Source organism: Pseudomonas sp. Root71, assembly GCF_001429045.1.
In the GTDB taxonomy this organism is placed as follows: Bacteria; Pseudomonadota; Gammaproteobacteria; order Pseudomonadales; family Pseudomonadaceae; genus Aquipseudomonas; species Aquipseudomonas monachiensis.
Genome location: NZ_LMHY01000029.1, coordinates 1 through 57,671, shown reverse-complemented (window position 1 = coordinate 57,671; position 57,671 = coordinate 1). Strand labels below are relative to the sequence as shown.

Annotated in this window: 45 protein-coding genes and 6 tRNA genes (1 of these 51 running past the window's edge); 35 read left to right on the top strand and 16 right to left on the bottom strand. The window is 60.5% G+C overall.

Going from position 1 to position 57,671, the window contains the following annotated elements:
- The 5 genes from ASD95_RS24260 to ASD95_RS24240 all read right to left on the bottom strand — a co-directional run.
- Positions 1-400, bottom strand: partial view of an SDR family NAD(P)-dependent oxidoreductase gene (locus ASD95_RS24260; RefSeq protein WP_056722380.1) — the 5' portion only. 347 nt of this gene lie to the left of the window's left edge; only the first 400 of its 747 coding nucleotides appear in the window; its start codon is at positions 398-400; the stop codon falls past the left edge of the window.
- 231 nt (positions 401-631) lie between these two features.
- On the bottom strand, positions 632-1,714 hold the full coding sequence (locus tag ASD95_RS24255) for a ferredoxin--NADP reductase (protein ID WP_056722379.1): 1,083 nt from the start codon (positions 1,712-1,714) through the stop codon (positions 632-634).
- Between the two features lie 13 nt (positions 1,715-1,727).
- Positions 1,728-2,483, bottom strand: a complete 756-nt coding sequence (locus tag ASD95_RS24250; RefSeq protein ID WP_056722377.1) for a glucose 1-dehydrogenase — start codon at positions 2,481-2,483, stop codon at positions 1,728-1,730.
- On the bottom strand, positions 2,471-4,150 hold the full coding sequence (locus ASD95_RS24245; RefSeq protein ID WP_056722375.1) for an FAD-binding protein: 1,680 nt from the start codon (positions 4,148-4,150) through the stop codon (positions 2,471-2,473). Before ASD95_RS24245 ends, ASD95_RS24250 begins: the two co-directional genes overlap by 13 nt.
- A gap of 9 nt (positions 4,151-4,159) precedes the next feature.
- Positions 4,160-4,675, bottom strand: a complete 516-nt coding sequence (locus tag ASD95_RS24240; protein WP_056722372.1) for a flavin reductase family protein — start codon at positions 4,673-4,675, stop codon at positions 4,160-4,162.
- Positions 4,676-5,958: 1,283 nt separating this feature from the next.
- Between ASD95_RS24240 and ASD95_RS24235 the strand changes: the two genes are divergently transcribed.
- The 14 genes from ASD95_RS24235 (at position 5,959) to ASD95_RS24170 (ending at position 20,081) form a co-directional block, all read left to right on the top strand.
- A complete protein-coding gene (locus ASD95_RS24235; protein ID WP_056722371.1) occupies positions 5,959-7,143 on the top strand; it encodes a flavin-dependent monooxygenase in 1,185 nt (394 codons plus the stop codon).
- 123 nt (positions 7,144-7,266) lie between these two features.
- Positions 7,267-8,388 (top strand): LLM class flavin-dependent oxidoreductase, encoded by a 1,122-nt coding sequence (locus tag ASD95_RS24230; RefSeq protein ID WP_056722369.1) that lies wholly within the window; start codon positions 7,267-7,269, stop codon positions 8,386-8,388.
- 687 nt (positions 8,389-9,075) lie between these two features.
- Positions 9,076-9,435: a DUF6124 family protein gene (locus ASD95_RS24225; protein WP_056722366.1), complete on the top strand. Its 360-nt coding sequence runs from the start codon at positions 9,076-9,078 to the stop codon at positions 9,433-9,435.
- A 235-nt stretch (positions 9,436-9,670) separates the two neighbouring features.
- Positions 9,671-10,561, top strand: coding sequence for a VOC family protein (locus ASD95_RS24220; protein WP_056722365.1), 891 nt, complete (start codon positions 9,671-9,673; stop codon positions 10,559-10,561).
- A gap of 11 nt (positions 10,562-10,572) precedes the next feature.
- Positions 10,573-11,454, top strand: a complete 882-nt coding sequence (locus tag ASD95_RS24215; protein ID WP_056722363.1) for a CoA transferase subunit A — start codon at positions 10,573-10,575, stop codon at positions 11,452-11,454.
- 11 nt (positions 11,455-11,465) lie between these two features.
- Positions 11,466-12,254, top strand: a complete 789-nt coding sequence (locus ASD95_RS24210) for a CoA-transferase subunit beta (RefSeq protein ID WP_056722361.1) — start codon at positions 11,466-11,468, stop codon at positions 12,252-12,254.
- Positions 12,255-12,277: 23 nt separating this feature from the next.
- The gene (locus tag ASD95_RS24205; protein ID WP_056722359.1) at positions 12,278-13,150 is read left to right on the top strand and encodes an enoyl-CoA hydratase; all 873 of its coding nucleotides are present in this window, start codon (positions 12,278-12,280) and stop codon (positions 13,148-13,150) included.
- Positions 13,151-13,152: 2 nt separating this feature from the next.
- Positions 13,153-14,220, top strand: coding sequence for an NAD(P)H-dependent flavin oxidoreductase (locus ASD95_RS24200; protein ID WP_056722357.1), 1,068 nt, complete (start codon positions 13,153-13,155; stop codon positions 14,218-14,220).
- 11 nt (positions 14,221-14,231) lie between these two features.
- Positions 14,232-14,987: an enoyl-CoA hydratase family protein gene (locus ASD95_RS24195; protein WP_056722355.1), complete on the top strand. Its 756-nt coding sequence runs from the start codon at positions 14,232-14,234 to the stop codon at positions 14,985-14,987.
- 10 nt (positions 14,988-14,997) lie between these two features.
- On the top strand, positions 14,998-16,164 hold the full coding sequence (locus ASD95_RS24190) for an acyl-CoA dehydrogenase family protein (protein WP_056722354.1): 1,167 nt from the start codon (positions 14,998-15,000) through the stop codon (positions 16,162-16,164).
- Between the two features lie 10 nt (positions 16,165-16,174).
- Positions 16,175-17,230 (top strand): acyl-CoA dehydrogenase family protein, encoded by a 1,056-nt coding sequence (locus tag ASD95_RS24185; protein WP_056722352.1) that lies wholly within the window; start codon positions 16,175-16,177, stop codon positions 17,228-17,230.
- A gap of 170 nt (positions 17,231-17,400) precedes the next feature.
- A complete protein-coding gene (locus ASD95_RS24180) occupies positions 17,401-18,549 on the top strand; it encodes an acetyl-CoA C-acetyltransferase (protein WP_056722350.1) in 1,149 nt (382 codons plus the stop codon).
- A gap of 71 nt (positions 18,550-18,620) precedes the next feature.
- Positions 18,621-19,496 carry an SDR family oxidoreductase gene (locus ASD95_RS24175; protein ID WP_056722348.1) on the top strand — a complete coding sequence of 292 codons (876 nt, stop codon included), beginning with the start codon at positions 18,621-18,623 and terminating at the stop codon, positions 19,494-19,496.
- Between the two features lie 75 nt (positions 19,497-19,571).
- Complete coding sequence (locus tag ASD95_RS24170) at positions 19,572-20,081, top strand: DUF1993 domain-containing protein (protein ID WP_056722346.1); 510 nt, start codon at positions 19,572-19,574, stop codon at positions 20,079-20,081.
- A 146-nt stretch (positions 20,082-20,227) separates the two neighbouring features.
- Here ASD95_RS24170 and sstT read toward each other — a convergent pair whose 3' ends face one another.
- Positions 20,228-21,460, bottom strand: coding sequence for a serine/threonine transporter SstT (gene sstT, locus ASD95_RS24165; RefSeq protein ID WP_046043062.1), 1,233 nt, complete (start codon positions 21,458-21,460; stop codon positions 20,228-20,230).
- Between the two features lie 345 nt (positions 21,461-21,805).
- Between sstT and ASD95_RS24160 the strand changes: the two genes are divergently transcribed.
- Entirely contained in the window at positions 21,806-22,966 is a 1,161-nt protein-coding gene (locus ASD95_RS24160) for an MFS transporter (RefSeq protein ID WP_008048831.1), read from the top strand.
- On the opposite strand, the gene nhaR is transcribed toward ASD95_RS24160, so the two are convergent.
- Positions 22,953-23,852: a transcriptional activator NhaR gene (gene nhaR / locus ASD95_RS24155; protein ID WP_056722345.1), complete on the bottom strand. Its 900-nt coding sequence runs from the start codon at positions 23,850-23,852 to the stop codon at positions 22,953-22,955. The genes ASD95_RS24160 and nhaR overlap by 14 nt on opposite strands.
- 135 nt (positions 23,853-23,987) lie before the next feature.
- On the opposite strand from nhaR, the gene ASD95_RS24150 reads away from it, so the two are divergent.
- The gene (locus ASD95_RS24150; RefSeq protein ID WP_008048837.1) at positions 23,988-24,230 is read left to right on the top strand and encodes a hypothetical protein; all 243 of its coding nucleotides are present in this window, start codon (positions 23,988-23,990) and stop codon (positions 24,228-24,230) included.
- Positions 24,231-24,259: 29 nt separating this feature from the next.
- Complete coding sequence (locus ASD95_RS24145) at positions 24,260-25,009, top strand: TerC family protein (protein ID WP_056722343.1); 750 nt, start codon at positions 24,260-24,262, stop codon at positions 25,007-25,009.
- 83 nt (positions 25,010-25,092) lie between these two features.
- Here ASD95_RS24145 and ASD95_RS29490 read toward each other — a convergent pair whose 3' ends face one another.
- Positions 25,093-25,260 (bottom strand): hypothetical protein, encoded by a 168-nt coding sequence (locus tag ASD95_RS29490; RefSeq protein ID WP_177336458.1) that lies wholly within the window; start codon positions 25,258-25,260, stop codon positions 25,093-25,095.
- A gap of 179 nt (positions 25,261-25,439) precedes the next feature.
- Between ASD95_RS29490 and ASD95_RS24140 the strand changes: the two genes are divergently transcribed.
- From ASD95_RS24140 to ASD95_RS24130, 3 genes are all read left to right on the top strand, one after another.
- A complete protein-coding gene (locus ASD95_RS24140) occupies positions 25,440-26,174 on the top strand; it encodes a peptidase C39 family protein (protein ID WP_056722341.1) in 735 nt (244 codons plus the stop codon).
- 94 nt (positions 26,175-26,268) lie between these two features.
- Entirely contained in the window at positions 26,269-26,475 is a 207-nt protein-coding gene (locus tag ASD95_RS24135) for a DUF6021 family protein (protein ID WP_056722339.1), read from the top strand.
- Positions 26,476-26,492: 17 nt separating this feature from the next.
- On the top strand, positions 26,493-26,708 hold the full coding sequence (locus ASD95_RS24130; RefSeq protein WP_007977127.1) for a hypothetical protein: 216 nt from the start codon (positions 26,493-26,495) through the stop codon (positions 26,706-26,708).
- Between the two features lie 56 nt (positions 26,709-26,764).
- Here the strand turns inward: ASD95_RS24130 and pbpG are convergent, their stop codons facing one another.
- Together pbpG and folD are read right to left on the bottom strand one after the other, a co-directional pair.
- On the bottom strand, positions 26,765-27,703 hold the full coding sequence (gene pbpG / locus ASD95_RS24125) for a D-alanyl-D-alanine endopeptidase (RefSeq protein WP_056722336.1): 939 nt from the start codon (positions 27,701-27,703) through the stop codon (positions 26,765-26,767).
- A 235-nt stretch (positions 27,704-27,938) separates the two neighbouring features.
- A complete protein-coding gene (gene folD, locus ASD95_RS24120) occupies positions 27,939-28,793 on the bottom strand; it encodes a bifunctional methylenetetrahydrofolate dehydrogenase/methenyltetrahydrofolate cyclohydrolase FolD (protein ID WP_056722334.1) in 855 nt (284 codons plus the stop codon).
- Between the two features lie 274 nt (positions 28,794-29,067).
- Here folD and ASD95_RS24115 point away from each other — a divergent pair.
- The 14 genes from ASD95_RS24115 to ASD95_RS29275 all read left to right on the top strand — a co-directional run bounded on the left by ASD95_RS24115 (position 29,068) and on the right by ASD95_RS29275 (position 40,112).
- A tRNA-Arg gene (locus ASD95_RS24115) sits at positions 29,068-29,144 on the top strand.
- A 32-nt stretch (positions 29,145-29,176) separates the two neighbouring features.
- Positions 29,177-29,252 (top strand) — tRNA-His (locus ASD95_RS24110).
- Between the two features lie 20 nt (positions 29,253-29,272).
- Positions 29,273-29,348 (top strand) — tRNA-His (locus tag ASD95_RS24105).
- A gap of 56 nt (positions 29,349-29,404) precedes the next feature.
- Positions 29,405-29,489, top strand: a tRNA-Leu gene (locus ASD95_RS24100).
- 78 nt (positions 29,490-29,567) lie between these two features.
- Positions 29,568-29,643: transfer RNA gene (locus ASD95_RS24095), tRNA-His, on the top strand.
- Between the two features lie 24 nt (positions 29,644-29,667).
- Positions 29,668-29,743, top strand: a tRNA-His gene (locus tag ASD95_RS24090).
- Between the two features lie 386 nt (positions 29,744-30,129).
- Positions 30,130-31,440, top strand: a complete 1,311-nt coding sequence (gene tig, locus ASD95_RS24085; protein WP_056722332.1) for a trigger factor — start codon at positions 30,130-30,132, stop codon at positions 31,438-31,440.
- Positions 31,441-31,533: 93 nt separating this feature from the next.
- A complete protein-coding gene (gene clpP / locus ASD95_RS24080) occupies positions 31,534-32,169 on the top strand; it encodes an ATP-dependent Clp endopeptidase proteolytic subunit ClpP (RefSeq protein ID WP_015094302.1) in 636 nt (211 codons plus the stop codon).
- Positions 32,170-32,280: 111 nt separating this feature from the next.
- A complete protein-coding gene (gene clpX / locus ASD95_RS24075) occupies positions 32,281-33,564 on the top strand; it encodes an ATP-dependent Clp protease ATP-binding subunit ClpX (protein ID WP_008048848.1) in 1,284 nt (427 codons plus the stop codon).
- 252 nt (positions 33,565-33,816) lie between these two features.
- Positions 33,817-36,213 (top strand): endopeptidase La, encoded by a 2,397-nt coding sequence (lon, locus tag ASD95_RS24070; protein WP_056722330.1) that lies wholly within the window; start codon positions 33,817-33,819, stop codon positions 36,211-36,213.
- Positions 36,214-36,362: 149 nt separating this feature from the next.
- Entirely contained in the window at positions 36,363-36,635 is a 273-nt protein-coding gene (locus ASD95_RS24065; RefSeq protein ID WP_002552737.1) for an HU family DNA-binding protein, read from the top strand.
- Between the two features lie 234 nt (positions 36,636-36,869).
- Entirely contained in the window at positions 36,870-38,741 is a 1,872-nt protein-coding gene (locus ASD95_RS24060; protein WP_056722328.1) for a SurA N-terminal domain-containing protein, read from the top strand.
- Between the two features lie 203 nt (positions 38,742-38,944).
- Positions 38,945-39,784 (top strand): DUF2242 domain-containing protein, encoded by an 840-nt coding sequence (locus tag ASD95_RS24055; protein WP_056722327.1) that lies wholly within the window; start codon positions 38,945-38,947, stop codon positions 39,782-39,784.
- A gap of 55 nt (positions 39,785-39,839) precedes the next feature.
- Positions 39,840-40,112 (top strand): hypothetical protein, encoded by a 273-nt coding sequence (locus ASD95_RS29275; protein ID WP_156385718.1) that lies wholly within the window; start codon positions 39,840-39,842, stop codon positions 40,110-40,112.
- Between the two features lie 3 nt (positions 40,113-40,115).
- Here ASD95_RS29275 and ASD95_RS24050 read toward each other — a convergent pair whose 3' ends face one another.
- The 6 genes from ASD95_RS24050 to ASD95_RS24025 form a co-directional block, all read right to left on the bottom strand.
- Entirely contained in the window at positions 40,116-41,156 is a 1,041-nt protein-coding gene (locus ASD95_RS24050) for an AraC family transcriptional regulator (RefSeq protein WP_056722325.1), read from the bottom strand.
- 3 nt (positions 41,157-41,159) lie between these two features.
- Entirely contained in the window at positions 41,160-42,290 is a 1,131-nt protein-coding gene (locus ASD95_RS24045) for a carbon-nitrogen hydrolase family protein (protein ID WP_056722323.1), read from the bottom strand.
- 224 nt (positions 42,291-42,514) lie between these two features.
- Positions 42,515-43,843 (bottom strand): TolC family outer membrane protein, encoded by a 1,329-nt coding sequence (locus ASD95_RS24040; RefSeq protein ID WP_056722321.1) that lies wholly within the window; start codon positions 43,841-43,843, stop codon positions 42,515-42,517.
- A gap of 1 nt (position 43,844) precedes the next feature.
- On the bottom strand, positions 43,845-45,185 hold the full coding sequence (locus tag ASD95_RS24035; protein WP_056722318.1) for an HlyD family type I secretion periplasmic adaptor subunit: 1,341 nt from the start codon (positions 45,183-45,185) through the stop codon (positions 43,845-43,847).
- A gap of 6 nt (positions 45,186-45,191) precedes the next feature.
- Positions 45,192-46,928, bottom strand: a complete 1,737-nt coding sequence (locus ASD95_RS24030; protein WP_056722316.1) for a type I secretion system permease/ATPase — start codon at positions 46,926-46,928, stop codon at positions 45,192-45,194.
- Between the two features lie 311 nt (positions 46,929-47,239).
- Positions 47,240-47,446, bottom strand: a complete 207-nt coding sequence (locus ASD95_RS24025) for a hypothetical protein (protein WP_056722315.1) — start codon at positions 47,444-47,446, stop codon at positions 47,240-47,242.
- Between the two features lie 153 nt (positions 47,447-47,599).
- On the opposite strand from ASD95_RS24025, the gene ASD95_RS24020 reads away from it, so the two are divergent.
- The coding region (locus ASD95_RS24020; protein WP_056848073.1) for a peroxidase family protein at positions 47,600-57,671 on the top strand (10,072 nt) is incomplete at its 3' end.

Sequence of the window (57,671 nt, the reverse complement as noted above, 5' to 3'; positions counted from 1 at the left end):
ATATCGATCCGACGTTGATGATCGAGCCATTGCGTTGTTCAACCATCGACGCCAGCGCGTATTTGCTGGTGAGCATGCTGCCGGTCAGGTTGATGTCCATCACCCGTTGCCAGGCGGCGGTGGTGGTCTGGGTCACGCTGCCCTGGTCGGCGACGCCGGCGGCGTTGACCAGTACGTCGATGCGCCCGAAGCGGCTGATGACTTCTTGCATGACCTGCTGCACCTGCGCTTCGTCGCGCACGTCCAGGGTCATGAACAGGCCGGGAAAGTCAGCCGGTGCGCTGCCGATGTCCAGTCCGATCACTTGCGCGCCTTCATCGGCGAAACGGCGCACACAGGCCAGACCGATCCCCGAAGCGCCGCCGGTGACCACCGCGACCTTTTTCTGCAAACGAGCCATAACTGCACCTCTTTTATTGTTGTGGGCTAATGCTTGGGCCGAGTCTAACCGCAGACCGGGCCGGACATGATCGTCCGTTGAGACTATGGCGACAGAGCGCCTCAATCGGCCTGATCGCAAATGAACGCACGTCCCCTGTAGGAGCTGCCGCAGGCTGCGATCTTTTGATCTTGCTTCTGAAAAATCAAAAGATCGCAGCCTGCGGCAGCTCCTACAGGGGCAGGTGTAGCCTCAATCCGGGAATTTCAGGCGTACCCGGGCACCGGTAGGTCGGCTCTGGCAGGCCAGTGTCCAGCCATCGGTCAGTTCCTTGGCGCTCAACACGTCGTTGCGCGCCAATTGGATTTCGCCTTCCTTGACCACGCACATGCACGCCCCGCAAAAACCCTCTTCACAGGACGACGGCACGTCCAGGCCCGCCGCCTTGCAACTTTGCAGCAGGGTGTCGCCGGGCTGGCAGGCAATCTCGTGTTGCTGGCCATCGAGTTCGACGATCAGCGCTTCGCACTGCGAATCCATGGCTGCAGCCCGTGCCACAGCTTCTTCGGCCAGCAGCTCGTCGGGGTCCGGTGGCGAGACGAAACGTTCGACATGGATCCGCTCGGCCGCTTCGCCCAGTGCCAGCAGCGTGCGCTCCACGGTGTCCATGAACGGTCCCGGCCCGCAGATGAAGTAGTCGCCACCGGCCGATCCGCGTAGCAGATGACGGACCTGATGGTCCGTCAGGAAACCCTGCACCGAATCGAGGACGTGCACCACGTGCAGTTGATCAGGATGCGCCTTGATCAACCGGCACAGCTCGTCCTTGAAAATCACCGACGCCTCATCGCGGTTGGCGTAGATCAACTTGATCGGCCGCCGGCTGCTGTGCAGCACCGATTTGAGAATGGAAAACACCGGGGTGATGCCCGAACCGCCCCCGAACAGGACCAGGGGCTTTTCGGTGTCAGCCTGGGGGTCCAGGCAGAACAACCCGGCCGGTGGCAGCACTTCCAGCCAGTCGCCGACCTGCACTTCGTTCATCCAGTTCGACACCCGGCCACCGTCGACCCGTTTCACCGTGACCTTGGGCAGCGCGTCCGCGAGGGGCGAGCTGGCCATGGAGTAGCAGCGGGTCAACAGTTTGCCGGCCAAGGGCACGCGAAAACTCAGGAACTGGCCCGGTTTGTAGCGAAAGCGCTCACGCAGGGTTGGCGGTACGTCCAGCACCAGCGAGCGCGCATCGGCGGTCTCGTCGATCACCGCGCACACTTGCAATGAGACGCATGCCGTCGTGTGTTCGGCCGGGGTCAGGTTCTGCTGTTGCGTGCCCATGTTCACCTCGGCCTCAGAGCCCGCTGATCAGTTGCGCATTGTCGACGCGGATCTCGGCACCGTTGACGAACCGTGACTCGTCGGCGGCGAGGAACAGCACCACGTTGGCAATGTCCCGCGGAGCGGCCATGCGGTTCATCGGGTCCTGGTCCAGCGCTTCCTGCGGGATTGGCTGACCACCGGCCAGGGCCTGGGTCATCGGCGTGTTCACGCCATCGGGGTGCACGCTGTTGCAGCGGATGCGGTAGCCCTGCTGCTTGCAGTGCAGGGCAATGGAACGGGTCATCGCCGCCACCGCGCCTTTAGACGCCGAGTAAGCGCAGAACATCGGCATTGCACCCAACGCGGCCACCGACGACATGTTGATGATCGAGCCGCCACCGGTTTCCTTCATCGCCTGGATGGCGTATTTGCAGCCGAGGAAGTAGCCTTCACCGTTGATCTTCTGCACCTTCTGCCACAGTTCCAGGGTGGTGTCTTCGATGCTGCCCAGGGCCAGGATCGCGGCGTTGTTGACCAGCACGTCGAGACGGCCGAAGTGTTCGACGGTGGTTTTAACGACGTGCTGCCAATCGCTTTCGCTGGCGATGTCGTGGCGGATGAACAGCGCATTGGCGCCGATTTCCGCGGCCACCTGGCGACCGGCTTCTTCGTTGAGGTCGGTCAGTACCACTTTGGCGCCTTCGCGGGCCAGCAGCAGGGCGTCTTCGCGACCGATGCCGCTGGCGGCGCCGGTGATGATGCAGACTTTGCCTTCTACACGTTGCATTGTTGTTCTCCTGATCGTGCGGTTTGAAGTGCGAATTGGTCGGCCACGTGGGCGGCAGCCCGGCGACCGGAATAAATACAGTCGGCCAGGGACAGGCCGGAGACGTACAGGTTGGACGCGACCCCGACCGCATTGCGGCCGGCGCTGTACAGGCCGTCTATTGGCTGGCCGGTGTGGTCCAGTACCCGACCGCTGTCCTCACAGACCTTCAGTCCGCCCAGGGTGATGACCGGGCAGGGGAAAAGTTTGCTGTCGAAGGACAGGTCGAGGGCGTACCACGGGCCTTGTTCGAGGTTGGCGAGCATCGCGGCGGATTTGCCGAACTCGTCGGCGACCTCACCCCGTGCCGCGCGGGAATAGCGTTCGACGCTCTGGCGCAGCAGTTCCGGCGGCAGGCTGCAGCGTTTGGCCAACCCGGCCAGACTGGTGCTGCGCTTGGCGTTGAACAACAGGTTGAGCAGCACTGGCAGGCGCTGGAAATTCCACACTTTGCCGGGGCCGACCTGACTGAGTGCTTCTCGAACCAGCGCCCGATTGAGAATCAGAATGGCGCGGCCGTCCTGTTCTTCGATCATGGCGTGGCCGAGGGTCGCGCCGTAGATTTCTTCGTTGGCGTAACGTTGCCCGCGAGCATTGACGATCAGTCCGCGAGCCCAGGCCAGTGGTGGATTGATGAAGCGCCAGGCGCTGACCTTTTCCATTCGCGCCACGCTACCACCGGCGCTTTGGCCCAGGGCGATGCCGCTGCCATTACACCCGGTGGCGCCTAGCGGCAGACCGGCCAGGTACTGCGGCGCGTGTTGGCGAACCAGATCGCGATTGAAGATAAAACCACCGCTGCTCAGCAACACCGCCTGTTCGGCGCGAATCAATTGGCGAATGGCGCTGGTCTGTTCGATGCGGCGCTGACGGGCGCGCAAGCGGTCGGCCAACGCCGGAGCGTACATATGAATGGCGGCGGCCCAGCGCGACAGACGGGCATGTTGTCTGGCGGCGCGGCTACCCGACGGCAACTGCCAGGCTTCGACACCGAGGACCTTGTCGTCGAGGTCGAGCACCAGTCGCCGCACTTCGCACTGGCTGCGCAGGCGCGCGCCGTGACGCAAGGCGCTGGCCTTGAGCGGGGCGAACAGGCTGGCGCCGGACATGCCCGGGCCTTTGGTGCGGTGGCCACGGGGCGCCGGCTTGGCGCTGGCGGCATAGGCCGGCACGGCTTCGTTGCCGGAGTAATAGAGGTAGTACTGGTCACTCGGGTACGAGGTTTTATGCGGCGGCACGCTGGCTTCGAACGCCGCGCCCTGTCGCTCCAGCCAGGCCAGTTGCTCGCGGCTGCCTTCGCAGAAACCCTTCAAGGTTTCGAGGCTGACGGCGTCGCCGACTTCCTTGCGCAGGTAGTTGAACATGGCTTCGCTGGTGTCTTCATAGCCAGCCTGACGCTGATACGGCGTGCCACCGCCGGCATAGACCACGCCACCGCTCAGCGCCGTTGCGCCGCCGCCTTCGAAGCGATCCAGTGCGAGTACCGACAAGCCGCGAGTGCTGGCTTCGATGGCGGCACAGGCGCCGGCACCGCCAAACCCGACGATCAGCAAGTCGCAACGGTCATCCCATGGCAACTGGTCGGCGCTGTTCACTCGCAACGCCGTCAACCGGTTCAGGCTGTCCATGTTCGGGCCTCAGCCAGCAACAGCGAGAGAAGGTGCGGGTTTGGCGGTGGTGGTGTAGCTGCCGTCGAGGTAGACCAGCGGGGTGATGGCATCAGTGGTGTGGATCTGCAGGATGCGCCCGATGAACACGGTGTGGGTGCCGTAGCTGAAGTGGCCGTCCTGGCGGCAGAGGATCGCCGACTGTGCGTCACCCAGGTAAGGAATGCCGCCGGGGCTGGTCAGCCAGTTGCCACGGTCGAAGCGCGCTTCGCCCTTGATCGCGCCGCTGCACAGGTTGGCCAGGTCTTGTTGTTCGACGCCGAGGATGTTGACGCAGAAGTCGGCACCGGTCGCCAGTGCGGCGTGGGGCGAGGCGGTCTTGTTGACGCAGATCAGCAGTGATGGCGGCTCGGTGCTCAGGGAGTCGACCGCGGTGGCGGCCATGGCGAAGCGTTCGGAGCCGTTGCTGGTGCTGATAATGGTGACTGACTTGGCCAGGCGGCGCATGGCCTGGAGCATGTCGGCTTTGAGATTGACGTCGTTCATCGCACTGGGCCTTTTTGTTGGTTGGGGAGTGCGATGGATTCTTGCTCTGACGTCCAGTCGTCACATCGTCCGAGGGGACTAGGCCTTGGCGGCCTCTGGGCCGACCAGGCTCTTGGTTGATGGGGTACATATCCGTTGCTGCGGTAACGGCGACTTATGGTTTCGCCCTTACGGCGAGTCCCTTTGGCAAACGCCGGAGTGCCGGCCCAGCCCAAAGGAACCAAAGGTCTCGCCCCTTACGTACGGCCCCTCGCTAATTCATCCGGGGGCATTGCCCTCCGGTCGGCTTCGCTTCGACCTACATGCAATGAGTTCGACTGCGTCGAACGGCGCTGCGCGCCCATCCCCGGATGAATACCTCCACTCAGCCTGCCGAGGGGGCGGGTGGATCAAGATCAAGAGCTGCAGGCGAGCTAACGCTCGGCCTGATGAGTGGTGAGAAGCGTGGGTGTACGCCGCTCTGCTTTTGCTTTTCTGTGGGAGCGAGCTTGGTCCGGGCGGCGTTCCGACGATGGCGGCCTGCCAGCCGACCAATTCCTTACAGATGTACTCAGCACCTGTGGGAGCGAGCTTGGTCCGGGCGGCGTTCCGACGATAGCGGCCTGCCAACCGACCAGGTACCTCCCAGACGAACGAAACCCGCGAACAGGCCGGCCGGTAGGCCGCCTCGGGCGCTGTTGCGGTGTACGCCCCCTCGTGAGGCCGAGAGGAGGTTCTGCGCAGTGGGCAACCCGGCATGGATGCCGGGGCAACCCGGCATGGATGCCGGGTTAGCCGCCCCCGGCCATGGATGGCCGATGGCGGCGGGCCCACGGAGCAGGACCGGAGCGAGGGGATGCCGAGCCACAGCGAGGCACCGAATGTCAGGGGCAAGAGCCCTTTGGTTACTTTGGGGCTTTTCCAAAGTGACCCGCCGTAAGGGCGGAACCCTAAGCGGCCGTGACCGCAGCAATGGATATGTACACCCACAAAACACTCGTCGCCTGACACAAAGCCATCGTCGGAACGCCGCCCGGACCAAGCTCGCTCCCACAGGGGTCTTCAGTGGCCACAAGTCCCGAGTAAAACAGGGGACTCAATGTGGGCCTGCCCGCGAAGACGGCCTGCCAGCCAACACTCCTCTTTCAGATTCATCTCCAAAAAACTTTTCCCCAATCCCACATGGTCCGTTTGAGGGATGCCCGCCGCTTTGCGCATTGTTTGAATGCCAGTGTAGGGGCGCTACACCCGCCCCGTTGCACGCGCGCCCCGGCGGACGGGGTGAACAAAGGAGAACAATAAAAATGCTCAACCAAGACCTGATTCGCCAGCGTCTGAGCCAACGTGCCCGCGAGTTGGTGCCGATCCTGCGTGAACGCGCCCTGAATGCCGCGCAAGCAGGCCAGTTGCCTGAAGAAACCCTGAAGGATTTCCACGACGCCGGTTTCTTTCGCATCCTGCAACCGTCCCGTTGGGAAGGTTATGAACTGGAGCCCAAGGACTTCTTCGACGTGCAGATGACGCTCGCCGAAGGCTGCATGTCTTCGGCCTGGGTACTAGGGGTGGTGGCGATCCACAACTGGCAACTGGCGCTGTTCGACGACCGCGCGGCCCAGGATGTCTGGGGTAGCGACTCCAGCGTGCTGATCTCCTCTTCCTATATGCCGGTGGGCAAGGTCGAGCGGGTCGAGGGTGGCTTCAAGTTGAGCGGGCGCTGGGGCTTTTCTTCCGGCAGCAAGCATTGCGACTGGGCGTTCCTCGGTGCGCTGGTGCCGTCGGCAGAGGCGGGTGGGGCGCCGGATTACCGGACTTTCCTGGTGCCGCGCAGCGACTACCAGATTCTCGATAACTGGAACGTCATGGGCCTGGAAGCCACCGGTTCCCACGACATCCTGGTGGAAAACGCTTTCGTGCCCGAGTACCGCACCCATCGCGCGTTCGACGGTTTCATGCAGAACAGTCCGGGCAACGAGGTGAACACTGCGCCCCTGTTCCGCTTGCCGTTCGGGCAGATATTCGTGCGTGCTGTTTCGTCCTCGGCCATCGGTGCCCTGCAAGGCGCGGTGGATCAGTTTGTCGAGCACAACCGTGCCCGGGTCGGAGTCAATGACGGTCGCAAGATGGTCCAGGACCCGGCCGCGCAATCGTCGCTGGCCAATGCGATGGTCTGCGTCGATGAGTGCAAGACCGTGCTGCATCGCAACTTCGCCCTGATGCTCGAGCGCGCGCAGAAGGGCGAGCCGTTGAGCATGCCCGAGCGGGTGAAGATGCGTTACGACTCGGCGCTGGTGGCCGACAAGTGCGCCAAGGCCGTTGGCGACCTGATGTTCAACAGCGGTGCTTCGACGATCTTCCGCAGCCATCCGATCAACCGTGCGTTCCGCGACATTCACACCGGTCGCGCCCACGTTGCCAACAGCCCGGCCAAGTACGCCTGGAACCTCGGCGGCGTGAGCATGGGTCAGGACAGCAACGACTTTTTCCTCTGACGCTTCCCTGCAAACCGGCTAGTCCGTTTGCGTGATTCGAGCGCCCTGCCAATACCCGAGCATGGGCGCAAGGCACAGGTCTCTGGCGCCGACTGCGCATCCAAATAAGCACAAGGATCAACCATGAAATTTTCCCTGATTTACGAAGCCCAGACGGTGGACTCCAGCCGCGAAGGCGACCGCAAGATTTTCGAGGACACCGTCGAACAGGCCGTGCTCGCCGACAAGCTCGGTTTCGACACCTTCTGGTGCGTGGAACACACCGCGCTGAGCAACTACTCGCACATGTCCGCGCCGGAAACCATGCTGGCTTTCGTGGCCGGTAAAACCGAGCGCATCGGCATCGGCCACGGCGTGGTCTGCCTGCCGCCGGCGATGAACCACCCGGTGAAAGTCGCCGAGCGCATCGCCACCCTCGACCTGCTGTCCAAGGGCCGTGTGCACTTTGGCGTGGGTAAGGGCGGCACCCAGCAGGAAGCCGGCACCTTCGGCTACGACCTGGCGACCTTGCAGCCGCAGATCGACGAGATGATGTACCTGATCCCGAAAATGTTCGTGCAGGACGAGATCGAGCACAACGGCGACTTCGTGCAGATCCCCAAGCGCCCGATCCATCCAAAGCCGTACCAGGATCCGCACCCGCCGATGTACCTGGCGTGCACCAACACCGAGTCGCTGAAGAATGCCGGTGGTCGTGGCATGGGCGCGCTGGTGCTGGGCTTCGGTGGCCCGGAAGAAATCGCCAAGAAAGTCGAGGTGTATCACACGGCCTACGACAACCGCGATGAGAAGAAGCAGGTCGGTTTCCGTCCTAATCGCCACATTGCCGCGCTGTGCCCGGCCATCGTGCTGGACGACAACGCAGAAGCGCGCCGTATCGGTATCCGTGGCCAGCGCTACTTCATGGAATCCCTGGGCTACTGGTACGGCGGTGGCGAGCGTCCGGACCCGGAGAAGTGGAAAGACGACACCTACGTCGATGGCAACGGCCAGAGCGTGATCAAGTCGCGCTTCGCCTCGGAAGAAGTCAGCGTCGACTTCTCCGACCCGACCATGGCCATGATGAACCCGAACCACGCCTACGGCACCGTCGAGGATTGCATCGGCTACGTGCAGCGCCTGATCGATGCCGGCGCCGACGAAATCCTGTTCATCTGCCAGATGGGCACCGTGCCGCAGTGGGCACAGCTGGAGACCTTGAAGAACATTGGCGAGAAGGTGATTCCGCATTTTCGTAAGGGTTGAAAGTTGACGCTAAAGGCGTGAACACCGCATCCCCCCTGTGGGAGCGAGCTTGCTCGCTATAGCGGTCTTACATTCAGCATCGATGTTGACTGGTATGGCCCCATCGCGAGCAAGCCCGCTCCCACAGTTGATCGCATTTCAGGCCTGGCACGGACGTCAGGCCAACTTTCCAACGGGTCCCCAAGGCCCGTTTTTTTATGCCTGCCAGATAAGGCGTTGAACACCGCCTATCCCCTGTGGGAGCGAGCTTGCTCGCGATGGCGGTCTTACATTCAACATCGATGTTGACTGGTATGGCCCCATCGCGAGCAAGCTCGCTCCCACAGGTTTTTGGGTCGTTAAACATGGATTGATTAACGGCTGTCAGTGTTACTCGATGAAAGCTACAGCGCCTTGCGTCGTTGCCTACAGGTACGCCAGAATCCGCCGGCTTGTGCGCCTTGGAGCCCCTCGGTAACTTGATTCGCGTCACTGCTCATCAGTGATCGGGTTTAGCAGCTCGGGTATAACCTAAGTCGTACGACGCTTCTATCAGTCAGGTTTTGTGCCTGTATTTTGATGGTGGCTGTACGCAGGGCGCCCTTGGGCGCGCCGGCTTCTTAGGTTCCCCGGTCTGCTAACCTGCGTGCAGCTGCCACCCTCTTCGTTTAGCAGCAGGAGGTTGGCACATCATTAGGAACCTGAGATATGTTCAAAGTCACACCAAACCCGCCGGACACCGATCCAGCATCCCCGTACGAACCCGATTCAAAAAAACTCAACGAAGCCGCCGAGCGTGCCCTCGCTTACCACTTCCCCTCGACCGCCGACATCAAAGCCACCCCTCGAACCATCAGCACGCTGTTCAGCGTCGACCCCGGGGCCACGACCGAAACCCTGGTGGTCTATCTGGTCGAGACCCTGGCCTCGGTCGATGTGATGGTGCATCAACTGGTGGATCATCTGGAGGGCGGTGACCGTAATGCGCTGCTGGGTATTTCCAATAGCGTCATGCTGGCTGAGATCACCGCGAACCGCGTGCTCGATCAAATCGATCCGCGAGAGTAGCGATCCACCAGTAGGAGCTGCCGAAGGCTGCGATCTTTTGATCTTGATCTGAAAAACAAAATCAAAAGATCGCAGCCTGCGGCAGCTCCTACAGGGATTGCGTTCTGCCTGTTTTCCGCTAGTCCCATTGGACGATGTTGCCCCTCCCCGAACCCGTTTGAATAGCCCCTACATAAAGTCTCCCCCGGCACCAGCCGAAGGGCGGCACGGCCTGAGAAAAACGAGGAGTGCATCCATGGATATCCGTGGTCTGGGTTACGTCACCCTGCTGTCCAGCGACCTGGCGCAATGGCGCCACTACGCAAGCCAGGTGTTGGGCATGATGGTCAGCGGCGATGATGAGCGTCTGTACCTGAAAATGGACGAACGTCATTACCGCATCCTCGTGCAGAAGAACGCCGAGAACGGTTTCGGTGCCTGCGGTTGGGAGGTGGCCGGCAAGGCGGCGCTGGAACAGGCGGTCAGCGAGTTGCAGCAGGCCGATGTGCAAGTGATCCGTGGCACCGCCGCCGAAGCGGAACTGCGCAAGGTCCAGGAACTGGTGCACTTCAGCGACCCAGATGGCAATCGCCACGAAATTTTCTGGGGCCCGTTGCAGGATTTCGCCCGTTTTGTCTCGCCGGTGGGCGTCAAAGGTTTTGTCACCAACGACCTCGGCATGGGCCACGTCGTACTGCCAGCCCCGGCCTTCGAACGCTGCCGCGACTTCTACGAGCAGGTGATGGGTTTCGGCCTGTCGGACCTGATGAAAGTCCGCTTCACCCCGGACCCGGCCGAGCCGCAAAAGCGTATTCACTTCCTGCACTGCAACAACGGCCGCCACCACTCGCTGGCGATTTTCGAGTGCCCGATGCCCCACGGCTGCGTGCACATGATGGTCGAGGTCAACGCGCTGGACGAAGTCGGCCGCGCCCTGGATCGCGTTCATGCCAACGGCGTGAAGCTGTCGGCCACCCTCGGCCAGCACACCAACGACCAGATGATTTCTTTCTACATCAAGACCCCGTCCGGGTTTGACCTGGAATACGGCTGCGATGGCCTGGTGGTCGACTGGGACCGCCACACACCGTTCGAAAGCACCGTGGTCAGCCACTGGGGCCACGACTTCAGTGTCGGTCGCCAATGAGGAACAAGACGATGGACAAGCAAATGAGCACCGCCGAGATCGTCGGCCAACTGCGTGACGGCATGACCATCGGTATCGGTGGCTGGGGCCCGCGCCGCAAGCCGATGGCGCTGGTGCGCGAGATTCTGCGCTCGGACCTCAAGGAGCTGACTGTTGTTGCATATGGTGGCGCGGACGTCGGCATGCTCTGCGCGGCCGGCAAGATCAAGAAGCTGGTGTTCGCCTTCGTGTCCCTGGATTTCATTCCACTGGAGCCGTACTTCCGCAAGGCGCGCCAGGAAGCGGCGCTGGAAGTGATGGAGATCGATGAAGGCATGTTGCTGCTTGGCCTGCGCGCCGCAGCGATGAATGTGCCGTTCATTCCGACCGCCGTGGGCCTGGGCACCGATGTGCTGCGCCACAACCGTCAGATCAAGTTGATCGCCTCGCCCTATGCCGATGGCAAGGACTGGGTCGCCATGCCGGCGCTCAAGCTCGATGCGGCGCTGGTGCATGTCGACCGCGCCGATGCACGCGGCGTGTGTCAGATCAGCGGTCCGGATCACTACATGGACGACCTGTTCGTGCGGGCCGCGACCCACAGCTACGTGACCTGCGATGAGCTGGTCGACAGCGAGTATTTCCATCAGGACAACGCCCATGCCCATCAAGTGTTCTGGGAACGCAACCTGACCACCGCCGTGGCCCACGTGCCGGGCGGGGCGCATCCGTCGTCGTGCGCGCCGCTGTACGGTTTCGATGTTGCGCACTTCAAAGCCTACAACGCCACGGTCCAGGCGGCCGATGGCTGGGAAGGTTATGTGCGCGACTACGTCGACTGCACCCACGAACAGTATCTGGAAAAGGTCGGCGGCCTGGCTGCGATCCGTGAACTGCCATTGCCGATTTTCTAAGGAGCCTTTCGATGAGCACTACTGATTTCAGCCTCGCTGAGTTGATGATCTGCGCGGCCTCCGAAGCCTGGCGCGAGGACGGCGAAGTATTGGCCTCCGGCATCGGCGTGATCCCGCGTCTGGCCGCTTCGCTGGCCATGTTGACCAGCAACCCGAACCTGCTGATGACCGATTCCGAAGCCTACATGGTCGCCGAACCGGTGCCGTTGGGCGCGCGCAAAGGCTATGAACCCAAGCGCGACAGCTGGATGGGTTTCTCGCGGATTTTCGACAACGTCTGGGGCGGCAAGCGCCATGCGCTGGTCGGCCCGACCCAGATCGACCGTTACGGTCAAGCCAACATTTCCTGCATCGGCGACTACGCCAAACCCAAGGCGCAGATGCTCGGTGTGCGCGGTTTCCCCGGCAACTCGATCAGCCACGCCAACTCGTTTTGCGTGCCGAGCCATAACCGGCGGGTATTCGTCGAAGGCGAGGTCGATATGGTCGCCTCGGTCGGCTACAACCCGGCCCGCCTGGCGCGGGGCTGGTCGCTGGACGACATCGACATCCGCTTGATCATCACCGACCTCTGCGTCCTGGATTTCCAGGGCCCGCAGCGGCAGATGCGCATCCGTTCGCTGCACCCCGGCGTGACGGCGGCGCAAGTCCAGGACAACACCGGCTTCGAGCTGCACGTGCCGGACGCTTGCCCGACCACGGAGGCACCGACGGCCGAGCAGTTGCAGCTGATCCAGCGCCTGGATCCGCACAACCTGCGCGCCCTGCAACTCAAAGACAACCCGCCAGGCCAACGCTGAGCAACGCGTTGCGGAGAAAAGTGATGGCTGAACATAACGATAACAATCAGGCCGAGGTGGTGCTGTACGAGGTGCGCGACGCGGTGGCCCTGGTCACCATGAACCGCCCCGAGTTCCACAATGCGCAGAACTCGCAGATGACCTATGCGCTGGACGCGGCGTTTCGCCGGGCCTGCGATGACGATGAAGTGAAGGTCATTGTGCTGCGCGGCGCCGGCAAGCATTTCTCCGCCGGGCATGACATCGGCACCCCGGGCCGCGACGTCGACAAAACCTTCGACCGCGCCAGCCTGTGGTACGACCATGTGAACAAACCGGGCGGTGAGTTTCTCTATGCCCGTGAGCAGGAAGTCTATCTGGGCATGTGCCGTCGCTGGCGCGAGATGCCCAAGCCGACCATCGCCATGGTCCAGGGCGCGTGCATTGCCGGTGGTTTGATGCTGGCCTGGGTCTGTGACCTGATCGTCGCCAGCGAGGATGCGTATTTCGCCGATCCGGTGGTGCGCATGGGCATTCCCGGAGTCGAGTATTTCGCCCACGTGCATGAACTCAATCCGCGCATCGCCAAGGAGTTCCTGTTCCTCGGCGAGCGCATGCCGGCGCCGCGTGCCTATCAGATGGGCATGCTCAATCGGGTGGTGGCTCGCGATGAGTTGGAGCAACAAACCCTCGATATCGCGGGGCGCATCGCCCAGATGCCGCGCCTGGGCCTGCAACTGAGCAAGCAAGCGGTGAACAACGCTGAAGACCTGATGGGCAAGCGCGCGACCATGGACATGGTGTTCGGCCTGCATCACTTCGCCCATGCCCACAATGAGCTGGTGTCCGGCGACCGCCTCGGCGGCTACGACGCCAAGGCCATGGCCAGTTCCCAGCGCAAAACGGGCGAGGCGTGAGCATGGCGATCTCGTTGAATACTCGTTTGACTGAACTGCTCGGTTGCCGCTACCCGATCATCCAGACCGCCATGGGCTGGGTCGCCGACCCAAAACTGGTGGCGGCCACGGGCAATGCTGGCGGCTTTGGTTTTCTCGCCGGGGCGACCATCGAACCGCAGCAGATGGAAGCGGCGATTATCGAAACCCGGCGCCTGACCGACCAGCCGTTCGGCGTGAACTTCCACATGTACCAGGCCAATGCCGGCGAGATCGTCGAGCTGGTATTGCGCCACAAAGTCCGGGCGGTCAGCTACAGCCGTTCGCCGGGCAAGCACATGATCAGCCGCCTGAAGGATGCCGGGGTGGTGTGCATTCCCACGGTGGGCGCGCTCAAGCATGCGCAGAAAGCCGTGGAAATGGGCGCCGATGCGGTGACTGTACAGGGCGGCGAGGGCGGCGGGCATACCGGTTCCGTTCCTACTTCGATGCTGCTTGATCAGGTGGTCAATGCCGTGTCGGTGCCCGTGGTGGCGGCCGGTGGTTTCAAGGACGGCAGGGGCCTGGTGTCGGCCCTGGCCTACGGTGCCGAAGGCATCGCCATGGGCACACGCTTTTTGATGTGCGCCGACAGCCCGGTGCCCCAGGCGACCCTGGCGCGGTACCTGGCGGTCAAGGACCCGGCGGCCATCATCATCAGCCGCGCCATCGACGGCATGCCGCAACGGATGATCCGCAACGAATTGCTCAACCAGCTGGAAAACAGCGGTGGTCTCAAGCGCCTGTTGCTGGCGTTGCAAAGTGGCCTGGCCTACCGCCGCCACACGGGCATGAGCCTGACCCAGTTGCTGAGCAGTGCCTTGAAAATGCGCGGTGCCGGTGAACTGACCGCTGCGCAAAGCATCATGGCCGCTAACGCGCCGATGGTGATCCAGAAAGCCATGGTCGACGGGCGTCCGGCCGAGGGCGTGTTGCCTGCCGGACAAATCGCTGCATCCATCGACAGCTTGCCCAGCTGCGCCCAATTGATTGAACAGATCGTCCGCGACGCCGAAGCGCGCCTGGGCGAGCTGTGCCGCCGTGTGTCGTGAAGGGGAAAGGCATGAAACCATTTAGCGTGAGTATTGATAGCGGCATTGCCGAACTGGTCTTCAACCGACCACCGGTCAATGCCTTCAACTGCCAGGGCTGGGCCGATATCGCCAGCGAGATCGAGGGCCTGGGCCGCGACAGCGACGTGCGGGTGATCGTGATCCGTGCCGAAGGTCGCGGCTTCTGCGCCGGGGTCGATATCAAGGAACTGGCCGCCGACGGCAACCTGATCGTCGCGGTGAACAAGGGCAACTACGACAGCTTCAAGGCCATCCACCGCAACCCGAAACCGGTGATCGTTGCCGTGCACGGTTTCGTGCTGGGCGGCGGCATCGGCATTTGCGGCGCCGCCGACATCATCGTCGCGTCCGAGTGCGCCACCTTTGGCGTGCCGGAAGTGGATCGCGGGGCCATGGGCGGCGGTGCGCATTTGCAGCGCCTGTTCCCGGTGCAGAAAGTCCGCCACATGTACTTCACCGGCGAGGCTATCGACGCCGCCGAAGCCTACCGCCTGGGTGCGGTGGAGCGGGTGGTCAAGCGCGAAGACTTGCGCAACGCCGCGTTGCAGATCGCCCGCACCATCGCCGCCAAGAGCCCCGGCATGATCAGCCTGGCCAAGGAAGCGCTGAGCGGCATCGAAGACGGCAATCTGGAAGACAAATACCGCTGGGAGCAGGGCTTCACCCTCGAAGCCTACCGCTCACTGGACTCTCAGGAAGCACGCGACTCGTTCGTCGAGAAACGCGATGCCCGATTCAACGGCTGAAGGCATATCCATGGACCTGACCTATACCCCGGCCCAGCAGGCCTTTCGTGCCGAGGCACGGACCTGGCTGGCGGCCAATGTACCGAGTGAACCGCTGCAATCGTTCGACACCGAGGCTGGCTTTGCCCAGCACCGGGCGTGGGAAACCAAGCTCAATGAAGGCCGTTGGGGCATGGTCACCTGGCCGACCGAACTCGGCGGGCGCGGTTGCGACCTGATCGAGTGGCTGATTTTCGAGGAGGAATACTACCGCTCTGGCGCCCCGGCACGGGTCAACCAGAACGGTATCTTCCTGCTCGGCCCGACCCTGATGGAGTACGGCACCCCGGAGCAAAAGGCGCGTTTTCTGCCGCGCATGGCCACTGGCGAAGACATCTGGGCCCAGGCCTGGTCCGAGCCGGGCGCCGGTTCCGACATGGCGGCGATCCGTTCCAAGGCTGAACGCGTGGGCGACCACTACGTGATCAACGGCCAGAAAACCTGGTCGACCCGTGCGGTGTGGGCCGATTGGGCATTCGGTATTTTCCGTACCGACGCACAGTCCCAGCGTCATCACGGCCTGACCTTCATTTTGCTGCCGCTGGATACGCCGGGGATCACCGTGCGGCCGATTCCGCAGCTCAACGGCTTGCCGGGTTTCGCCGAGATCTTCTTCGACGACGTCAAGGTGCCGGTGGAGAACGCCCTCGGTGGCGAAGGCATGGGCTGGCACGTGGCGATGTCCACCGCCGGTTTCGAGCGGGGTTTGTTGCTGCGCTCACCGGCGCGCTTCCAGGAAACCGCCAAGCGTCTGGTGCAGCTGTACCTGGCCAACCGCGAGCAGGCCGACCGCGACCCGGCCATCGGTGAAGCGGTGATGCGTGCCTGGCTCGATGCCGAGGCCTACACCCTGAGCACCTACATGACTGCCTCGCAACTGGTGCAGGGCGGCAAGATCGGGCCGGAATCGTCGACCAACAAGATCTTCTGGTCCGAACTCGACCAGCGCATGCACGACACCGCCATGAGCATTCTCGGCCTGCGCGGCGAACTGCTGCCACATGCACCGGCCGCCGGTGACGTCGGCCATTGGCTGGAGGGTTTCCTGTTTGCCCAGGCCGGTCCGATCTACGCCGGCACCAACGAGATCCAGCGCAACATCATTGCCGAACGCATGCTCGGCATGCCGCGAGCCTGAGGAATAGACCATGGACTTTAGTTTCAGCCGCGACCAACTGCTGTTTCAGGACAACGTCCGCAGCTTTCTGATCAACGAAGTCACCCCGGAACGCATCCGCGAACTGTGGCAGAGCGACAACGGGCGCAGTGATCAGCTCTGGGCACAACTGGTGGAACTCGGCCTGACCGCCCTGACCGTGCCCGAGGCGCAGGACGGCATGGGCATGAATGAGCTGGACTTCGTGCTGATCGCCCAGGAATGCGGTTATGCCGGGCTGCCAGAACCGTTGGTGGACACCATGCTGATCGGCGTGCCGTTGCTTGCCGCCCTGGATGAGCAACACGCGTCGCTCAAACAAAAATGGCTGTCGCAAGTGGCCGAGGGCCGTGCACGTCTCGCGGTTTCCGAGCCAGGTAACCCGCTGGTCAGCGATGCCCATGTCGCCAATCTGCTGTTGCTGGCCCATGGCGACGAAGTGCATGCGCTGGAGCGTGATGCCGTGCGCCTGACCCGCAACGAGTCGGTCGACCCGAGCCGGCAGCTGTTCCAGGTCGAGTGGACACCAAGCCCGGCCACTTGCGTCGCCAACGGTGAGCAAGGGCGGCAACTGTGGGCGGCCGCCTTCAACCGTGGCGCCATCGCCAGTGCCGCGCAATTGCTCGGGCTGGCCAAGCGCATGGTCGACCTGGCGGTGGACTACACCTTCGAGCGCAAGCAGTTCGGCAAACCGGTGGGTTCGTTCCAGGCGGTCAAGCATCTGATGGCCAACGTCGCGGTGCAGATCGAGTTCGCCAAAGGCCCGCTGTACCGCGCCGCTTATGCCATCGCCGAACAACAACCGGAGCAGGACGTATTCGTGTCCCACGCCAAATTGGCGACCGCAGAAGCGGCCATGCTCGCGGCGAAAAACACCATCCAGGCTCACGGTGCCATGGGGTACACCTGGGAAGTGGATTTGCACCTGTTCATGAAGCGCGCCTGGGTGCTGGACAAGGTCTGGGGTGATCGCGGCCTGCACAAAGGGCGGATTCGCGCGGCGCTGTTTGACGGCACCCCGGAGCTGGGTGCGGGCAATACGTTCTAACCCGTCAGTAAGAGTGACTACATCCCTGTGGGAGCGAGCTTGCTCGCGATGAGGCCGGCACATCCAAACATCGATGTTGACTGACACTCCGCCATCGCGAGCAAGCTCGCTCCCACAAGGTTTTTCGGCGCTCTCAATACCAGATTTCAATTTCTTCACCGAGGTAGACCATGCCTGAAGCTTATATCGTCGACGCCCTGCGCACGCCCACCGGGCGGCGCAAGGGTGGTCTGAGCCAGATCCACGCCGCCGACCTGGGCGCCCACGTATTGCGTGCGCTGGTCGGGCGCAACGCCATTCCCGACGAGGATTACGACGACGTGATCTTCGGCTGTGTCGACACCATCGGCCCGCTGGCCGGTGACATCGCCCGTACCAGTTGGCTGGCGGCCGGCCTGTCGCAAGCGGTGCCGGGCACCACCATCGATCGCCAGTGCGGTTCGTCCCAGCAAGCGGTGCACTTCGCCGCCCAGGCGGTGATGAGCGGTACCCAGGATGTGGTCGTCGCCGGTGGCGTGCAGACCATGACCCAGATCCCGATTTCCTCGGCGATGATCGCCGCCGAACCCTTGGGCTTCACCGATCCGTTCAGCGGTTCCGAAGGCTGGGTGCGGCGCTATGGCGCGCAACCGCCGACGCAGTTCCGTTCGGCGCAGATGATCGCGGAAAAGTGGGACCTGTCCCGGGCGCAGCTTGAAGCCTATTCGCTGGAATCCCATCGACGTGCCTTGCAGGCCATCGAGCAAGGCCGCTTCAATCGCGAGATCGTGCCACTGGCCGGTGTGCTGCATGACGAAACGCCACGCCAGACCAGCCTGGAAAAAATGGCCGAGCTGGAGTTCCTGTTCGGCTGCGACCGGGTGACCGCCGCGGTGTCGAGCCAGACCTGTGATGCGGCCAGTGCGATGCTGATCGTTTCGGAGGCGGCGCTCAAACGTTACGGCCTGACACCACGGGCTCGCATCCATCACCTGAGCGTGCGCGCCGAAGACCCGATCTGGATGCTCACCGCGCCGATCCCGGCTACCGCTTACGCACTCAAGCGTGCCGGCATGAAGCTGGAAGACATCGACCGCGTAGAGATCAACGAAGCCTTCGCCTCGGTGGCCATGGCCTGGTTGAAAGAAACGGGCTATCCCCACGAACAGACCAACGTCAACGGCGGCGCGATTGCCCTCGGCCATCCATTGGGTGCCACCGGCACCCGCTTGATGTGCACCTTGCTGCATGAACTGGAACGCAGCGGCGGACGCTACGGCATGCAGACCATGTGCGAAGGCGGCGGTCAGGCCAACGTGACGATTATCGAACGCCTGTGATTTCAAGATGCCCACTGAACCTGTGGGAGCGGGATTGTGGCAACGAGTGATGAATTTGAAGGATGAGCAATATGAAAATCTGTGAAAACCGCGTCGTGATCATCACCGGTGCCGGCGGTGGCCTGGGCCGCGCCTACGCGCTGGCTTTCGCCGCCGAAGGCGCGAAAGTGGTGGTCAACGACATCAACCGCGAAGCGGCGCTGGCCGTGGTCGGCGAAATCCTGGGGCAAGGCGGCAGCGCCGTGGCCAACAGCGACGACATCACCCGCTACGACTCGGCGGGCCTGATTGTGCGCCAGGCCATCGAAACCTTTGGCGACCTGAATGTGGTGGTCAACAACGCCGGCATCTGCCGCGACCGCATGTTCGCCAGCCTGACCGAAGCCGACTGGGATGCCGTGGTAGCCGTGCATCTGAAGGGCCACTTCTGCATTTCCAGCCACGCCGTGAAGTACTGGCGCGAGCAGGCCAAGGGTGGCGCCAAGGTCGATGCGCGGATCATCAACACCAGCTCCGGCGCCGGGTTGCAGGGCTCCATCGGCCAGTCCAACTATGCGGCGGCCAAGGGTGGCATTGCTTCGCTGACGCTGGTGCAGGCGGCTGAACTGCGCCGCTACGGGATCACCGCCAATGCCCTGGCGCCGGCCGCGCGCACCGGGATGACCGAGCAAGTGTTCGCCGACACCATGAAAAAGCCTGAAGAAGGCTTCGATTACTTCGCCCCGGAAAACGTCGCGCCGCTGGTGGTGTGGCTGGGCTCCGAGGCTTCCGCCGGGGTGACCGGGCAGATGTTCGAAGTCGAGGGCGGCAAGTTGTCGATCGCCGACGGCTGGCGCCGTGGTCCGCAACTGGATCGCCAGGGCCGCTGGGCGGTTGGCGAGATGGGCGAAGCGATTGCGCAGCTGATGACTCAGGCCGTTCCGGCGGCGAAGGTTTACGGCAGCTGAAAAAGAACGGTCTCGGGAGGGCGCAGGTGGCTATAATCGGCCCCACGTTCCCTCCTGTCATCACACGAGACTGCCATGACCATTTCCCTGTACGACGCTTCCATCCCTGTTCTCCAGCAAATGCTCAACGCCCTCAGCGGTGTGCTGAAAAAGGCCGAAGCCCACGCTACCGAAAAAAACATCGACCCTAATGCCTTCCTGCAAGCGCGCCTGTTCCCGGACATGTTCCCGCTGGTACGCCAGGTGCAGATCGCCGTTGATTTCGCCAAAGGCATTTCTTCGCGTCTGGCCGAAGTCGAACTGCCGAAGTACGACGACACTGAAACCACCTTCGCCGAGCTGCAAGCATTGATCGCCAAGGTTCTGGCCTACATCGGCGAGTTCACGCCGGAGCAGATCAACGGCAAGGAAGGCATCGAGATCGTGACCCGTCCGGGCACGCCTAAAGAGAAGCGCTTCAGCGGCCAGTCCTACCTGCTGACCTACGGCCTGCCGCAGTTCTTCTTCCACGTCACCACCACTTACGCACTGCTGCGCCACAACGGCGTGGAAGTGGGCAAGCGCGACTACATGGGCGCGTTCTAAACCGTCCAGGTACAAAAAAGCCCGCCAAGGTTTGCGCCTTGGCGGGCTTTTTCGTTGGTGGAGCCAGAGATCGCAGCCTGCGGCAGCTCCTACAGAGGAACGCGTACCCCCTGTAGGAGCTGCCGCAGGCTGCGATCTTTTGATCTTTACGCCAATCGTTCTGCTTTTGCCTCTTCACCCAGGCAAGCCGCCGCGGTGAACAGCACATCGGTGGAGGAGTTCAGCGCGGTTTCCGCCGAGTCCTGCAACACGCCGATGATGAAACCGACCGCCACCACCTGCATGGCGATTTCGCTCGGGATGCCGAACAGGCTGCACGCCAGTGGAATCAGCAACAGCGAACCACCGGCCACACCCGAAGCACCGCAGGCGCAGATGGCTGCGACGACGCTCAGCAGGATCGCGGTGGGAATGTCCACGGCGATGCCGAGGGTGTGCACGGCCGCCAGGGTCAGCACGGTGATGGTGATCGCAGCTCCCGCCATATTGATGGTCGCGCCCAGCGGGATCGATACCGAGTAGGTGTCTTCGTGCAGGCCCAGGCGCTTGCTCAACTCCAGGTTGACCGGAATGTTCGCCGCCGAGCTACGGGTGAAGAATGCCGTGATGCCGCTTTCGCGCAGGCAGGTCAGCACCAGTGGGTACGGGTTGCGACGCAGTTTCCAGAATACGATCAGCGGGTTCATCACCAGCGCCACGAACAGCATGCAGCCCAGCAGTACGGCCAGCAGGTGCGCGTAGCCGATCAGGGCGCCGAAACCGGAGGTGGCGAGCGTCGAGGCCACCAGGCCGAAGATGCCCAGCGGGGCGAAGCTGATCACCAGGCGCACAATCACCGTCACGCCGTTGGACAGGTCGCCCAGCACTTCACGGGTGGTGTCGCCGGCGTGGCGGATGGCAATGCCCATGCCGATGGCCCAGGCCAGAATACCAATGAAGTTGGCATTCATCAGGGCGCTGACCGGATTATCGACCACGCTAAGCAACAGGCTTTGCAGCACTTCGCCAATCCCGCCTGGCGCAGTGACCGCGACGTCCTGGGTCGACAGCACCAGGCTCGAAGGGAACGTCATGCTGGCAACCACCGCGACCACGGCGGCGGCGAAAGTGCCCAGCAGATACAGGAACAGAATCGGCCGGATATGGGTTTCCTGGCCGTGCTTGTGGTTGGCAATCGACGCCATGACCAGCACGAACACAAGAATTGGCGCGACGGCTTTCAGTGCCGAGACAAACACTTTGCCGATGAACGCCGTGGACTTGGCCAGGTCGGGGGCAATCAGTGCCAGGGCAATACCGGCGATCAGGCCGATCACGATCTGTGTGACCAGGCTCAAGCGTTTAAGGCGTTGCAATAGAGAAGGGGATGAAGCAGTCATAAAACGGCATCTCTGATTTTTTATAAGTGCGAGGTTTCACCGCAGTTGCAGCAACAAGCAGGGCAGGCCGCAGACGGGAAACCGAGAGGGGAACACGGCGCTAATGCCAGCGCTGATTCCTGTGGCGAGGGAGCTTGCTCCCTCGCCACAAAGGGCGCGGACTTTATCACAGCGCAGGAACGATCTTTCAGACCTGTGACGAACTGCCACCATGGCATTCAACGCGAATTGCAGGTTCGTGCAACCGCATCCGAAAACACTCTGTTAAGATTCGCCACCCTCATTTTCATGTCTGCCAGTGGGCCTTCGGGCTATCGCTGGTGTTTTCGTTTTCTGGAGTTTTGCATGCTGTTGCCCATTCTTCTGTTGTCCGCCGCCGGCTTCACGGTGCTGACCACGGAGTTCATCATCGTCGGCCTATTGCCGGCCATCGCCCGGGACCTGGAGGTCAGCATCCCCCAGGCCGGTTTACTGGTGACCCTGTTCGCTTTCACCGTGGCCGCGTTCGGGCCGTTCCTGACGGCGTATTTCGCCCGCTTCGAGCGGCGCAAGCTGTTCATCTCGGTGCTGATCATGTTTGGCTTGGCCAACACGCTCGCAGCGCTGGCGCCGAATATCTGGGTGATGGCGTTTGCCCGTTTGATCCCGGCACTGGGGCTGCCGGTGTTCTGGGCCTTGGCCAGCGAAACGGCGGTGGATATCGTCGGGCCGGATTACGCCGGGCGCGCCATTGCCAAGATCGGTTTCGGCATCGTTTGCGCCACGGTGTTCGGCATTCCCGTGGGCACGCTGATTTCCGATGCGTTCGGCTGGCGCAGTGCCTTCGCGATTCTGGCGGTCATCGCCTTTGCCAAGGCGTTGCTGCTGTTTATCTATCTGCCCAGGACCAACCTGCACCAGCATCAGGTGAGTTTTCGCTCGCAGTTCAAGATCCTGCGCAGCCCGCTGATGCTCGGTCACGTGCTGCTGTCTGTGATTGTGTTCAGCGGCATGTTCACCGCGTACACCTATCTGGCGGACATTCTTGAGCGCCTGGCAGGCTTCAACGGCACCGTGGTCGGCTGGTGCCTGATGGGCTTCGGCGCGGTCGGGCTGATCGGCAACTCCCTGGGTGGCCGTGCGGTGGATCGTCACCCGTTGATGGCGTCGATGATGTTCTGTGCGTTCATGATCGCCGGCCTGGTGGCGCTGGTGCCGAACATCCATTCGCCCCTCGGCCTGGCGGCGGCGATGGGCATCTGGGGCGTGACCCAGGCGGCGTTGTTCCTGGTCAGCCATGTGCGCCTGATGAAAGCGGCTCCCGAAGCGCCGGCTTTCGCCGCGTCGCTGAACATCGCCGGGGCCAACCTCGGTATCGGTCTGGGGGCGATGATCGGTGGTCGGGTGATCGACAGCGTCGGTCTGCAAGGCCTTGGCTTCGCCGCCGCCGCTTTCATTCTGGCGTCGATCCTGCTGGCCATCGCCCTGATGACCTTCAAGCCCCGCGAAGAGGTCACAGCGCTGTAAACAGCTCGCGTCGGGCACCTTCGGTAATGGCGACAATGCCGGGGTGCTTGACCTTGCGTTCCACTGAGATGGCATAGAACGACTCGCTCACCGCGTCGGTCTGGCCAATCACCTCCACGCCGTATTGGCGTTGCACTTCATCGGCAATCACGCTCGGGCCGATGAATATCCCGCTGCCGGATTGGCCGAAGGCCTGCATCAGGGCACTGTCGTCGAACTCACCGACAATCTGCGGCTGGATCTGCTGCTCGGCGAACCAGCGTTGCAAGCGGCTGCGCACCACGGTTTCCGGCCCGGGAATCAGCAGCGGCGCACCGTGCAGATTGCGCGGAAAGTCGTGTCCATAACGCGCCGCCAGTTCAGGGGTGGCGAAGAAGCTGATCCCGCACTCACCGAGTTTCTGACTGTAGCCCTTGATGTCCAGGTGCGACGGCATCGGGCTGTCGGAGATCACCAGGTCCAGGCGCTGGATCGCCAGGTCAGCCAGCAAACGCTCAAGCTTGTCTTCGCGACAAGTGATGCGCAGCGGTTCGCTCAGTTCCATGGTCGGTGCAATCAGGCGATAGACGATGGACTTGGGCACCACGTCGGCCACACCGACACGAAACAGGATCTGCTGTTCATTGGGTTGTGCCCGCAGCATCAGTTCCAGTTCGCCACCGAGCTGGAACATTTGTTCGGCGTAGGGCAGGGCCTGGCGGCCGGCCTCGGTGAGTTCCAGTTGCCGTCCGACGCGCCGGAACAACTCGATGCCAAAGGTCTGTTCCAGCAATGAAATCTGCCCGCTGATGGTTTGTGGCGTGAGATTGAGCTGCTCACAGGCGCGCACGATGCTGCCGGTCTTGGCCACCACCCAGAAGTAATGCAATTGCCGATAGTTGAGCATGGCGTCCAACACTTCGTAAAAATCGAAGTATAACCGCTAAAAATACGAATTTTCCTGAAGTGTTTGCTTCCCTAGAATGCATCGCTATCAACGGGCCATCGTTTAGGTCCCGTTTGTTCTATCGAGGAAAGCATCATGAAGCTTAAAGCTACGGCACTGCTGATTACGTCTTTACTGGTACTGGCCGGTTGCGACCAGGCCGAGAAAAGCGCGCAACAATTGATGGGCAAGGCTGCCGAAAGCGCCAAACAGGCGATTGACGATACCCACAAGGCCGCCGAACAGGCGCTCAGTGACGCCACCAGCGGGTTGATCAGCAAAAAAGAATCATCGGAAAAAGAATCGGAAAAAACCGAATCTTCCTCCCAGGAAATCTAAACCGTATTACAACGAGTCAGGACTGACCCATGGACTACCTTTTACAACTTGCCGCCAGCCCCACCGCCTGGGTCGCCCTTGCCACCCTGATTGTGATGGAGATCGTGCTCGGCATCGATAACCTGATCTTCATCTCGATCCTGACCAACAAGCTGCCCTTGCACAATCGCCAGCGGGCACGACGCATCGGTATCGGCATGGCGTTGATCCTGCGCCTGGGCTTGCTGAGCACCATTGCGTTCATCGTCCAGTTGACCAATCCGGTGATCGAGATTCTCGGCCACGCGTTCTCCTGGAAAGACATGATCCTGATTGCCGGTGGCCTGTTCCTGTTGTGGAAGGCGACCACCGAGATCCATCACAGCATGGACCCGGCACCGGAAGATCCGAAATCGGCGACCTCGACCGTGACCCTGGGCTTTGCTGCCGCGATCGGTCAGATCCTGATGCTGGACATGGTGTTCTCCATCGACAGCATCATTACCGCTGTCGGCATGACCGAGCATTTGCCGATCATGGTCATCGCGGTGGTGGTGTCGGTACTGGTGATGTTGCTGGCGGCTGATCCGCTGGCCAAGTTCATCAACGACAACCCGACGGTGGTGATGCTGGCCCTGGGCTTCCTGATCATGATCGGCATGACACTGATCGCCGAAGGCTTCGGTGCCCATGTACCGAAAGGCTACGTCTATGCGGCCATGGCATTCTCGGCTGCGATCGAGGTGTTGAACATGATGTCCCGTCGGTCCAGGGAGAAGCGGGCAGCCACCGAGGCCTGACCCACGCTGAACGAAACGGCCGCCTGAACTCGAAGGAGTGCAGGCGGCCGTTTTTGTTGGTCTCGGGTAAAGGTGTGGTGTGGTCAGTGAGCGTTGGCGTGTTGGTTCGGCGTCTTGTCCGCTTCCGGCGCAGGAGCCGGCTGGACAGGATAATGGTGGCGGCGAGTGATGCGCAGCACGCCCCACAGCATGGCGGCAGCTACCGCCAGCCAGCCGCAAACCAACATTACAATGATCATGGTCAGGCTCATCTGTGCCTCCTCTTTGCCCTTCTATGGGCACTCACGCTTCGCTGTCGTCTCTTCAGTGAACAGTCTAGCCGTTGCTGCATTTCAGGCTATTGACCGAAAGTCGTCTGTCCCCAACCAGTTCGCTCTATCGAATGCACTCCGCTACCGTTTAGAGCTATACCGTAGCGGCGCGGCGACCTATGATCGACGCCCAAGCCGGGAATGGGATTGCCTGGCGTCTGAACCTGAACAAGAGAGAGATGATGGTGCGGGTATTTTCTCGAATTTTGTCGACCATGCTGATCGCCGGTTGCGTGGCAAGCCTGGCGGGCTGTGCCGGGAGCGTTGCGCCCGAGATCAAGCGCCTGCCGGAACGAGTCGAACTCAGCGGCCGGTTCTACCGGGGCGATGCGTATCAAAGCGGGCCGCAGGTGCTGGCCAGCATGCTGTCCCAGCAGGGCATCGTGATTACCCCGGGACTGCTCGACAAACCCCTGCATTTGCCGGGAGGCGAAGCCCAGTTACAACAGAACATGCAGAACCTGGCCCGCGAGTACGGGATGGTCGTTTACCCCCTCGATAGCAACCTTGCCGCCCTGTTGACCCAAGTTGCCGCCGGTTATCCAGTGATGGTGCGCTTTACCGAAGGCTCGGCCATGTGGGCCGAACCGCGTTACGCCATTCTGGCCGGCTACAACCGCCAGAAGCAGACGGTCCTGGTGCGGGCCGGGATGAACCGCCGCGAACTGATGAGCTTCAGTTCCTTCGAGTCGGCGTTCAAGGATGCCGGTGGTTGGGCGGTGCTGATCCAGAATCCGAGCCAAATCCCGGCCCAGGTCGATCAGCAGCGTTGGCTCAAGGCCGCCAACGATCTGGCCCAGGCCGGTCAGGAACAGGCCGCCGCCAGGGCGAAAAAAGCCTTGGCCAGCCAGTAAGTCCGTTGGTCACCCGCCGGGCACCATTGCCCATGGTCAGCCTCTGATCTTAAGGGCCCGGAACATTGCTTCGGGTCCATATCAGGAGGTACCCATGGCTCATTCCAAAACGCCCGTCGGTCCGCACTCGTCTGAACATTCGTCTGGTGATGAGCTGGGTTTCGATCCCGACTCCCCGGACCTTGCCGATCCTCAGGTCGACCCGATCGGGCCTGCCAAGGCACCGAGGGACGTGAAGCCGGGTGACAACCCCAAGGCTCCGGCCAAGCCCTATGATCCACTGGGTGACCTGAAGCCTTAGGTCCAATGGAGGTGCGTATGTCTACCGATTCCAGTTTCGACGACAAACGTCCGGAAACTGTCCCTACAACCCCCGAGCAAAGCACCGATCCGGTGATGGATCCCGACAGCCCGTTGCGCGATCCCCTGGCGCGGCCAACGGTGGTGCCCACTGAAAAGCCGAAGGGTTGGAGAGATCCAAGTACTGGTGACGGCATCCCGGATGACGACCAGATGCCGCTGCCCAACGACTGAAGATCCGGCGAAAAAAAGCCCCGAATGATCGGGGCTTTTCGTGCGCTGCCGCTTGGTTACTTCGACGCTTCAACCACGCCGCTCTGGCGCTGCTTGAGGTTCTTGTCTGCCTTGTACTGCAAGGCGACGGAAGGCACGTCAGCACTTTTTCCGCTCTCTACCCAATTACGCATGCGCGTGGCATCGGCAAAATGGGTGTACTTGCCATAGGCGTCAAGGATCACCAAGGCCACCGGACGGTTACCCATTCGGGTCACCAGCACCAGGCAGTGACCTGCTTCGTTGGTGAAACCGGTTTTTGTCAGCTGGATGTCCCAGTCCTGCTTGCGCACCAAATGGTCGGTGTTGCGGAAACCCAGGCTGTAGTTCGGTTTGCGAAACGAAACGGTCTTTTCCTTGGTTGTGCTCAGTTCGGTCAGCAGCGGGTACTTGTGCGCGGCGATCAACAGTTTGCTCAAATCGCGAGCTGTCGAAACGTTGCGCGGCGAGAGCCCTGTCGGTTCGACGAAATGGGTATTGGTCATGCCCAAGGCCCGGGCCTTGGCGTTCATTGCAGCAATGAACGCGGCATAGCCACCCGGATAGTGGTGGGCCAGGCTTGCCGCGGCCCGGTTTTCAGATGACATCAGGGCAATCAGCAGCATTTCCCGGCGCGGCAGTTCGCTCTTGAGCTTGACCCGGGAGTACACACCTTTCATTTCCGGTGTGTCGCTGATGTTGATGTTGATGTATTCATCCATGTTTTGCCGGGCTTCAACCACGACCAGGCCGGTCATCAATTTGCTGACGGACGCGATGGGAACGACGACGTCCGGATTGCTGGCATAGATGACTTTGTTGGTCTGCATATCCAGCAGTAAAGAGCTGCCGGAGGCGAGCTTGAGTTGCGAGGTGTCTCGAGGCGCTGCCGTGGTTTCGCCAGCGCTGGCGATTGGCGTGATGAAAGTCCCTGTAACTGCAAAAAATAGGCTCAGGATGGAAAGACGGATTTTCACGCTGGCAGACTCGTAAGGTGTTGATAAGCCGTTTTGTAACGGGCTATTTCGTAAAAAGCGCGACATTCTGGAGTATGGCTGAATAACTGTCGATGGTTGATCAAGTAACAGGTGAAAGTCCTGAGAAACATGAAAAGAAAGTCATTTTCCGGCAGGCGGTCGGTGTTTTTCGCGGGCAAAAAAAACCCCGCCAGGGCGGGGTTCCTTGTCACGCTGAACGCGTGCGCGTTGAAACTCAGCTGTGCAGGGTTTCAGCAGCGTACAGGGTGTTTTCCAGCAGGCAGGCTCGGGTCATCGGGCCGACACCGCCCGGTACCGGAGTGATCCAGCCGGCGCGGGGCAGGGCGGTTTCGTAGATCACGTCACCGACCAGCTTGCCATCGTCCTGGCGGTTGATGCCGACATCGATCACGATCGCGCCTTCCTTGATCCATTCGCCCTTGACCAGGCCCGGCTTGCCGGCAGCGACGACGACCAGGTCCGCACGGCCGACATGGCCGGCCAGGTCCTTGGTAAAGCGGTGGGTGACCGTCACGGTGCAACCGGCCAGCAGCAATTCCATGGCCATTGGGCGGCCAACGATATTGGATGCGCCGACGACAACGGCATCCATCCCGTAAAGGTCGACACCAGTGCTTTCCAGCAGGGTCATGATGCCTTTGGGGGTGCATGGGCGCAGCAGCGGGATTCGCTGGGCCAGGCGGCCGACGTTATAAGGATGGAAACCGTCGACGTCTTTATCCGGACGAATGCGTTCCAGCAGCCTGGAGGCGTCCAGGTGCTCGGGAAGCGGAAGCTGAAGCAGGACGCCGTCGATTGCAGGATCGTCGTTCAGGCGATCGATCAGCTCGGTCAGCGCTTCTTCAGTGGTTTCCGAAGGCAGGTCATAGGCTTGGGATAGAAAGCCGACCTCTTCACAGTCTTTACGCTTGTGCGAGACATAAACCTGAGAGGCAGGATCGCTGCCGACCAGGATCACCGCAAGGCCGGGCGTGCGCAGGCCTTGCTGGCGACGCTCGGTGACACGTTGGGCGATCTGCTGGCGCAGGCTGGCGGCGATCGATTTGCCGTCGATAAGTTGTGCAGTCATTGCGCGTGATTAACCATCGAGAGGGGAAAAAAAGAGAACGCATTCTCGCATGTCATGCGGTGAGGGCAAAGGCGCTTGGTCTGCAAATTCCCCTAACTCCTTTAATTAAATGAATTTTTTTTAAAAAGGATTTGACGACCTTCGGGTGGCTCTATACTATTCGTCGCACTTGTCGGGCACAGCCTAGCACTGGTTAGGAAGGTTGAGCGGGATTACGATTCTGCGAGACTGGAAAGCACTTAGTTTGTAGTCCTCCAAGGTTACAGCTAACAAGGCGCCCGTAGCTCAGCTGGATAGAGCATCCGCCTTCTAAGCGGATGGTCGCAGGTTCGAGTCCTGCCGGGTGCGCCATTAGGCAGCTTTGGCACAAGTAACGCGATATGGTGGGCGTAGCTCAGTTGGTAGAGCACGGGATTGTGACTCCCGTTGTCGTGGGTTCGATCCCCATCGTCCACCCCATATTTCGAAAGGCGCCAGNGGTGGGCGTAGCTCAGTTGGTAGAGCACGGGATTGTGACTCCCGTTGTCGTGGGTTCGATCCCCATCGTCCACCCCATATTTCGAAAGGCGCCAGATTAACAGTCTGGCGCCTTTGCTTTAAAAGCTTCACCCGCGGATGTGGTGGAATTGGTAGACACACTGGATTTAGGTTCCAGCGCCGCGAGGCGTAAGAGTTCGAGTCTCTTCATCCGCACCAATTAAAGCTTCACTCAGGCATTTGGCCTGGCTGGAGCTTGATAAAGAAGTTTGTTTGGCTTCTTTAACAGGCAATATGGTGGGCGTAGCTCAGTTGGTAGAGCACGGGATTGTGACTCCCGTTGTCGTGGGTTCGATCCCCATCGTCCACCCCATATTTCGAAAGGCGCCAGNATATGGTGGGCGTAGCTCAGTTGGTAGAGCACGGGATTGTGACTCCCGTTGTCGTGGGTTCGATCCCCATCGTCCACCCCATATTTCGAAAGGCGCCAGATTGAAAAGTCTGGCGCCTTTTTTGTTTCAGTGGCCGCAGGTTCCGGGTCGCAGGGGCAGGGTGTTTCGTCGTATTTATGTTTCTCGATGATGCAGTCCTGCCCGCCGGCCTTGCTTGCGAGATCGGCTGTCAGGGAGATGATTGGCTGCCTTCTCTATATAGGGAAAGGTTGGCGCAGAGCCCTGGCGTGATTGGTTGTATTTGCCATCGGGGCGAGGTGCATTCGTGCATTCGCACCTATAAATTGCCTGCTGCGTTTTTACCCGTTTTCAGTAGGGTGACTTCTTGAGTTTGACCCACTAGAATGCATGCCCTTGATTCTGGGGTCGGAAACGGCCGGCTAACGTCTGTGCAACGAGGAATATCCATGCAAGTTTCTGTTGAAAATACTACTGCTCTTGAGCGCCGCATGAGCGTCACCGTGCCGGCTGAGCGCATCGAGAGCCAGGTCAACAAGCGTCTGCAGCAGACCGCCCAAAAGGCCAAGATTGCTGGCTTCCGTCCAGGCAAAGTGCCAATGAGCGAAATCAAGCGCCGTTTCGGTGCTGACGCTCGCCAGGAAGCTGTAGGCGACGTGATCCAGTCTTCCTTCTACGAAGCTGTGGTTGAGCAGAAGCTGAACCCGGCTGGTCAGCCTTCGATCGAGCCAAAATCCCTGGAAGCGGGCAAGGACCTGGAATACGTAGCCGTATTCGAAGTGTTCCCTGAGTTCACCGTTGCCGGTTTCGAAGGTATCACCGTAGAGCGCCTGAGCGCTGACGTGACTGACGCCGATCTGGACAAGATGCTGGACATCCTGCGCAAGCAGAACACCCGTTTCGAAGTGGCCGCTCGTGCTGCCCAGAACGAAGACCAGTTGAACATCGATTTCGTCGGCAAGGTCGACGGTGAAGTGTTCGCCGGCGGTTCCGCCAAAGGTACCCAGCTGGTTCTGGGTTCCGGCCGCATGATCCCTGGTTTCGAAGATGGCCTGGTTGGCGCAAAAGCCGGTGAAGAACGCGTTCTGAGCCTGACTTTCCCAGAGGACTATCAGAACCTGGACCTGGCTGGCAAAGCCGCCGAGTTCACCGTGACCGTCAACACCGTTTCCGAGCCAAAACTGCCAGAACTGACCGAAGAATTCTTCGCTCAATTCGGCATCAAGGAAACCGGTCTGGAAGGCTTCCGCGCCGAAGTTCGCAAGAACATGGAGCGTGAGCTGCGTCAGGCGATCAAATCCAAGGTCAAGAACCAGGTAATGGACGGTCTGCTGGCCACCAACCCGATCGAAGTGCCAAAGGCCCTGCTGTCCAACGAAGTTGACCGTCTGCGCGTGCAGGCTGTTCAGCAGTTCGGCGGCAACATCAAGCCTGACCAACTGCCGGCCGAACTGTTCGAAGAGCAAGCCAAGCGCCGCGTAGTGCTGGGTCTGATCGTGGCTGAAGTGGTCAAGCAATTCGACCTCAAGCCTGACGAAACCCGCGTTCGCGAGATGATTCAGGAAATGGCTTCGGCCTACCAGGAGCCTGAGCAAGTTGTATCCTGGTACTACAAGAACGACCAGCAACTGAACGAAGTTCGCTCGGTTGTGCTGGAAGAGCAAGTTGTGGATACTGTTCTGCAGAAAGCTAGCGTGACCGACAAATCGGTCTCTTACGAAGAAGCGGTCAAGCCGGTAGAAGCACCACAAGCCGACTGATCACTTTTGCGATAAGAAGCAAACACCATAAGCCAGCCTTCGAGCTGGCTTATGCGTATTCAAGACATAACTATTTGGGAGTGACTGCAGAGCATGTTCCGTAATTCGTATATTCAGCAGAACTCTGATATCCAGGCCGCAGGCGGCCTGGTCCCGATGGTTGTCGAGCAGTCCGCTCGTGGCGAGCGCGCCTACGACATCTACTCGCGTCTCCTCAAGGAGCGGGTGATCTTTCTGGTTGGTCCGGTAGAGGACTACATGGCCAACCTGATCTGTGCGCAATTGCTGTTCCTTGAAGCGGAAAACCCGGACAAGGACATCCATCTCTATATCAACTCCCCGGGCGGTTCGGTGACTGCAGGCATGTCGATCTACGACACCATGCAGTTCATCAAACCCAACGTGTCGACCACCTGTATCGGTCAGGCGTGCAGCATGGGCGCGTTCCTGCTGACGGCCGGTGCACAAGGCAAGCGTTACTGCCTGCCGAACTCGCGTGTGATGATTCACCAGCCACTGGGCGGTTTCCAGGGCCAGGCCTCGGATATCGAAATCCATGCCAAGGAAATCCTCTTCATTCGCGAGCGTCTCAACACGCTGATGGCCAAGCACAGCGGGCGCACTCTCGAAGAAATCGAGCGCGATACCAACCGCGACAACTTCATGAGTGCAGACGCCGCGCGTGAGTACGGTTTGATCGATGAAGTGATCAGCCAGCGTCCTGCTTAAAATAAGCAGCTCAAAATAAGGTTGGTCGGCGGGTCCGACACCTGCGGGCTTGAAAAAGCCCGCAATAGCCTTCATCTTGTGTTGCAAGCCTATCGGATTTGGATCGAACGAATGACTGACACCCGCAACGGCGAGGACAACGGCAAGCTGCTCTATTGCTCCTTCTGTGGCAAAAGCCAGCATGAAGTACGCAAATTGATTGCCGGCCCCTCGGTCTTTATCTGCGACGAGTGCGTCGACCTGTGCAACGACATCATCCGCGAGGAGGTGCAGGAAGCACAGGCCGAAAGCAGTGCGCATAAATTGCCTTCGCCTAAAGAAATCAGCGGCATCCTTGATCAGTATGTGATTGGTCAGGAGCGTGCGAAAAAGGTTCTGGCCGTAGCGGTGTACAACCACTACAAGCGCCTGAACCAGCGTGACAAAAAAAATGACGACGTCGAACTCGGCAAGAGCAACATCCTGCTGATCGGCCCGACAGGCTCGGGTAAGACCCTGCTTGCCGAAACCCTGGCCCGCTTGCTGAACGTTCCGTTCACCATCGCCGACGCAACCACCCTCACCGAGGCGGGTTACGTGGGTGAAGATGTCGAGAACATCATTCAGAAGCTGTTGCAGAAGTGCGATTACGACGTGGAAAAGGCCCAGATGGGCATTGTCTACATCGATGAAATCGACAAGATTTCGCGCAAGTCTGACAACCCGTCGATCACCCGGGACGTTTCCGGTGAAGGCGTGCAGCAGGCCCTGCTCAAGTTGATCGAAGGCACGGTCGCTTCCGTTCCACCGCAGGGTGGTCGCAAGCATCCGCAGCAGGAATTCCTGCAGGTCGACACCCGTAACATCCTGTTCATCTGCGGTGGCGCGTTCTCGGGTCTTGAGAAGGTCATTCAAAACCGTTCCACCAAGGGTGGCATCGGTTTCAACGCAGAAGTGCGCAGCAAGGAAGAAGGCAAGAAAGTCGGTGAATCCCTGCGTGAAGTCGAGCCTGACGATTTGGTCAAGTTCGGTCTGATCCCGGAATTCGTCGGTCGTCTGCCGGTACTTGCCACGCTCGACGAGCTTGACGAGGCTGCACTGATGCAGATCCTCACCGAGCCGAAAAATGCCCTGACCAAGCAGTATGCCAAGCTGTTCGAGATGGAAGGCGTGGATCTGGAATTCCGGACCGACGCTCTGAAATCGGTCGCCAAGCGTGCCCTGGAGCGTAAAACCGGTGCCCGTGGCCTGCGTTCGATTCTCGAAGGTGTATTGCTCGACACTATGTATGAAATCCCCTCGCAGTCCGAGGTGAGCAAAGTAGTGATCGATGAAAGCGTGATAGAGGGCAAGTCCAAGCCACTGTATATCTACGAGAACAGTGAGCCGACCGCCAAGGCCGCGCCAGACGCTTAAGTGTCACGCAGCTTGAATAAAGAAGGGGCCTTCGGGCCCCTTTGCTTTTGTGGAAGCTGGCCTGCCAGCGAAGGCGAACTGACAGCCAATCTGATTTTCCGGGTGTGTCCGGACCATCACAAACGCTGCCATCGGTTGCAATCTTTTAAGTCGTACTTTTATCCGCTTGTTTTTTTCCAAAGCAGCCCCCATCTTGGTTTCAAGCTTACTTCCATCTGTTTACGGCCTTACGGCCGCCGTAGAGGCGAAATCATGAAGACAACCATCGAATTGCCTCTCCTGCCATTGCGTGATGTCGTGGTTTATCCGCACATGGTTATCCCGCTGTTCGTGGGGCGCGAGAAATCCATCGAAGCCCTCGAGGCTGCGATGACGGGTGACAAGCAGATTCTTCTGCTGGCCCAGAGAAACCCGGCTGACGACGATCCCGGTGAAGATGCCCTGTACCGCGTGGGTACGATTGCCACTGTTCTGCAGTTGCTGAAGCTGCCTGACGGAACGGTCAAGGTTCTGGTCGAAGGTGAGCAACGGGGCGCTGTCGAGCGCTTCAGCGAAGTGGATGGCCACTGCCGTGCCGAAGTCTCCCTGATCGACGAAGTTGAAGCGCCGGAACGCGAGTCGGAAGTGTTCGTTCGCAGCCTGCTGTCCCAGTTCGAGCAATATGTGCAGTTGGGCAAGAAAGTCCCGGCTGAAGTCCTGTCGTCGCTCAACAGCATCGATGAACCGGGTCGCCTGGTAGACACCATGGCCGCGCACATGGCCCTGAAGATCGAACAGAAGCAGGAAATCCTCGAAATCATCGACTTGTCGGCCCGGGTCGAGCACGTCCTGGCGCTGCTGGATGCCGAGATCGATCTGCTGCAAGTCGAAAAACGCATTCGTGGCCGCGTCAAAAAACAAATGGAGCGCAGTCAGCGTGAGTACTACCTGAATGAGCAGATGAAGGCCATTCAGAAAGAGCTCGGCGACAGCGACGAAGGTCACAACGAAGTCGAAGAGCTGAAAAAGCGTATCGACGCCGCCGGCCTGCCGAAAGATGCGCTGGCCAAGGCAACGGCCGAGCTGAACAAGCTCAAGCAGATGTCGCCGATGTCCGCGGAAGCGACCGTGGTGCGTTCGTACATCGATTGGCTGGTTCAAGTGCCGTGGAAGGCCCAGAGCAAGGTGCGCCTGGACCTGGCGCGTGCAGAAGACATTCTGGACGCCGACCACTATGGCCTGGAAGAGGTCAAGGAACGCATCCTCGAATACCTCGCCGTGCAAAAGCGCGTGAAGAAAATCCGTGGTCCGGTGTTGTGCCTGGTCGGTCCTCCAGGTGTGGGTAAAACATCCCTGGCGGAGTCGATCGCTCACGCCACCAACCGCAAATTCGTGCGCATGGCCCTCGGTGGCGTGCGTGATGAAGCGGAAATTCGTGGTCATCGCCGTACTTACATTGGTTCGATGCCAGGAAGATTGATTCAAAAGATGACAAAGGTGGGTGTCCGCAACCCGCTGTTCCTGCTCGACGAAATCGACAAGATGGGCAGCGACATGCGTGGCGATCCGGCATCGGCGTTGCTGGAAGTGCTCGATCCTGAGCAGAACCACAACTTCAACGATCACTATCTGGAAGTCGATTACGACCTGTCCGATGTGATGTTCCTGTGCACCTCGAACTCGATGAACATCCCGCCAGCGTTGCTGGACCGGATGGAAGTGATCCGTCTGCCGGGCTACACCGAAGACGAGAAGATCAACATCGCCGTCAAATACCTTTCGCCGAAGCAGATTACGGCCAACGGCCTGAAGAAAGGCGAGCTGGAGTTTGACGCGGAAGCGATCCGCGACATCATCCGCTACTACACCCGTGAAGCTGGTGTGCGTGGGCTGGAGCGCCAGATTGCCAAGGTCTGCCGCAAGGCGGTCAAGGAGCATGCGCTGGAAAAACGCTTCTCGGTGAAGGTCACCGCAGACATGCTGGAGCACTTCCTGGGCGTGCGCAAATTCCGCTATGGCCTGGCCGAACAGCAGGATCAGATCGGTCAGGTGACCGGGCTGGCGTGGACTCAGGTGGGTGGCGAACTGCTTACCATCGAAGCGGCCGTCGTGCCGGGCAAGGGCCAGTTGATCAAGACCGGTTCCCTGGGTGACGTGATGGTCGAATCGATCACCGCGGCCTTGACCGTTGTTCGCAGTCGGGCGAAGAGTCTGGGGATCCCCCTGGACTTCCATGAGAAGCGTGACACGCACATCCATATGCCGGAAGGGGCGACCCCCAAGGACGGCCCTAGCGCCGGTGTAGGCATGTGCACGGCCCTGGTATCGGCATTGACCGGCATTCCGGTACGCGCGGATGTCGCCATGACCGGCGAAATCACCTTGCGTGGCCAGGTATTGGCCATCGGCGGCTTGAAAGAGAAACTGCTGGCTGCCCATCGTGGCGGAATCAAGACCGTGATCATTCCTGAAGAGAATGTGCGCGATCTCAAAGAGATTCCGGACAATATCAAGCAGGATCTACAGATTAAACCGGTTAAATGGATTGACGAGGTCCTGCAAATTGCGCTGCAATACGCGCCGGAGCCCTTGCCGGATGTGGCTCCGGAGATAGTCGCGAAGGATGAGAAACGCGACGCAGATTCTAAGGAAAGAATTAGCACGCATTAGTACGTATTTGCCTGGGGGGCTTTCTTGACAGCTTTTTAGAGCCCTTGTTATAAAGCGGCTCTTAAGTGTCTGTAGGCCATTCAGCACTCGTTTTTGCTTTCACCAAAAAAACTTAGAATCATACTCAAATAGATATAAGGGGACTTAGAGTGAACAAGTCGGAACTGATTGATGCTATCGCTGCATCCGCTGATATCCCGAAAGCTGCTGCTGGCCGTGCGCTGGACGCTGTAATCGAATCCGTCACTGGCGCTCTCAAGGCTGGCGACTCTGTTGTTCTGGTTGGTTTCGGTACCTTCTCCGTAACTGATCGCCCAGCTCGCATTGGTCGTAACCCACAGACCGGTAAGACGCTGGAAATCGCAGCAGCCAAAAAACCAGGTTTCAAAGCCGGTAAAGCACTGAAAGAAGCTGTCAACTAAGTTCGATTCAGGTTTTTACCCATCCGGGTCAGGTCATGCCTGACTTGGCAGCGGAGCGGCAGTCCTGACTGCAGGTCGCCGGTTCAAGACACCGAGGGTCGCCAGTTCGAGCCCCTCGATCCGCTCCGCCAGTTACGAGAAGGCGCATCCTCGGATGCGCCTTTCTTCTATTCGGATTCTACCCACGCTCCACGGTTGCCTAATTTTTGAAGTTCAACCGTTTCTGGGGGACGCATGCTGCAGAATATCAGGGACAATTCACAAGGCTGGATTGCCAAGACTATTATCGGGGTCATCGTTGCACTGATGGCTTTGACCGGTTTCGACGCCATTTTTCAGGCCACGACGAACAAGAATGAAGCGGCGAAGGTCAATGGCGAAGAAATCAGCCAGAACGAGCTGAGCCAGGCGGTCGATATGCAACGCCGTCAGCTCATGCAACAGCTGGGCAAGGATTTCGATGCTTCCTTGCTCGATGAAAAAATGCTGCGCGAGTCGGCTCTCAAAGGCCTGATCGATCGCAAACTGCTGCTGCAAGGCGCAGAAAACTCGAAATTCGCTTTTTCCGAAGCGGCTCTGGATCAGGTCATCCTGCAAACGCCTGACTTTCAGGTGGATGGCAAGTTCAGCTCCGAGCGTTTCGACCAGGTGATTCGCCAACTCGGCTACACCCGCATGCAATTCCGCCAGCTGATGGCTCAGGAAATGCTGATTGGTCAGTTGCGTGCCGGTCTGGCCGGTAGCGGTTTCGTGACCGATGCACAGGTGCTGGCGTTTGCCCGTCTGGAAAAACAGACCCGCGATTTCGCCTCCCTGAACATCAAGGTCGACCCGGCGGCGGTGAAGCTGACCGACGATGAGGTCAAGGCCTATTACGACGATCACGCCAAGGAATTCATGACGCCGGATCAGGTGGTCATCGATTACCTCGAGCTGAAGAAGGCTTCCTTCTTCGATCAGGTCAGCGTCAATGACGAAGACCTGCAGGCGGCTTATCAGAAAGAAATCGCGAACCTGTCCGAGCAACGCCAGGCGGCGCACATTCTGATTGAAGTGAACGACAAGACCACCGAGGCGCAAGCCAAGGCGAAGATCGAAGAGATCCAGGCCCGTCTGGCCAAGGGTGAGAAATTCGAGGCGCTGGCCAAGGAATTCTCCCAGGATCCTGGTTCGGCGAACAACGGCGGTGATCTGGGTTATGCCGGTCCTGGCGTCTACGACCCTGCGTTCGAAAAAGCCCTGTATTCGTTGACCAAGGATCAGGTTTCCGCGCCGGTTCGCACCGATTTCGGTTTCCACCTGATCAAACTGTTGGGCGTGGAAGCGCCTGAGGTACCGACATTCGCCAGCCTGAAAGACAAGCTGACCCGCGAATTGAAGGCCCAGCAGGTCGAACAGCGTTTTGTCGAGGCGACCAAGCAGCTGGAGGATGCCTCGTTCGAAGCGTCTGATCTGGCTCAGCCGGCGCAGGACTTGAAACTGACCGTCCACACGTCCAAGCCGTTCGGCCGGGAAGGTGGTGAGGGTATTACGGCCAACCGTGCGGTGATCACGGCTGCGTTCAGCCCGGAAGTCCTGGATGAGGGGGCGAACAGCACCGCCATCGAGCTGGATCCTGAAACCGTGGTCGTGTTGCGTGCCAAGGAGCACCTGAAGCCTTCGCAATTGCCGCTGGAAAGCGTCTCTGCCGCGATCCGTGTGCAATTGGCCAAGGAGCACGCCAGCGCCGATGCCAAGACCAAGGCTGACGCCCTGATTGCCAGCCTGCGCGACGGCACGACCCCGCTGGATCGGGTGATCGACGGCCAGTCCTGGAAAGTCACCGACGCGGCGACTCGTGCCCAGGAAGGGATCGACCCTGCGGTGCTGCAAGCGCTGTTTCGCATGGCGAAGCCTGCGGCCAAGGATAAACCGACCTTCACCAGCGTGACGCTGGCTGATGGCAGCCTGATGATCGTGCGCCTCAATGGCGTGAACGAAGCCGCGGCACCGACCGAAGAAGAGAAAGCACAGTATCGTCGCTACCTCGCTTCCCGCATCGGCCAGCAAGACTTCGCGGCTTACCGCAAGCAGCTGGAAAGCCAGGCGGAGATCAAGCGTTACTGATGCCTGACCAGGTTTAACGCGGTACATGAGACCCCGGCCGAAAGGCCGGGGTCTTTTTGTTTGGCCGTACGTCATTTGCCGCGGTGACTTTTGCGCAAAACCGGGGTCAATCAGCCTGTAACCGTTTTAAGACACGATCGATGCTCCGCTAAGCATCGATCTGTTGCACAATACGCCCCGAACCGTTTTCCTCAGGATGTTCAATGTTTAAATCACTTCCCATGCGGGTTGTCGGGCTGGCAGCCGTGTTTGCCACCGCGGCTGGTTGTTCATCGAACAAGGCCGCCATCTATGAGCATGAGAATTTCGACGACTCCGGTACCTTTTCCCGAAACTATCCGGTCAGCGATACCCAGAGCTGTGAAGCCGCCCGTCGCGCCTTGCTCAGCCAGGGTTACATCATCACCAGCAACGATCCGAAGCTGGTCAGCGGTCACAAGAGTTTCCAGCAGACCGGCGAGAATCACATGGAGATCAGCTTCAGTGTGGTCTGTGCCGATGACGGCAGCGAAGGGCACCACGCGACCATATTCGCCAATGCCCTGCAGGATCGTTATGCGCTGAAGAAGACCAACAACTCCGCCAGTCTCGGTGTGGGTGTGTTGGGCTCGGTATCGATGCCGATCGGCTCCTCAGATGACTCGATGGTCAAGGTCGCCAGCGAAACCGTATCGTCCGCCAAGTTCTACGAGCGTTTCTTCGCACTGGTCGAGTTGTTCCTGCCGCCGGAAGCGAAAAAGGCCGCGCACATCCCCGAAAAGCCGAAAACGGACCTGGGAATGCCTGAAGCCAAGGCAGCACCGGCACCGCTGGCACCGGCCCCGGCAGTGACTCCTGCTGTAGAACCTGCTGCGCCCGCGCCCGTAGAAGCGGTTCCAGCGGCCTCCGAGCCGGTTGCCCCGCCTCCTGAAGCGGCGCCGATTACCCCGGTTCAGAACGCCGAGCCGGCGCCTTCGGCAGAAACCATCACGCCACCGACTAACCCGACGGACATACCACCGCCGAGCGAGCCGATTCAGGCGATTCCTGTCTCTGGCCAGTGATCGATCGCGTTACGGGATCGGCCAGCGAGTAACGATCCCGTAGCGGGCGCAAAGATTGACCCTCATCAACAAGGTCCGCTGTTCTGCGGCCTTGCGCGAAAAAACCGATGATAAATTCCTGACCAGCTGCTACGTTTTATTGAGTAGCGACAGAGTGTCGTGCCCGCGTCATTTTTCTTTCATGCGGGCGCATTATGCTCAGGGAATTGGTTATTTATTCAGACGGTTGGGGAATTCAAATATGGACGATTATCAAGAAGAGCTGCTCGAGTACCAGGCTTTTGAACTTGACCCACTGGAACCGGCGGAAGACGCTACCGAGTTGTAGGCATCAAGCGGATTGGCGATGGCTGCGGCGAAATTCGCCGGGTGTCTGCCCGTTCCAGCGTTTGAATGCGCGTTGAAACGCTTCGGCTGAGGCAAAGCCCAGCAGGTAGGCGATCTCTCCGAACGCCAGTTCGGTGTCGCGTATGTAAGTCATGGCCAGGTCGCGGCGGGTGTCGTTGAGAATTGCACGAAACTGCGTGCCTTCATCGGCGAGCTTGCGGCGCAAGGTCCAGGTGGGCAGCTTCAGGCGTGCCGCCACCTCCTGCAGGTCGGGCTCCCGGCCACCATTGAGCAAGGGTCCCAGCAGCGCGATGATGCGTTCACGCAGGCTGCGGGTGCGTGTCAGTTGTTCCAGTTCCCGCTCACACAGTTGCAGCAAATGTCGCCAGGTGCTCGGGCAGTGCTCGGGGTTGCGCTGGGCGAGACTGGCCAGGCTCAAGCGCAGTTGATTGCGTTCGCCGCCAAACTGGATCGGACAGTCGCCCAACACGTCATAGGCCTGGCGGTAGCCGGGCTCCTCGAATTCGATCTCGATACGTTCGGCACGCAGCGGGGCAGGGCTGACACTGGACAATTGCTGTAACCAGCCGGCGATGATCGAATCCACCACAAAGCGGTTGTAGGCGTTATAGGGGCTGATCGAGTAGAACCGCAGCCAGGCGCCCCGGGCGTCTTCGTGAAAGCTTGATTGACCGCGATAATTGGAGCCGTACAAGGCTTCGAATCGAATCAGGCAGCGCGCGGCTTCTCGTACCGTCGGTGCCTGGGCCGCGGTGACGCCAGCGAGGCCGGCCTGGCTCAGGCGACTGAGCTGACCCATGCGCAGGCCAAGGGCCGGATTGTCGGTCAGTTGAATGGCACTGTGGCCCAGGCGCATGTAGCGCGGTATCGACAGCCGGGCGCCGGCTTCGCTGAGGCGCGCGGCATCTAGACCGTATTGATCGAGCAGTGGCTGTGGATCGACACCGTGACTGCGTACGGCATCGGCCAGGCTATGTACAAAGCCCACCGACAGATCGCCGAGGCGCATCGGCTGTGGATTCATGGCCTACAACCAGAGGTTCAGCAAGCGCGCACCATGGGCGTTGCCATCGGCAAAGTGCTGGCCGTTGCTGCTGAGGAAACTATGCCCGGCGCTGCCCTGGTCCCAGAACTGACCCCGAAGGAACACGCTCATGCCAGCGACGGCCTGACTGGCCGGCATCCGGGTCGTGAGGATCAGGCGCTGCCAGGCCTGGCCTTCACTGACTTCTCCAGGTTTCAAGCCGACCGACGCCGGCGCCGACGAACCCCTGTAGCCGCGCCACGGTTGATCCCAAGTGCCACGGCCGGAAACAAAGGCCGGTACCGCAACCAGCTGTACGCTTTGGTCGTTGAGCTTGAGGTAGTTTTCCGGGTACCAGCTGTCGTGGCCGATCAATACGCCCAGCCTTCCTGCGGGGGTATCAACGACGTTGAGCGAGTGCTCACCGTTCGCCTTGATCCCGTTCTGTTCTGCGAAGAACGGGTGTATCTGGCGCTGGGGCTGGCCGATCGGCAGGCCTTCGCTGTTGAACACCACGCTGCTGTTGTACAGCGCGCCGCGGCCGATTCTCAAGGTGCCGTCGATGATGCTCGGTTCGGGCAGCACGATGGAGCCCGCGACCAGTGTCACGTGGAACTCCCTGGCCAGGCCTCCGAACAATGTCTGGTAGTCCCTGGCCATTGCCTTGGCTTTCATGCGCAGGTGGGCATCGTCCAGACGGTTGCCGCCCTCGGCGCTGATCAACGCCTTGGCGAACTTCAGGGGATTGCTTACCGCCAGCCAGTTCATGGCCTCTTTGAGGGTGCTGGCCTGATACAGCTCATCCTTTTCACCGCTGACCATCAGCCAGGTACCGACGTGCTCCGGCAACACGACGACGGTCTTGCCGTTCAGCAAACCCTGGTCCCGGGCTGCCTGCAGATAGGCTGCGAGCTTGCGGTGCAAACGCTCGGGACTTTGGTAGTCGGTAGGAAACAGTTCGGGCTGGATGCCCAACAGGTTGCCACGGTCCGCAGGCGTGCCCTGGTCGACAGCGAGGCTGATCCGCAGGTCCGAAAGGTAATGACCCACCGGCCGGTCTGCGGCCCACATCGCGTAGGTCGTGAGGGCGGCGAGCAACGCCATGGAAAATGTCAGGTACAAAAGTTTGCGCATGGGGAGACAGTTTACAGCCTGGAGCCTGGCGTGGCTTTTGATTTGGAGCTGGATCGAGCATAAAGGGAATCAAGGGTTTAGTGGGTAGCTTTCAGCGATGACTGTTTTTTTGCTGGCGGCTGCCTTTCTGTGCTCAGACGGGGCAATGAATGGCTGGGTGGGGGATCATGGGAGGAGGGGCGCCGGTCAGCCATCATTTTGCGCGACCGGCCGGCAGGTGAGCGTCAGTTGGTGACCAGCAGTTCCGGGCCGAGGTAGTTGTTGATCTGGTCGATATCGTCGTCGCCCAGACTGCCTACCGAAGAGGCCAGGCGCAGGCGCGACATCAAATAGCGTAACTTGGCATCGAACAGATCGTGGCGTGCGACGAAGAGCAGTTCTTCAGCATTGAGGACATCCGAGTTGGTGCTGGTGCCGCCTTCCTTGAAGCCCTTGCGTGACGATGCCAGTGAGCGTTCGTTGGACGCGACGGCTTTCTCCAGCGCGCGAATGCGTTTGGCACCGCTCAGGATGCCTTGATACTCACGGGTGGTTCCGGTGATGACTTCCTGTCGTGCGGCGTCGAGTTCGTCCGTGGCCTTATCGCTATTGGCGCTGGCCTGGCGTGTCAGCGCGCTGACGCCGCCACCACTGAACAGCGGGATATTGACTTCCAGCCCGATCGAGCCGTAGTGGTTACGTTGATTCAACTCGGAGAGTGATTGGCTCTCACCCGCGGTGTAGCCGGCGATGAAATCCAGGGTTGGCCAGTGGCCGGCACTGGCACGCTTGACCTCCTCTTCGGCGAGGTCGCGGCTATAGCGGCGCGCATGGATCAGTGGGCTATCGACCTGGGCTTTGACCAACCAGTCCTGAAGGTTGCCTGGTACCAGCGGTGGTGTATCGAAACTCGGACGCAAGGTGGTCAGCGATTCGGGGGTTTCACCGATGTATTCCTCGAGCTTGCGGCGCGCGTTGACCAGGTTGTCTTGTGCTTCGATCAGTTCGGCTTCGGCGAGGTCGCGGCGAGCGGTCGATTCGTCGACGTCGGTGACGGTGCCGGCCCCCAGTTCCAGGCGCCGTTTCGCCGAGGCGAGTTGTTCGTCGAAGGCGCTCAGCTTGGACTTTGCCAGGGTGATGGTTTCGCTGGCCAGGAGCACATCGAAATAGCTTTCGGCCAGGCGCACTGCGGCGTCCTGGCTCTTGGCATCGAATACCGCGTTACTGTAGTCGGCACGCTGCTGACCCTGGCGGTACTCGGCCATTTTCTGTTTGTTGAACAGTGGTTGGCGCAGGCGCACGTTAGCGCCCTTTGAGTCGTAATGGAGATCTCTGTCGATGTTGTTCTGGCTTTGGGAGCCATTGACCTTGTTGTTGTAGGCCGAGGCATTGATCTGCGGTAACAGGCCGGCCTTGCCGATGGCGCGGTTCTCCTGGCCGGCCTCTTTTTCATGCACGGAGGCCTGGTAGATGGGGCCCTGGAACTGCAACAGATCCCAGGCTTGCTTGAGGTCCATGGCGTCGGCCGGCAAGGCCAACCCCATCAGGCAGAAGAGCAGGCAATGACGGTCCATTTCATTGTTCCTTGAATGAGCTGTCCACACGTTCGAGCATTGGTTTAAGAAGATAGCTCAACATATTGCGTTCGCCTGTCTTGATGGTGACGCTGGCAGGCATGCCAGGGCGAATGTGATTGGTGCCAAGCAGGCCCATGCCATCGGGGGTGACTTCCACCTGGGCCAGATAGAACGGCTGCTTGCTTTCCTCGTCCATCAGGCGGTCGGCGGAGATGGTCATCACTCGGCCGGGTATGTTTGGTGTCTTGGCATGGTTGAAGGCCGGGAAGGAAATGTCCACGGGCAGTCCGGGGACCATCTTGTCGATGGCCTGCACGGGAATCATCGCGTCGACCTGCAACGGTTCGTTGAGCGGAACGATTTCCATGATCTTGAAGCCGGGCTGAATGATCCCGCCGACGGTGGCGATGCTCAAGGCCTGGACCATGCCATCGATCGGTGACCGAATCACCGTGTGGGTCACTTCATAGTCAAGTGCGCGCAAGCGATCGGCCAGGGTGGTGTTTTCCTTGGCGGTTTCCGTCAACTGCGATTCGACTTCTTTCAGGTAATCGTGCTGGCGCTGCAGGATGCGCAGCTTGATTTCGGTGGTCTGGCTACGCACCCGGGCGATGTTGTTGAGGTTCTCGGCCTGGCCGGCGGAAAGGTCGGCGTTGCTGCGCTCCAGCTCAAGCAGGCGGTTGCGCGGTACATAGCCTTCGGCGGTCAGCACGCGGGTGCCTTGCAGTTCCTGGTTGAGGAAACTGATTTGCGAGGCGCGGGCACTATAGACTTGCTGCAGGCCCTTGAGCTGCACGGCCGACGCCGCCAGGTTCTCCTGCAGGATGCTGATCTCACCCGCGAGACCGGCGCGCCGGGTGTCGAGCAGGCGCTGTTGCAGGTCCATGGCGGCTTCCAGGCGGTGGTCATCCTTGAAGCGCTTTAGCAGTTCAGGATCAAAGTTCACCACGTCGCGGTTGTCACGCTCCGCTTCCAGACGGTTTTCCACCGTCTTGCTGACGATGTACTGGGCGCTGACCGCTCCCTGTTCGGCAAGGGCACGCAACGAGTCGAGGCGGACTACCTCCTGGCCTTTTGTCACTAGATCGCCTTCGCGAACGAGGATGGCTTCCACGGTGCCGCCGCTCAGATGCTGCACGGCTTTGCGATTGCTGGTGACCTTGACCGTGCCTGTCGCTACCACGCCGGCATCCAGCGGCGCCAGCCATGACCACAGGAGAAAGCCGCCGAAGCCGGCGAGCACTAGCCACACGCCCCAGCGCGCGGGTTTGCCGACGTCCAGGTCTACCATGCTCCTGGAATCGGCTGTAATCATGTCGGTATGTTGGCTCATTTGCATGATCGGTCACTCCCGTGCTTTGACGGAGGCCAGCGGAGTCGACGCGCCTGCAGGGATCACACTGGCCTTGCGCAGCGCTGCGAATACTTCATCGCGCGTACCGAGCATCTGCACGCCGCCGTCACGCAGCATCAGCACCTTGTCGACGGCGCAGAGTACGTTGGGACGGTGAGAAATCAGAATGACGGTGGCGCCACGGCCCTTGAGTTCGGCCAGGGCATCGACCAAGGCCTTTTCGCCGACGTCGTCGAGGTTGGCGTTCGGCTCGTCCAGCACGATCAGATTGGGCTCGCCATACAACGCCCGGGCCAAGGCGATGCGCTGCTTCTGGCCACCGGATAGCGGGCTGCCATCGGTGCCCAGGCGGGTGTCATAGCCCTGCGGAAAACGCAGGATCATCTCGTGTACACCAGTGATCTTGGCGGCGCGGATCACTGCTTCGCTGTCCACTTCACCAAAGCGCGCAATGTTGTCGGCGATATTGCCCTCGAACAGCTCCACGTCCTGTGGCAGGTAGCCGAGCCAGGGGCCAAGTTCGCCCTTGTTCCAGTTGAATATGTCTGCGCCGTCCAGGCGCACCTTGCCGGCTTGGGCCGGCCAGACGCCAACCAGCAGGCGGGCGAGGGTGGACTTGCCCGAGGCGGATGGGCCGATGATGCCAAGGCTTTCGCCGGGGACAAGGCTGAAGCTCACCCCGCGCAGAATCGTGTTGTTGGTACCCGGGGCTCCGGCATACACATTCTCTACCGCCAGCATGCCCATTGGCCGCTGCAGCGACATGCTCGGTGGCCGGCGCGGATAGTCGTGCAGCATCTCGTTGAGCCGGCCCCAGGCCGTACGGCAACCGAGCAGTTGTTTCCACGATGCGATGACCTGTTCCACCGGACCCAGTGCGCGGCCGGTGAGGATCGAGCAGGCAATCATCATCCCCGGGGTGATCTTGCCTTCGATCGCCAGCAGCGCGCCGGCGCCGAGGATCAAAGACTGCAAAGTGATCCGCACGAAGCGCCCGGTGCTGCTGATAAAGGCGGCGCGGTCGGAGGCCAGGGTCTGCATTTCCAGAATGCGCAAATGACTTTGGAACCAGCGCTTGCTGATCGACGGCAGCATGCCCATGGCCTCGATGACCTCGGCGTTGCGCAGGTTGTTGTTGGCATATTGGGCGGAGGAGAGGGAGGCCTGATTGGCTTCGGCCAGCGGCTTCTGCGTCGCCTTTTCAGTGAGCCAGGCCAGGCCCATCAGAATCAGTGAGCCGATCAGCGTGATCAGTCCGAGTATCGGGTGAATCAGATAGGCGACCAGCAGGTAGATCGGCGTCCACGGTGCATCGAAAAACGCGAACAGGGAGTTGCCGGTGACGAACTGACGAACCTGGGCGAGGTCTTGCAGGGCCTGGGCCGGGTTACCTCCGGCGCGGCTCAGGTTGCGCTCGAATGCCGCGGTGAAAATGCGTCGGTTGAGGTCCATGTCCAGGCAGTTGCCGACCCGGATCAGCACGCGGGTGCGAACCATCTCCAGTGTGGACATCAGCAGGAACAGACCCACCACCAGAACCGTCAACATCGCCAGCGTCGTGACGTTGCGACTGACAAGGGCTCGATCGTAGACCTGCAGCATATAAATAGCTGGCGTCAACATCATGACGTTTATGACGCCGCTGAACGCTGCCAGCGAATAAAAACTGCGGCGCATGCGAAAGAGCGCGTCGGCCAGTTCGGAACGGATGCTCGACTGCTTGGGCATGTTGATCCTCCCACTGCGAAAAGCCGATTGCCCCTGAGGCGCAACAGCTAACAGTAAATGTAGCCCTGTAAACAGCTTTTGGACACGCAGGCTGGTCGCTCTGTGGATGGCGAGTCTTCCGAAATCGCTGCGTTGCTCCCTTATGCAGCAGCGTAGGTGGCGGTTAAACAGTCCGAAATAACATTTCGCTCTATACCAGCACACAACTTTCTATATGTCTTTTAAAAACAGCTACTTGAGATGCCTACCACCAGTCGTCTGTTTTAACGACGTAATATTGACAAAGATTTGCTATGGAACTTTAGTCTTAGTTATCGGGGGGCCCGCCCGCCTGAAGCCTGCCATTGCTTTGGCAGCGCAAGGCGCGGTGTTTTTCCCGAGAGGAGCAGAATCATGTCGATCATTTCGTTCTTTTGCAGAGGGAAGGGGCTTTCCAGGACGTTTGCCTTCACTTCCAGATTCCATGGCCCGCCCAGGGCTCGAATCCGCTCTGCCTGATCGCCCGGCGAGCAATTCATATCGCGAATTCCAGGCGCGAATCCCGGGTCCCGGGTAACGCCAGCTCTCGCAAAAAAACATAACCAACAAACTGCGCAAGCCAGCACTTGACTTGGCGCGGGAGGGTTTTCTCGTCCCGTGCCTTTACCCAGACATATCGAGGGCAATTCAAAATGGCCAATTTCAGCAAGTCGGACCTGGAGTTCATCCTCAAGCAAATCTTTATCGCAGAAGCGAACGCCGACGGCGCCAGCCTCATTGATTTGCTTCCCAACACCCAGGTGCCATTCGGCCTGCGTACCGTCGATGGCAGCTTCAACAACCTGGTCACCGGCCAGAGTGATTTTGGTGCCGCGGACGGTGCCTTCCCGCGCCTGCTTGATCCCTCGTTTCTGGACGCATACGCCGCGCCAGGGACGGTGACCGACCCGCAGCCACGGATTATCAGTAACCTGGTCGTCGATCAGACCGCCAACAACCCGGCGGCCTACGCCTCGGCGTTCGACCCGGGCCTGGACGGTGTGCTCAACTTCGGCACGGTGGGTAATGACGACGTACTCAAGGATGGCGTACAGATAGTCACCAGCCCCGGGCTGGATGGCGTGTTCGGCACGGCCGATGACAAGGACGTGTTCTTCATGCCCAACGTCTCGCCGGACGTCGGCCTGACCGCCAGCTTCAACTCGTGGATGACCTTCTTCGGCCAGTTCTTCGACCACGGTCTCGACCTGGTCACCAAGAGCGCTACCGACGTCGTGTTTGTTCCGCTGCAGCCGGACGATCCGTTGTTCGTACCGGGCAGCCCGACCAACTTCATGGTGCTGTCACGTGCAGTACGTACCGCCGGCGCGGACGGCGTAGTCGGCACGGCCGATGATGGCCAGACCAACACCACCTCGCCGTTCGTCGACCAGAGCCAGACCTACAGCTCGCACCCGTCGCATCAGGTGTTTCTGCGTGAGTATGTCCTCAATGCGGCAGGCGAACCTGTTGCAACGGGGCGCTTGATCACCAACCGCGACCTCGGCGCCGATGGCCTGTTCGGCACCGCCGATGATGGCGCCAGCGAAAACGGCGGCATGGCGACCTGGAAGGTGGTCAAGGCGCAGGCCCGTGACATTCTCGGCATTGACCTAACTGACGCTGACGTACACAACGTGCCATTGCTGGCAACCGATGCATACGGCAACTTCATCCGCGGGCCTAACGGCATGCCGCAGGTGGTGATTCGCATCAGTAATGGCGCTGATGGCGTCGCCGGGACAGCGGACGACGTCACTCAATTGGTCGAAGGCAACCGGGCCGCTCCTATCAGCCTGGCCAGTGCCGTGAGTACCGGGCATGCCTTCCTCGACGACATCGCCCACAACGCCGCGCCGGTAGTCGTCGGCGGGGTTCTGCAAGCGGATGCCGACACGACTGTCGGCAATGCGCAGCCTGTTGACGGGCTCGGCAATAACCTGACCTATGACAATGAACTGCTTGACGCCCACTACATTGCCGGCGATGGCCGGGTGAACGAAAACATTGGCCTGACCACCGTGCACCATGTGTTCCACTCCGAGCACAACCGCCTGGTCCAGCAATCGAAGGACACCATCCTTGCCTCCGGCGACCTGGTTTTCCTCAATGAGTGGCTGGCGGACGACGTGGCTGCAATACCGACTACACCTGCCGAGATTGCGGCGTTGGTATGGGACGGCGAACGCCTGTTCCAGGCCGCCAAGTTCGGTACCGAGATGCAATACCAGCACCTGGTGTTCGAGGAGTTCGCGCGGACCGTTCAGCCACAGATCGACGGATTCCTTGCGCCCAACGGTTATGACACCTCGATCAACCCGGCCATCCTCGCCGAGTTCGCCCACGTGGTATACCGCTTCGGTCACTCGATGTTGACCGAGACCGTCGATCGCTTCGATCCTGCGTTCAATCCGCTGCTCACTGACCCCACCAACCCGGACTCGCAAATGGGGCTGATCGCGGCCTTCCTAAACCCGCTGGCGTTCGCCAGCAGCGGGTTGACTGCGGATCAGGCGGCAGGGGCAATCATTCGCGGTGTGACCCGCCAGGTCGGTAACGAGATCGATGAGTTCGTCACCGAAGCGTTGCGCAACAACCTGCTCGGTTTGCCGCTCGATTTGCCGGCCCTGAACCTGGCACGTGGTCGCGACACGGGTATCCCCACCTTGAATGAGGCGCGCCGGGAGTTCTACGAATCAACCGGAGACAGCCAACTCAAGCCGTACATCAGTTGGGCTGACCTGGCAGACAGCCTCAAGCACCCCGAGTCACTGGTCAACTTCATCGCGGCCTATGGTACCCATAGCACGATCACGGCGGCGCTCACACTGGCAGACAAACGCGCTGCAGCCCTGGCGCTGGTATTGGGTGGCGTGGGTTCGCCGGCTGACCGCCTGGACTTCCTCAACAGCACCGGTGCCTACGCCAACGTAACGACGGCCGGCGCGGATGGGGTACTGGGTACTGCCGATGACGTGACAGGTGTGACGGTCACGGGCGTCGACGACATCGACTTCTGGGTCGGTGGCCTCGCCGAGCAGAAAATGCCGTTCGGCGGCATGCTCGGCTCGACCTTCAACTTCGTGTTTGAAACCCAGATGGAGGCGTTGCAGAACGGCGACCGCTTCTACTACCTGTCGCGTACCGCGGGCCTGAACTTCGGCACCGAGTTGGAAAACAACTCCTTTGCCAAGCTGATCATGCTCAACACCGATGTCACCCACTTGTCGAACACCGTGTTCCTGACGCCGACGTTCACCCTCGAGGTGGATCAGGCCACTCAGTTCACCGGCCTTGGCGTGGGCGGCCGAGACGATCCGACCGGCGGCATCATGATCAACGGCGTGGAAGTCGTGTCGCTGGTGATTCGTGACAACCCCGATACCGTAGGGCCGGACACCAATTATCTGCAATACACCGGTGAAGACCATGTCGTCATGGGCGGCACCGCCGGCAATGACATCATCATCTCCGGTGACGGTGATGACACCCTTTACGGCGACGCCGGCAATGACCGCCTCGAAGGCGGTGCCGGGAACGATGCGGTGCTGGGCGGTGCGGGTGATGACATCATCACCGACTCGTTCGGTGACAACCGTCTGGAAGGCAATGCCGGTAACGATGTGATCGTGGCCGGCAGCATGCTGGTTGCAGGCAACCTGATCCTGGGCGGCGATGGCCAGGACTTCATCGTCACCACGGAAGACATCACCACCACCTTCGGTGGCCAGGGTGACGACTTCATCCTCGGTGCCAAGACCAACCTGCCACCTACCGGTAACGCAGGTGACGACTGGATCGAGAAGGGCACCCAGGACGGTGCGCCAGGCGATAACTTCGCGCCACTGCTCACTGACGATGTGATCGGCAACGACATCTTCATCGGTGGTGGCGGTTTTGACGAAATGATCGGCGAGGGTGGCGACGACATCTTTGTCGGCAGCGATGCCCAGGACAAGATGGACGGCATGTCCGGTTTCGACTGGGTGACCTACAAGAATGACAGGATCGGCGTGACCGTTGACCTGAGCCTGGCCGCGCTGGCGCAGCCACACGGCAATGCACCAAACCAGAACGCCGGGGTCTTCAATCCGGTCGGTGCCTCACCTGCCTCGATTCTTGACCGTTTTGCCGAGGTCGAAGGCTTGTCCGGTTCGAGTTTCGGCGATGTGCTCAAGGGCGATGATGTCGATGCAGTCACTATCGTCAACCACGGTGGTGCCACGGGCGGTGCGCTGACCAATGTCGCGTTGATCCGCGGACTGGACCAGTTCCTGGCCGATGCCGGTTTGCCGGTCACCGGTTTTGCCACCGGCAACATCATCCTCGGCGGTGATGGCAGTGACCTGATCGAAGGTCGCGGTGGCGATGACCTGATCGATGGCGACAAATGGATCAACGTCAGGATTGCCGTTTATGACGCGGCTGACATCAACCATACCGGCCCCGAGATCGCCTCCTTCGACAGCATGGTCGATATGATCCCGCTCATGCTGGATGGCACCTTCAACCCTGGTCAGCTCAAGGCCGTGCGGGAAATCATGCCCGGCACCTCGACTGGCGGGGCGGCCTTCGATACCGCCATTTACTCCGGCCTCGAGGCCGAATATGCGGTGACTGTCGACGACCGTGGCACCGCCGATGTGACGGACGATGTCTGGACAGTGGCCGATACCGTAGCGGGTCGCGACGGCATCGACACCCTGCTGCATATCGAACGCCTGCAGTTTGCCGATAACCAGCAAGTGCTGGTGGCGGGGCTCAATGCCCAACCGGATGGCAGTCCGACTGTCGCGGATGGTAACGGCGGCGAACTCACCGTGGGCGATACGCTGACGGTCAGCGTGGCCGGGGTGACCGATGCCGACAATATCGCGGCGGGTAATCCGCAGGGGTTGATCACCAACTCCTCTGTGTCCTACATCTGGCAGTTCGAAGCCACTCCAGGCAGCGGCGTATTCGAGGACATCATCCTGTTGCCAGCTGGCGACCTGGCGTTCCAAAGCGCCGACGGTACCGCGTTCAAGGTCTCTCCTGACCTTGCCGGGTTGTCGTTGCGGGTCAAGGCGATCTATCAGGACGGTCACGGCACCACGGAGATCCTGTTCTCCACGCCGACGGCTGCCATCGCCGCCGGTGCACCGGTCACGCCAACGCCGCTGGTACCTGTAGTCGATGCCACCGCGGGTGGCGCGGGCCTGCACATGGTCCGTTCCGACCTCAACTTCATTCTTGACCAGATCAAGATTGCCGAGGCGGAAGCGGCCGGTCAGGACATCCTCTCGCTGATCCCGAATATTCGCGCGCCGCTGGGCCTGCGTGCGGTCGACGGGTCGAACAACAACCTGATGAACCTCAACGGCAACAACAACACCGAGTTTGGTGCCGCCGATAACCTCTTTCCGCGCATAAGCGATCCGGTCTTCAATCCGGCGGAAGGGGGAACATCGTATACGCAGACCAGCGGCCTTGTGATTGACTCGCAGCCGCGCACCATCAGTAACCTGATCGTCGACCAGACGTCGAACAACCCGGCGGCCTATGCCACGGCTTTCGACCCGGGCCTGGACGGTGTGCTCAACTTCGGCGCCGTGGGTAATGACGACGTGCTCAAGGATGGCGTACAGATTGTCGCCAGCCCCGGGATGGATGGTCAGTTCGGTACTGCCGACGACCATGATGTGTACCTGTTCGAAAACACTGCGGCGGATGCGGGATTGTCCGCGCCGTTCAACGCCTGGATGACCTTCTTCGGGCAGTTCTTCGATCATGGTCTGGACCTGGTCACCAAAGGTGGTTCGGGCACCGTCTTCATTCCGCTTCAGCCGGATGATCCACTCTTTGTTCCAGGTAGCCCGACGAACTTCATGGTCCTGACCCGTGCAACCAACCAGCCAGGGGCGGATGGCATTCTTGGCACGGCCGACGACATCCATGAGCACACCAACTCCACCACGCCGTTCGTGGACCAGAACCAGACCTACAGTTCGCACCCGTCGCACCAGGTGTTCCTGCGCGGTTATGAACTTACCGCCAGCGGCCCCGTAGCGACAGGCCGGTTGATTACCAACCGTGACCTGGGTGCGGATGGCTCGTTTGGTACCGCGGACGACGTCGAAATCGGTGGCATGGCGACCTGGAAGGTGGTCAAGGCGCAAGCCCGCGACATCCTGGGTATCAACCTTACCGATGCCGATGTCGATAATGCCCCGCTGTTGGCGACTGACGCCTATGGCAATTTCATCAAGGGGCCGAACGGCTTTCCGATGGTGGTGATGAGTGGGGCTGACGGTCTTGGTGGCACGGCGGATGACGTCCTTGTCGAAGGCAATCCGCTTGCTCCCCTTGACCTGACCAATGCTGTGCGCACCGGTCACCAGTTCCTCGTCGATATCGCCCACAATGCAACACCGGTAATCGTCGGCGGGGTTCTGCTGGCGGATGCCGACACCGCTGTCGGTAATGCGCAACCCGTAGGCCCGGGCGGCAACAACCTGACCTATGACAATGAACTGCTCGACGCCCACTACATCGCCGGCGACGGCCGGGTCAACGAGAACATCGGCCTGACCGCGGTGCATGCGATCTTCCACTCCGAGCACAACCGCCTGGTCCAGCAGACCAAGGACACCGTGCTCGACTCGGGTGACGTGACCTTCCTCAACGAGTGGCTGCTCAATCCGGTGGCCGCATTGCCAACCACCCAGGCTGAGTTCGATGCGCTGCAGTGGAATGGCGAGCGCTTGTTCCAGGCTGCCAAGTTCGGCACCGAAATGCAGTATCAGCACCTGGTGTTCGAGGAGTTTGCGCGGACCATCCAGCCTAGAGTCGACCTGTTCTTCGCACCGACCCAGGTCTACGACGTCGACCTCGATGCCTCGATCGTCGCCGAGTTCGCCCATACCGTATATCGGTTTGGCCACTCGATGCTGACCGAGACCGTCGATCGCTACGACATCGACTTCAACGTGATAGGCGATCCGGCCAGCGCTAATCCCGATCAGCAAATGGGCTTGATCGCGGCGTTCCTCAACCCTCTGGCGTACGCCGCCAGCGGCGTATCACCTGAGGACGCAACCAGTGCGATCATACGTGGGGTGACTCGGCAAGCCGGTAACGAAATCGACGAGTTCGTCACCGAGGCGCTGCGCAATAACCTGCTCGGCCTGCCGCTCGACCTGCCGGCGCTCAACATCGCCCGTGGCCGCGACGTGGGGATTCCCTCACTCAATGCGATCCGCCGCGACATCTACAGCCAAACCGGTGATACCCAACTCAAGCCGTACACCAGTTGGGTCGATCTGGTGCAGTACCTCAAACATCCGGAGTCGTTGATCAACTTCATCGCGGCCTATGGCACGCATGACACGATCACGGCGGCGACCACACTGGATGGCAAGCGCGCGGCAGCCCTGGCGCTGGTCTTCGGTGGTGTGGGTGCACCGGCTGATCGCCTGGACTTCCTCAACAGCACGGGTGCCTATGCCAACGTAACGCTGGCCGGCACGGATGGCGTGGTGGGCACTGCCGACGACCTCAGGGGTGTGACGGTCACTGGCGTCGATGCCATCGACCTCTGGATCGGTGGCCTGGCCGAAGCGAAAACCCCGTTCGGCGGCATGCTCGGCTCGACCTTCAACTTCGTGTTCGAGAACCAGTTGGAAAAACTGCAGGACGGCGATCGCTTCTACTACCTGGAGCGTACCTCTGGCCTGTCGATGAATGCCGAACTTGAAAGCAACTCGTTCGCCAAGCTGATCATGGCCAACACTTCGGCCACTCACTTGCCGGGCCTGGTGTTCTCGGATCCGGGGTTCTATCTGGAAGTGGATCAGGGCAGGCAATTCAACGAAGGCCTGCTCACCGCCGACCCGCTCGGCCCGAACGGCGAGCAGGTGGTGTTCCGCGACAACCCGCTGACCGTGGGGGCGGACACCAACTACATCCGCTACAACGGTGCCGAGCACATCGTGCTGGGTGGCACGGACAACTCAGACATCCTCATCTCCAGTGAAGGCGATGACACGGTCTGGGGTGATGGCGGCAACGATCGTATCGACGGCGGTGACGGCAACGACCAGCTGCGCGGTGGTGACGGCGACGACATCATCACCGACACCGGCGGCGACGATAACCTCCAGGGTGGCGACGGCAACGACGTGCTGCACGGTGGCAACGGCGTCAACCTGATCATTGGCGGGTTCGGCAGCGACTTCATCATTACCGGTGAGGACGCCTCCGAGGCCATTGGTGGCCAGGGCAATGACTTCATCCTGGGCAGCAAAGCCAACGAACAGGACATGGGTAACGAAGGCGACGACTGGATCGAGAAGGGTACCTCGGACGGTGCGCCTGGCGACAACTTCGATCCGCTGGGCAACGACCCGGTCATTGGCCACGATGTATTCGTCGGTGGTAACGAGAACGATAAGTTCAACGGCGAAGGCGGCGACGACATCATGGTCGGCAGTCTCGGCATGGGTGACCGCTATATCGGCGGCTCGGGCTATGACTGGGCGACCTTCAAGGATCTCGCCCAAGGTGTGAGTGTCGATTACAGCGACCGCTTCTTCGATGTGCCACCGCAGCCAGGTTCGGGGGCTTCGGCGCTGGTGCGCTTCGACATCATGGAAGGTCTGTCGGGTTCGTCCCACGGTGACTTCCTGCGCGGTGATAGCGAAGATGCGACCTCGCTACCCACCGCGGGTGCAACCGGCAGTGTGCTGACCAACATCAGCCTGATCAATGGTCTGGCGGGTCTGCTGCCAGTCGGAGCGACGTTCTTCGACGGCGGTAACATCATCCTCGGTGGCAGCGGCAGCGATCTCATTGAAGGTCGCGGTGGTGACGACATCATCGACGGTGACAAGTGGCTGAACGTGCGCATCAGCGTACGGGCAAACGCTGATGGCACTGGCGCGGAAATCGCCACGTTCGACAGCATGGGGCCGATGGTCCAGGCGATGTTGAACGGTACTTACAACCCGGGCCAGCTTGTCATCGTGCGGGAGATCCTGACCGGCACTGACAACTTCGACACCGCGGTGTTCTCCGGTAATGCGTCGGAGTACAGCATCGCTGTCGAGGGCAACGCCGTCATCGTGACCGACCTGGTGGCCGGGCGTGATGGCGTCGATCGCCTGACAGGCATCGAGCGTCTGCAGTTCGCTGACCAGGCGCAGGCCTCCGGTGTTGGCACCGCCTTGAACAGTGCTCCTGTGGGGCGTCTGGCGATCCTCGATGCCACCACCGGTGCGCGCGAAGATACTCCTGTCGCCGGCCAACTGCTGCGCGTCAGCAGTCAGTCGATACGCGACGCGGACAGTGTCAGTGCGGCCAATCCTACCGGCGTGGTTACCGGTCCCGTGTCTTACTACTGGCAGGTCGAAACCATTGCCGGTTCGGGCATCTATGAAGACATCACCATTGTCGCCGCCGGCGAGGCATCGCGGGTGACGGGTACCACCTATCGGGTGGCGGATGATGTCGCCGGTCTGAACATCCGCGTTCGCGCGGTGTATCAGGATGGCAATAGTACGCTGGAGATCGTCGACTCGGCGGGTAACACCGCACCGACTGCAGGGCCGGGCATCCTCGGGCTTGCGGTGCAGAACCAGGTGTTGACCGCCGACCTGTCGACCATTGTCGACGTCGATGGCCTCAGCAATCCGCAGTTCACCTTCCAGTGGCAGGAGACCAACGGGGTTACCTTCGTCGACATCGCCGGAGCCACCGCCAGTACGTTCACACTTGGCCAGGCTCAGGTCGGCGATCAGGTGCGCGTGGTGGTCAGTTACGTGGATGACTTCGGTACCGCCGAAAGCGTTGCGTCCGACGCCACGGCACCGGTGGGCAATGTCAACGACGCACCGACAGGCGCGTTGCTGGTCAGCGATACGACACCGACTCAAGGTCAGGTGCTGACCGCGCTGACGGCAGGGATTGCCGATCCGGACGGGCTGGGCACATTCAGCTACCAATGGCAGCAAGGTACCGGGACTACCTTCACCAATATCGTCGGCGCGACCGCCGCGACGTTCACCCCTGGTGCGGCGCAAGTCAACCAGCAAATTCGGGTGATCGCGCGCTACACCGATGGCTTCGGTACGCTGGAGTCAGTGACCTCCGCAGCGACGGCACTGGTAGTACTGCTGGGTGCGGTGCAAACGGGCGATGCCTTGGCAAACATCCTCATCGGTACCGCGGGTAGCGATGTGCTGTTTGGCCTGGGCGGGAACGATACGCTCAATGGCCTGGGCGGTGTCGACCAGTTGTTTGGCGGCATTGACAATGACCGTCTCAACGGTGGGGACGGCAACGACTTCCTCAATGGCGAGGTAGGCAACGACGTGCTCGATGGCGGTACGGGTAATGACATGATGGTGGGCGGAGTCGGCAACGATGGCTACATTGTCGATTCAGCCGGGGACCTGGTGGTCGAGTTGGCGGGTGAGGGTGAGGATTCCGTACAGACCACGCTGGCCAGCTTCACACTGGGCACCAATGTCGAGCATCTGCTCTACCTCGGAGCTGCCAACTTCGTTGGCACCGGCAATGCGTCGAACAACGTCATCACCGGCGGGGTGGGTAATGACACCCTCAACGGCGGAGCCGGCAACGACACATTGCTGGGTGGCCTGGGCAACGACCTCCTGATTGGCGGTACGGGTAATGACCGGATGGTACTCAACTGCAACGGAGACGACACCATGCGATTCATGATCA

What these genes read in the sequence shown, in the direction of transcription:
- ASD95_RS24255 (WP_056722379.1), bottom strand. Translation starts at nt 1,714, where the DNA reads ATGGGCACGCAACAGCAGAACCTGACCCCGGCCGAACACACGACGGCA.
- ASD95_RS24250 (WP_056722377.1), bottom strand. Translation starts at nt 2,483, where the DNA reads ATGCAACGTGTAGAAGGCAAAGTCTGCATCATCACCGGCGCCGCCAGC.
- ASD95_RS24245 (WP_056722375.1), bottom strand. Translation starts at nt 4,150, where the DNA reads ATGGACAGCCTGAACCGGTTGACGGCGTTGCGAGTGAACAGCGCCGAC.
- ASD95_RS24240 (WP_056722372.1), bottom strand. Translation starts at nt 4,675, where the DNA reads ATGAACGACGTCAATCTCAAAGCCGACATGCTCCAGGCCATGCGCCGC.
- ASD95_RS24235 (WP_056722371.1), top strand. Translation starts at nt 5,959, where the DNA reads ATGCTCAACCAAGACCTGATTCGCCAGCGTCTGAGCCAACGTGCCCGC.
- ASD95_RS24230 (WP_056722369.1), top strand. Translation starts at nt 7,267, where the DNA reads ATGAAATTTTCCCTGATTTACGAAGCCCAGACGGTGGACTCCAGCCGC.
- ASD95_RS24225 (WP_056722366.1), top strand. Translation starts at nt 9,076, where the DNA reads ATGTTCAAAGTCACACCAAACCCGCCGGACACCGATCCAGCATCCCCG.
- ASD95_RS24220 (WP_056722365.1), top strand. Translation starts at nt 9,671, where the DNA reads ATGGATATCCGTGGTCTGGGTTACGTCACCCTGCTGTCCAGCGACCTG.
- ASD95_RS24215 (WP_056722363.1), top strand. Translation starts at nt 10,573, where the DNA reads ATGGACAAGCAAATGAGCACCGCCGAGATCGTCGGCCAACTGCGTGAC.
- ASD95_RS24210 (WP_056722361.1), top strand. Translation starts at nt 11,466, where the DNA reads ATGAGCACTACTGATTTCAGCCTCGCTGAGTTGATGATCTGCGCGGCC.
- ASD95_RS24205 (WP_056722359.1), top strand. Translation starts at nt 12,278, where the DNA reads ATGGCTGAACATAACGATAACAATCAGGCCGAGGTGGTGCTGTACGAG.
- ASD95_RS24200 (WP_056722357.1), top strand. Translation starts at nt 13,153, where the DNA reads ATGGCGATCTCGTTGAATACTCGTTTGACTGAACTGCTCGGTTGCCGC.
- ASD95_RS24195 (WP_056722355.1), top strand. Translation starts at nt 14,232, where the DNA reads ATGAAACCATTTAGCGTGAGTATTGATAGCGGCATTGCCGAACTGGTC.
- ASD95_RS24190 (WP_056722354.1), top strand. Translation starts at nt 14,998, where the DNA reads ATGGACCTGACCTATACCCCGGCCCAGCAGGCCTTTCGTGCCGAGGCA.
- ASD95_RS24185 (WP_056722352.1), top strand. Translation starts at nt 16,175, where the DNA reads ATGGACTTTAGTTTCAGCCGCGACCAACTGCTGTTTCAGGACAACGTC.
- ASD95_RS24180 (WP_056722350.1), top strand. Translation starts at nt 17,401, where the DNA reads ATGCCTGAAGCTTATATCGTCGACGCCCTGCGCACGCCCACCGGGCGG.
- ASD95_RS24175 (WP_056722348.1), top strand. Translation starts at nt 18,621, where the DNA reads ATGAAAATCTGTGAAAACCGCGTCGTGATCATCACCGGTGCCGGCGGT.
- ASD95_RS24170 (WP_056722346.1), top strand. Translation starts at nt 19,572, where the DNA reads ATGACCATTTCCCTGTACGACGCTTCCATCCCTGTTCTCCAGCAAATG.
- sstT (WP_046043062.1), bottom strand. Translation starts at nt 21,460, where the DNA reads ATGACTGCTTCATCCCCTTCTCTATTGCAACGCCTTAAACGCTTGAGC.
- ASD95_RS24160 (WP_008048831.1), top strand. Translation starts at nt 21,806, where the DNA reads ATGCTGTTGCCCATTCTTCTGTTGTCCGCCGCCGGCTTCACGGTGCTG.
- nhaR (WP_056722345.1), bottom strand. Translation starts at nt 23,852, where the DNA reads ATGCTCAACTATCGGCAATTGCATTACTTCTGGGTGGTGGCCAAGACC.
- ASD95_RS24150 (WP_008048837.1), top strand. Translation starts at nt 23,988, where the DNA reads ATGAAGCTTAAAGCTACGGCACTGCTGATTACGTCTTTACTGGTACTG.
- ASD95_RS24145 (WP_056722343.1), top strand. Translation starts at nt 24,260, where the DNA reads ATGGACTACCTTTTACAACTTGCCGCCAGCCCCACCGCCTGGGTCGCC.
- ASD95_RS29490 (WP_177336458.1), bottom strand. Translation starts at nt 25,260, where the DNA reads ATGAGCCTGACCATGATCATTGTAATGTTGGTTTGCGGCTGGCTGGCG.
- ASD95_RS24140 (WP_056722341.1), top strand. Translation starts at nt 25,440, where the DNA reads ATGATCGACGCCCAAGCCGGGAATGGGATTGCCTGGCGTCTGAACCTG.
- ASD95_RS24135 (WP_056722339.1), top strand. Translation starts at nt 26,269, where the DNA reads ATGGCTCATTCCAAAACGCCCGTCGGTCCGCACTCGTCTGAACATTCG.
- ASD95_RS24130 (WP_007977127.1), top strand. Translation starts at nt 26,493, where the DNA reads ATGTCTACCGATTCCAGTTTCGACGACAAACGTCCGGAAACTGTCCCT.
- folD (WP_056722334.1), bottom strand. Translation starts at nt 28,793, where the DNA reads ATGACTGCACAACTTATCGACGGCAAATCGATCGCCGCCAGCCTGCGC.
- tig (WP_056722332.1), top strand. Translation starts at nt 30,130, where the DNA reads ATGCAAGTTTCTGTTGAAAATACTACTGCTCTTGAGCGCCGCATGAGC.
- clpP (WP_015094302.1), top strand. Translation starts at nt 31,534, where the DNA reads ATGTTCCGTAATTCGTATATTCAGCAGAACTCTGATATCCAGGCCGCA.
- clpX (WP_008048848.1), top strand. Translation starts at nt 32,281, where the DNA reads ATGACTGACACCCGCAACGGCGAGGACAACGGCAAGCTGCTCTATTGC.
- lon (WP_056722330.1), top strand. Translation starts at nt 33,817, where the DNA reads ATGAAGACAACCATCGAATTGCCTCTCCTGCCATTGCGTGATGTCGTG.
- ASD95_RS24060 (WP_056722328.1), top strand. Translation starts at nt 36,870, where the DNA reads ATGCTGCAGAATATCAGGGACAATTCACAAGGCTGGATTGCCAAGACT.
- ASD95_RS24055 (WP_056722327.1), top strand. Translation starts at nt 38,945, where the DNA reads ATGTTTAAATCACTTCCCATGCGGGTTGTCGGGCTGGCAGCCGTGTTT.
- ASD95_RS24050 (WP_056722325.1), bottom strand. Translation starts at nt 41,156, where the DNA reads ATGAATCCACAGCCGATGCGCCTCGGCGATCTGTCGGTGGGCTTTGTA.
- ASD95_RS24045 (WP_056722323.1), bottom strand. Translation starts at nt 42,290, where the DNA reads ATGCGCAAACTTTTGTACCTGACATTTTCCATGGCGTTGCTCGCCGCC.
- ASD95_RS24040 (WP_056722321.1), bottom strand. Translation starts at nt 43,843, where the DNA reads ATGGACCGTCATTGCCTGCTCTTCTGCCTGATGGGGTTGGCCTTGCCG.
- ASD95_RS24035 (WP_056722318.1), bottom strand. Translation starts at nt 45,185, where the DNA reads ATGCAAATGAGCCAACATACCGACATGATTACAGCCGATTCCAGGAGC.
- ASD95_RS24030 (WP_056722316.1), bottom strand. Translation starts at nt 46,928, where the DNA reads ATGCCCAAGCAGTCGAGCATCCGTTCCGAACTGGCCGACGCGCTCTTT.
- ASD95_RS24025 (WP_056722315.1), bottom strand. Translation starts at nt 47,446, where the DNA reads ATGAATTGCTCGCCGGGCGATCAGGCAGAGCGGATTCGAGCCCTGGGC.